This is a genomic window from Serratia sp. PF-27 (assembly GCF_030053255.1).
GTDB classification, from domain to species: domain Bacteria; phylum Pseudomonadota; class Gammaproteobacteria; order Enterobacterales; family Enterobacteriaceae; genus Serratia; species Serratia bockelmannii.
In genome coordinates this window covers 336032-392159 of sequence record NZ_JASGBT010000022.1, presented here as the reverse complement: position 1 = coordinate 392159, position 56128 = coordinate 336032, and the positions used below count along the sequence as shown (strand labels likewise).

The 56128-nt window shown below is 59.8% G+C and carries 55 protein-coding genes (1 of these 55 only partly in view); 27 read left to right on the top strand and 28 right to left on the bottom strand.

Annotation, left to right across the window (positions count from 1 at the left end):
- Both pcnB and folK read left to right on the top strand, forming a co-directional pair.
- On the top strand, positions 1 to 1255 hold the 3' portion of the coding sequence (gene pcnB, locus QMZ29_RS21305) for a polynucleotide adenylyltransferase PcnB (protein ID WP_071826146.1). Its footprint begins 293 nt before the window's first position; the window shows 1255 of its 1548 coding nt (coding positions 294–1548); the start codon falls outside the window, past its left edge; it ends in the stop codon at positions 1253 to 1255.
- A complete protein-coding gene (folK, locus tag QMZ29_RS21300; protein ID WP_019456064.1) occupies positions 1255 to 1755 on the top strand; it encodes a 2-amino-4-hydroxy-6-hydroxymethyldihydropteridine diphosphokinase in 501 nt (166 codons plus the stop codon). Before pcnB ends, folK begins: the two co-directional genes overlap by 1 nt.
- Before the next feature lie 5 nt (positions 1756 to 1760).
- On the opposite strand, the gene qseC is transcribed toward folK, so the two are convergent.
- Entirely contained in the window at positions 1761 to 3119 is a 1359-nt protein-coding gene (gene qseC, locus QMZ29_RS21295) for a quorum sensing histidine kinase QseC (protein ID WP_261127565.1), read from the bottom strand.
- Positions 3116 to 3778, bottom strand: coding sequence for a quorum sensing response regulator transcription factor QseB (gene qseB / locus QMZ29_RS21290; RefSeq protein ID WP_004937550.1), 663 nt, complete (start codon positions 3776 to 3778; stop codon positions 3116 to 3118). The genes qseC and qseB overlap by 4 nt, the downstream gene beginning before the upstream one ends.
- A gap of 166 nt (positions 3779 to 3944) precedes the next feature.
- Here qseB and panB point away from each other — a divergent pair, with 166 nt between their 5' ends.
- The 3 genes from panB (at position 3945) to panD (ending at position 6143) form a co-directional block, all read left to right on the top strand.
- The gene (gene panB, locus QMZ29_RS21285) at positions 3945 to 4739 is read left to right on the top strand and encodes a 3-methyl-2-oxobutanoate hydroxymethyltransferase (protein WP_004937548.1); all 795 of its coding nucleotides are present in this window, start codon (positions 3945 to 3947) and stop codon (positions 4737 to 4739) included.
- A 23-nt stretch (positions 4740 to 4762) separates the two neighbouring features.
- Positions 4763 to 5617, top strand: coding sequence for a pantoate--beta-alanine ligase (gene panC / locus QMZ29_RS21280; RefSeq protein WP_049296228.1), 855 nt, complete (start codon positions 4763 to 4765; stop codon positions 5615 to 5617).
- Between the two features lie 145 nt (positions 5618 to 5762).
- Positions 5763 to 6143 carry an aspartate 1-decarboxylase gene (panD, locus tag QMZ29_RS21275; RefSeq protein WP_004937544.1) on the top strand — a complete coding sequence of 127 codons (381 nt, stop codon included), beginning with the start codon at positions 5763 to 5765 and terminating at the stop codon, positions 6141 to 6143.
- A gap of 34 nt (positions 6144 to 6177) precedes the next feature.
- Here panD and QMZ29_RS21270 read toward each other — a convergent pair whose 3' ends face one another.
- From QMZ29_RS21270 to QMZ29_RS21260, 3 genes are all read right to left on the bottom strand, one after another.
- Positions 6178 to 7458, bottom strand: coding sequence for a polysaccharide deacetylase family protein (locus QMZ29_RS21270; protein WP_049208402.1), 1281 nt, complete (start codon positions 7456 to 7458; stop codon positions 6178 to 6180).
- Positions 7459 to 7635: 177 nt separating this feature from the next.
- The gene (locus QMZ29_RS21265; protein WP_004937535.1) at positions 7636 to 8406 is read right to left on the bottom strand and encodes an ABC transporter permease; all 771 of its coding nucleotides are present in this window, start codon (positions 8404 to 8406) and stop codon (positions 7636 to 7638) included.
- Complete coding sequence (locus QMZ29_RS21260) at positions 8403 to 9326, bottom strand: ABC transporter ATP-binding protein (RefSeq protein WP_015379030.1); 924 nt, start codon at positions 9324 to 9326, stop codon at positions 8403 to 8405. The genes QMZ29_RS21265 and QMZ29_RS21260 overlap by 4 nt, the downstream gene beginning before the upstream one ends.
- Positions 9327 to 9536: 210 nt before the next feature.
- On the opposite strand from QMZ29_RS21260, the gene can reads away from it, so the two are divergent.
- Positions 9537 to 10193 carry a carbonate dehydratase gene (gene can, locus QMZ29_RS21255; protein ID WP_016930066.1) on the top strand — a complete coding sequence of 219 codons (657 nt, stop codon included), beginning with the start codon at positions 9537 to 9539 and terminating at the stop codon, positions 10191 to 10193.
- Between the two features lie 38 nt (positions 10194 to 10231).
- Here the strand turns inward: can and hpt are convergent, their stop codons facing one another.
- From hpt to cueO, 4 genes are all read right to left on the bottom strand, one after another.
- A complete protein-coding gene (gene hpt, locus QMZ29_RS21250; protein ID WP_072269872.1) occupies positions 10232 to 10768 on the bottom strand; it encodes a hypoxanthine phosphoribosyltransferase in 537 nt (178 codons plus the stop codon).
- A gap of 90 nt (positions 10769 to 10858) precedes the next feature.
- Positions 10859 to 11134, bottom strand: a complete 276-nt coding sequence (locus tag QMZ29_RS21245; protein ID WP_049208401.1) for a type II toxin-antitoxin system RelE/ParE family toxin — start codon at positions 11132 to 11134, stop codon at positions 10859 to 10861.
- A 5-nt stretch (positions 11135 to 11139) separates the two neighbouring features.
- Positions 11140 to 11331 (bottom strand): type II toxin-antitoxin system RelB family antitoxin, encoded by a 192-nt coding sequence (gene relB / locus QMZ29_RS21240; RefSeq protein ID WP_049208400.1) that lies wholly within the window; start codon positions 11329 to 11331, stop codon positions 11140 to 11142.
- Between the two features lie 105 nt (positions 11332 to 11436).
- On the bottom strand, positions 11437 to 13080 hold the full coding sequence (gene cueO, locus QMZ29_RS21235; protein WP_025304229.1) for a multicopper oxidase CueO: 1644 nt from the start codon (positions 13078 to 13080) through the stop codon (positions 11437 to 11439).
- Positions 13081 to 13297: 217 nt separating this feature from the next.
- Between cueO and QMZ29_RS21230 the strand changes: the two genes are divergently transcribed.
- The 3 genes from QMZ29_RS21230 (at position 13298) to speD (ending at position 15456) form a co-directional block, all read left to right on the top strand.
- On the top strand, positions 13298 to 13645 hold the full coding sequence (locus QMZ29_RS21230) for a YacC family pilotin-like protein (RefSeq protein WP_004937515.1): 348 nt from the start codon (positions 13298 to 13300) through the stop codon (positions 13643 to 13645).
- 125 nt (positions 13646 to 13770) lie between these two features.
- Positions 13771 to 14634 carry a polyamine aminopropyltransferase gene (gene speE, locus QMZ29_RS21225; protein ID WP_261425159.1) on the top strand — a complete coding sequence of 288 codons (864 nt, stop codon included), beginning with the start codon at positions 13771 to 13773 and terminating at the stop codon, positions 14632 to 14634.
- Positions 14635 to 14661: 27 nt separating this feature from the next.
- Entirely contained in the window at positions 14662 to 15456 is a 795-nt protein-coding gene (gene speD / locus QMZ29_RS21220; protein WP_004937510.1) for an adenosylmethionine decarboxylase, read from the top strand.
- Positions 15457 to 15488: 32 nt separating this feature from the next.
- Here speD and yacL read toward each other — a convergent pair whose 3' ends face one another.
- From yacL to pdhR, 6 genes are all read right to left on the bottom strand, one after another.
- Positions 15489 to 15851 carry a protein YacL gene (gene yacL, locus QMZ29_RS21215; RefSeq protein WP_004937507.1) on the bottom strand — a complete coding sequence of 121 codons (363 nt, stop codon included), beginning with the start codon at positions 15849 to 15851 and terminating at the stop codon, positions 15489 to 15491.
- Positions 15852 to 15990: 139 nt separating this feature from the next.
- Positions 15991 to 18588: a bifunctional aconitate hydratase 2/2-methylisocitrate dehydratase gene (gene acnB / locus QMZ29_RS21210; protein ID WP_038872455.1), complete on the bottom strand. Its 2598-nt coding sequence runs from the start codon at positions 18586 to 18588 to the stop codon at positions 15991 to 15993.
- Between the two features lie 515 nt (positions 18589 to 19103).
- Positions 19104 to 20528 carry a dihydrolipoyl dehydrogenase gene (lpdA, locus tag QMZ29_RS21205; protein ID WP_004937500.1) on the bottom strand — a complete coding sequence of 475 codons (1425 nt, stop codon included), beginning with the start codon at positions 20526 to 20528 and terminating at the stop codon, positions 19104 to 19106.
- Between the two features lie 233 nt (positions 20529 to 20761).
- Positions 20762 to 22645: a pyruvate dehydrogenase complex dihydrolipoyllysine-residue acetyltransferase gene (gene aceF, locus QMZ29_RS21200; protein ID WP_043141312.1), complete on the bottom strand. Its 1884-nt coding sequence runs from the start codon at positions 22643 to 22645 to the stop codon at positions 20762 to 20764.
- Positions 22646 to 22658: 13 nt separating this feature from the next.
- The gene (gene aceE, locus QMZ29_RS21195; RefSeq protein WP_025304233.1) at positions 22659 to 25322 is read right to left on the bottom strand and encodes a pyruvate dehydrogenase (acetyl-transferring), homodimeric type; all 2664 of its coding nucleotides are present in this window, start codon (positions 25320 to 25322) and stop codon (positions 22659 to 22661) included.
- Between the two features lie 165 nt (positions 25323 to 25487).
- The gene (gene pdhR, locus QMZ29_RS21190; protein WP_004937490.1) at positions 25488 to 26252 is read right to left on the bottom strand and encodes a pyruvate dehydrogenase complex transcriptional repressor PdhR; all 765 of its coding nucleotides are present in this window, start codon (positions 26250 to 26252) and stop codon (positions 25488 to 25490) included.
- A gap of 631 nt (positions 26253 to 26883) precedes the next feature.
- Between pdhR and QMZ29_RS21185 the strand changes: the two genes are divergently transcribed.
- Entirely contained in the window at positions 26884 to 28260 is a 1377-nt protein-coding gene (locus QMZ29_RS21185) for an amino acid permease (protein WP_025304234.1), read from the top strand.
- A 63-nt stretch (positions 28261 to 28323) separates the two neighbouring features.
- Here QMZ29_RS21185 and QMZ29_RS21180 read toward each other — a convergent pair whose 3' ends face one another.
- The 3 genes from QMZ29_RS21180 to QMZ29_RS21170 are packed head-to-tail and all read right to left on the bottom strand — an operon-like array spanning position 28324 to position 32896.
- Positions 28324 to 29559: a c-type cytochrome gene (locus QMZ29_RS21180; RefSeq protein ID WP_060448065.1), complete on the bottom strand. Its 1236-nt coding sequence runs from the start codon at positions 29557 to 29559 to the stop codon at positions 28324 to 28326.
- A complete protein-coding gene (locus tag QMZ29_RS21175) occupies positions 29556 to 30110 on the bottom strand; it encodes a (2Fe-2S)-binding protein (RefSeq protein ID WP_025304236.1) in 555 nt (184 codons plus the stop codon). Before QMZ29_RS21175 ends, QMZ29_RS21180 begins: the two co-directional genes overlap by 4 nt.
- Positions 30107 to 32896 carry a xanthine dehydrogenase family protein molybdopterin-binding subunit gene (locus QMZ29_RS21170; RefSeq protein WP_060448064.1) on the bottom strand — a complete coding sequence of 930 codons (2790 nt, stop codon included), beginning with the start codon at positions 32894 to 32896 and terminating at the stop codon, positions 30107 to 30109. Before QMZ29_RS21170 ends, QMZ29_RS21175 begins: the two co-directional genes overlap by 4 nt.
- Positions 32897 to 33104: 208 nt before the next feature.
- On the opposite strand from QMZ29_RS21170, the gene QMZ29_RS21165 reads away from it, so the two are divergent.
- Positions 33105 to 33689 (top strand): nucleotidyltransferase family protein, encoded by a 585-nt coding sequence (locus QMZ29_RS21165; RefSeq protein WP_089196262.1) that lies wholly within the window; start codon positions 33105 to 33107, stop codon positions 33687 to 33689.
- Positions 33690 to 33697: 8 nt separating this feature from the next.
- Positions 33698 to 34750 carry an XdhC family protein gene (locus QMZ29_RS21160; protein ID WP_261425158.1) on the top strand — a complete coding sequence of 351 codons (1053 nt, stop codon included), beginning with the start codon at positions 33698 to 33700 and terminating at the stop codon, positions 34748 to 34750.
- On the opposite strand, the gene QMZ29_RS21155 is transcribed toward QMZ29_RS21160, so the two are convergent.
- Positions 34674 to 35540: a helix-turn-helix domain-containing protein gene (locus QMZ29_RS21155; protein WP_261425156.1), complete on the bottom strand. Its 867-nt coding sequence runs from the start codon at positions 35538 to 35540 to the stop codon at positions 34674 to 34676. The genes QMZ29_RS21160 and QMZ29_RS21155 overlap by 77 nt on opposite strands.
- Positions 35541 to 35690: 150 nt before the next feature.
- Positions 35691 to 37337, bottom strand: a complete 1647-nt coding sequence (gene fumA, locus QMZ29_RS21150) for a class I fumarate hydratase FumA (protein WP_025304241.1) — start codon at positions 37335 to 37337, stop codon at positions 35691 to 35693.
- A gap of 349 nt (positions 37338 to 37686) precedes the next feature.
- Here fumA and QMZ29_RS21145 point away from each other — a divergent pair, with 349 nt between their 5' ends.
- The 6 genes from QMZ29_RS21145 to ruvX all read left to right on the top strand — a co-directional run bounded on the left by QMZ29_RS21145 (position 37687) and on the right by ruvX (position 41891).
- On the top strand, positions 37687 to 38199 hold the full coding sequence (locus tag QMZ29_RS21145; RefSeq protein ID WP_261425154.1) for a SprT family zinc-dependent metalloprotease: 513 nt from the start codon (positions 37687 to 37689) through the stop codon (positions 38197 to 38199).
- 101 nt (positions 38200 to 38300) lie between these two features.
- A complete protein-coding gene (gene endA, locus QMZ29_RS21140) occupies positions 38301 to 38996 on the top strand; it encodes a deoxyribonuclease I (RefSeq protein ID WP_089196263.1) in 696 nt (231 codons plus the stop codon).
- 69 nt (positions 38997 to 39065) lie between these two features.
- On the top strand, positions 39066 to 39797 hold the full coding sequence (rsmE, locus tag QMZ29_RS21135) for a 16S rRNA (uracil(1498)-N(3))-methyltransferase (RefSeq protein ID WP_025304244.1): 732 nt from the start codon (positions 39066 to 39068) through the stop codon (positions 39795 to 39797).
- A 10-nt stretch (positions 39798 to 39807) separates the two neighbouring features.
- Positions 39808 to 40758 (top strand): glutathione synthase, encoded by a 951-nt coding sequence (gene gshB, locus QMZ29_RS21130; RefSeq protein WP_025304245.1) that lies wholly within the window; start codon positions 39808 to 39810, stop codon positions 40756 to 40758.
- A gap of 147 nt (positions 40759 to 40905) precedes the next feature.
- Positions 40906 to 41469 carry a YqgE/AlgH family protein gene (locus QMZ29_RS21125; protein ID WP_004937452.1) on the top strand — a complete coding sequence of 188 codons (564 nt, stop codon included), beginning with the start codon at positions 40906 to 40908 and terminating at the stop codon, positions 41467 to 41469.
- A complete protein-coding gene (gene ruvX / locus QMZ29_RS21120; protein WP_025304246.1) occupies positions 41469 to 41891 on the top strand; it encodes a Holliday junction resolvase RuvX in 423 nt (140 codons plus the stop codon). Before QMZ29_RS21125 ends, ruvX begins: the two co-directional genes overlap by 1 nt.
- On the opposite strand, the gene QMZ29_RS21115 is transcribed toward ruvX, so the two are convergent.
- Positions 41888 to 42910 (bottom strand): type IV pilus twitching motility protein PilT, encoded by a 1023-nt coding sequence (locus QMZ29_RS21115; RefSeq protein ID WP_089196265.1) that lies wholly within the window; start codon positions 42908 to 42910, stop codon positions 41888 to 41890. The genes ruvX and QMZ29_RS21115 overlap by 4 nt on opposite strands.
- Before the next feature lie 20 nt (positions 42911 to 42930).
- On the opposite strand from QMZ29_RS21115, the gene QMZ29_RS21110 reads away from it, so the two are divergent.
- From QMZ29_RS21110 to hemW, 6 genes are read left to right on the top strand one after another with little or no spacing between them, the layout of a single operon-like run.
- Positions 42931 to 43638: a YggS family pyridoxal phosphate-dependent enzyme gene (locus QMZ29_RS21110; RefSeq protein ID WP_025304248.1), complete on the top strand. Its 708-nt coding sequence runs from the start codon at positions 42931 to 42933 to the stop codon at positions 43636 to 43638.
- Positions 43639 to 43657: 19 nt separating this feature from the next.
- The gene (proC, locus tag QMZ29_RS21105) at positions 43658 to 44479 is read left to right on the top strand and encodes a pyrroline-5-carboxylate reductase (RefSeq protein ID WP_197769507.1); all 822 of its coding nucleotides are present in this window, start codon (positions 43658 to 43660) and stop codon (positions 44477 to 44479) included.
- A 31-nt stretch (positions 44480 to 44510) separates the two neighbouring features.
- Positions 44511 to 45065 (top strand): YggT family protein, encoded by a 555-nt coding sequence (locus QMZ29_RS21100; RefSeq protein ID WP_084827144.1) that lies wholly within the window; start codon positions 44511 to 44513, stop codon positions 45063 to 45065.
- Positions 45062 to 45352, top strand: coding sequence for a DUF167 family protein YggU (gene yggU, locus QMZ29_RS21095; RefSeq protein WP_004948014.1), 291 nt, complete (start codon positions 45062 to 45064; stop codon positions 45350 to 45352). The genes QMZ29_RS21100 and yggU overlap by 4 nt, the downstream gene beginning before the upstream one ends.
- A 17-nt stretch (positions 45353 to 45369) precedes the next feature.
- On the top strand, positions 45370 to 45963 hold the full coding sequence (locus tag QMZ29_RS21090; RefSeq protein WP_060434546.1) for an XTP/dITP diphosphatase: 594 nt from the start codon (positions 45370 to 45372) through the stop codon (positions 45961 to 45963).
- The gene (gene hemW, locus QMZ29_RS21085) at positions 45956 to 47098 is read left to right on the top strand and encodes a radical SAM family heme chaperone HemW (protein WP_261425150.1); all 1143 of its coding nucleotides are present in this window, start codon (positions 45956 to 45958) and stop codon (positions 47096 to 47098) included. Before QMZ29_RS21090 ends, hemW begins: the two co-directional genes overlap by 8 nt.
- A 37-nt stretch (positions 47099 to 47135) precedes the next feature.
- On the opposite strand, the gene QMZ29_RS21080 is transcribed toward hemW, so the two are convergent.
- The 6 genes from QMZ29_RS21080 to trmB all read right to left on the bottom strand — a co-directional run bounded on the left by QMZ29_RS21080 (position 47136) and on the right by trmB (position 50523).
- Complete coding sequence (locus tag QMZ29_RS21080) at positions 47136 to 47384, bottom strand: DUF2442 domain-containing protein (RefSeq protein ID WP_025304253.1); 249 nt, start codon at positions 47382 to 47384, stop codon at positions 47136 to 47138.
- On the bottom strand, positions 47368 to 47610 hold the full coding sequence (locus tag QMZ29_RS21075) for a DUF4160 domain-containing protein (protein ID WP_004937418.1): 243 nt from the start codon (positions 47608 to 47610) through the stop codon (positions 47368 to 47370). Before QMZ29_RS21075 ends, QMZ29_RS21080 begins: the two co-directional genes overlap by 17 nt.
- A 95-nt stretch (positions 47611 to 47705) precedes the next feature.
- Entirely contained in the window at positions 47706 to 48428 is a 723-nt protein-coding gene (locus tag QMZ29_RS21070) for a YggN family protein (protein WP_043141352.1), read from the bottom strand.
- A gap of 30 nt (positions 48429 to 48458) precedes the next feature.
- A complete protein-coding gene (glsB, locus tag QMZ29_RS21065; protein ID WP_261425149.1) occupies positions 48459 to 49382 on the bottom strand; it encodes a glutaminase B in 924 nt (307 codons plus the stop codon).
- 95 nt (positions 49383 to 49477) lie between these two features.
- Positions 49478 to 49804: a YggL family protein gene (locus QMZ29_RS21060; RefSeq protein WP_019456098.1), complete on the bottom strand. Its 327-nt coding sequence runs from the start codon at positions 49802 to 49804 to the stop codon at positions 49478 to 49480.
- Positions 49804 to 50523, bottom strand: coding sequence for a tRNA (guanosine(46)-N7)-methyltransferase TrmB (gene trmB / locus QMZ29_RS21055; RefSeq protein WP_060441033.1), 720 nt, complete (start codon positions 50521 to 50523; stop codon positions 49804 to 49806). Before trmB ends, QMZ29_RS21060 begins: the two co-directional genes overlap by 1 nt.
- Positions 50524 to 50700: 177 nt before the next feature.
- Between trmB and mutY the strand changes: the two genes are divergently transcribed.
- The 3 genes from mutY to mltC all read left to right on the top strand — a co-directional run bounded on the left by mutY (position 50701) and on the right by mltC (position 53210).
- Positions 50701 to 51801, top strand: a complete 1101-nt coding sequence (mutY, locus tag QMZ29_RS21050) for an A/G-specific adenine glycosylase (protein ID WP_261425146.1) — start codon at positions 50701 to 50703, stop codon at positions 51799 to 51801.
- Entirely contained in the window at positions 51798 to 52070 is a 273-nt protein-coding gene (locus tag QMZ29_RS21045) for an oxidative damage protection protein (RefSeq protein ID WP_004937404.1), read from the top strand. Before mutY ends, QMZ29_RS21045 begins: the two co-directional genes overlap by 4 nt.
- A 63-nt stretch (positions 52071 to 52133) precedes the next feature.
- Entirely contained in the window at positions 52134 to 53210 is a 1077-nt protein-coding gene (gene mltC, locus QMZ29_RS21040; RefSeq protein WP_004937402.1) for a membrane-bound lytic murein transglycosylase MltC, read from the top strand.
- A 50-nt stretch (positions 53211 to 53260) separates the two neighbouring features.
- On the opposite strand, the gene speF is transcribed toward mltC, so the two are convergent.
- Positions 53261 to 55426: an ornithine decarboxylase SpeF gene (speF, locus tag QMZ29_RS21035; RefSeq protein WP_261425181.1), complete on the bottom strand. Its 2166-nt coding sequence runs from the start codon at positions 55424 to 55426 to the stop codon at positions 53261 to 53263.
- Between the last annotated feature and the right edge of the window lie 702 nt (positions 55427 to 56128).

The following is a 56128-nucleotide window of genomic DNA, read 5'->3' as shown; positions in this document are numbered from 1 at the left end:
GAAAGTGCTTTATCGCCTGAACAAGTCCGGCTACGAGGCCTATCTGGTCGGCGGCGGGGTGCGCGATCTGTTGCTCGGCAAAAAGCCGAAAGACTTCGACATCACCACCAACGCCACGCCGGAGCAAGTGCGCAAGCTGTTCCGCAACTGCCGCCTGGTCGGCCGCCGTTTCCGCTTGGCGCACGTGATGTTCGGGCCGGAGATCATCGAAGTGGCCACCTTCCGCGGTCACCACGAACAGAATCAGGAATCCGACAAGAACTCGTCTCAGCAGGCGCAAAACGGCATGCTGCTGCGCGACAACATCTTCGGTTCGATCGAGGAGGACGCCCAGCGCCGTGATTTCACCATCAACAGCCTGTACTACGGCGTGGCGGATTTCACCCTGCGCGATTACGTCGGCGGCCTGAACGATCTGAAGCAAGGCGTGATCCGCCTGATTGGCGATCCAGAAACCCGCTACCGCGAAGATCCGGTGCGCATGCTGCGCGCGGTGCGCTTCGCCGCCAAGCTGGATATGCGCATCAGCGAAGAGACCGCCGAGCCGATCCCGCGCCTGGCCTCGCTGCTGCACGAGATCCCGCCGGCGCGCCTGTTCGAAGAATCCCTCAAGCTGCTGCAGGCGGGTTACGGTTTCCAGACCTACCTGAAGCTGTGCGAATACCAGCTGTTCCAACCGCTGTTCCCGCTGATCGCCCGCAACTTCACGCCGAACCACGATACGCCGATGGAGCGCATTCTGGCGCAGGTGCTGAAGAACACCGATCACCGTCTGCAGAACGACATGCGCGTCAACCCAGCCTTCCTGTTTGCCGCCATGCTGTGGTACCCGCTGCTGGAGCACGCGCAGAAGCTGGCGCAGGAAAGCGGCCTGGCGTACTACGACGCCTTCGCGCTGGCGATGAACGACGTACTCGACGAGCAGTGCCGCTCGCTGGCGATCCCGAAACGCATCACCACGCTGGTGCGCGATATCTGGCAGCTGCAGCTGCGCCTGTCCCGCCGTCAGGGCAAACGCGCGCACAAACTGATGGAACATCCGAAATTCCGCGCCGCCTATGATTTGCTGGCGCTGCGTGCGGAAGTGGAAGACAATCAGGAGATGCTGCGTCTGGCCGAGTGGTGGGGTGAGTTCCAAGACGCCACGCCGGCGCGGCAGAAAGCCATGCTGAGCACCCTGGGTGACGATCCGGCGCCGCGCCGCGCGCGTCAACGCCGTCCTCGTCGCCGGGCACCGCGTAAAGAAGGGGCATAATGATCCGCGTTTATATCGCGCTGGGCAGCAACCTGGCGCAGCCGCTGCAACAGGTTAAAGCCGCACTGGAGGCGCTGGAGCATCTCCCGCGCACCCGGCTGGTCACCTGTTCTTCGTTTTACCGCACCAAGCCGCTGGGGCCGCAAAACCAGCCGGACTTCCTCAACGCGGTGGTGGCGCTGGATACCCTGTTGCCGCCCGAACAGCTGCTCGACCATACCCAGGCGATAGAACGCAATCAGGGGCGCGTGCGCAAGGATGAACGCTGGGGGCCGCGCACGCTCGATTTAGACATCATGCTGTACGGCGACAAGGTGATCCATACCGAGCGCCTGACGGTACCGCATTACGGCCTGAAAGAGCGCGAATTCATGCTCTACCCGCTGGCGGAAATCGCCCCCGATCTGATTTTCCCCGATGGCGAACCGCTCGCCAGCTGCCTCAAGCGCGTGCCGGAAAACGGCATGGCGCTATGGCATCAGCCAAAACCGAAATCCTGACTCACCTACAGTGCCAACCGCGCAACGAATCCCCCCGCCGAGCGATTGGCGAAACTGATCTGTAAACCATGCAAGCCGGCAATACGCTGCACGATCGATAACCCCAGCCCGCTGCCGGTTTGTTCCTGTCCCGGCGGGCGATAGAAACGTTCTCCCAGCCGCGCCAGATGCTCCGCGGTCACCCCCGGGCCGTCATCCTCTACCGTCAGCGAACGTTCGCTCAGCGTCACGGTGACGACGCCGCCCTGCGGGGTATAGCGCACCGCGTTGTCCAGCAAGTTGCGCAATAGCAGCGACAACAGCAAGGTTTCCCCCTGACGCGGCGGTGGCGTTCCCCGATGTTCATAGCGCAGCGTCACACCCGCCGCATGGGCTTGCCGATCCTGTTCCGCCAGGGTCATCGTCACCAGATCGTTCCAGTCGATAGGCGCCAGCTCGGCCAGATCCGACAGCGAATCCAGCCGCGACAGCGTCAGCAGTTGATCCACCAGCCGGGTCGCGCGATCGATGCCGACCGTCAGATTGTCCAGCGCGTGCTCGCGCATCGGCGCATCATCCCCCGCCAACTGCACCACTTCGGTCTGCACCCGCAATGCCGCCAATGGGCTGCGCAATTCGTGCGCGGCATCGGAGGTGAAGCGTCGCTCTCGCACCAGCAAAGCGTTGATGCGAGAGAACAGCGCATTGAGCGCATCCACCAGCGGGCGCACCTCGGTCGGCACCTGGCGCGCATCCAGCGGCGTGGCGTCATCGGGTGCACGCCGACGCAAACCGGCGGCCACCGCACGCAGCGGCCGCAGCTCGCGCCCAACCATCAGCGCGATCAGCAGCATCAGCACTGGCAGCGTCGCCAGCCAGGGCACCAATTGGCCTGTCACCATGCCCAGCGCCATATCGCGCCGGTAATCCCACTCCTGCCCCACGACAATGCGATAGCGCCCGTCGGGGCTGGTCAACCATACCAGGCGCCAGCTGTCATCATCGCCTTTGCGCTCACCGTCGGTAAAACCTTCACGCTCCCCGTCAAACAGGAAATCAGCGCCGTTCTCACCGTCGTTGAGCAGCATCTTGCCGTCGCGATCGAAGATGGCGAACGCCAGCGCGTCGTCGTCCTGCTCGCCGCGCTTGCCATGATGCACCAGCTTCTTGGTTTTCGGCAGGCTGCGCGCACTTTCATCGGCCAGCAGATCGCCGAGGTTGGCGGTCGCCAGCCGTTTGGCGAACAGCATCTGTTGGGTATCGAACACTTCGTTGATGGTGTTGCGCGACATCACCCAGGCCACCACGCTGGCGGTGCTCCAGGTCAGCAGCGCCAGCAGGCTGAAGATCAGGATCAGGCGCAGCCGCAGGCTGAGACGCTTCACGGCGCATCCCCCAGCGTGTAACCCACGCCGTGGATGGTACGGATGAAGCCGTTGCCCAGCTTGCGCCGCAGGTGGTGAATATGTACCTCCACCGCGTTGCTGCTCACCTCGTCATCCCAGTTGTACAGCTTCTCCTGGATCAACGGCCGCGCCAGCACCCGCCCCTTGTTGTGCAGAAACAGCTCCAGTACCGCCAATTCGCGCGGCGTCAGCGTCACCGGCTCGCCGTTGCAGCTCACGCTGCGGGTGGCGCTGTCGAACACCACGTTGCCGTGCGTCAGCTGTGGCATCAGTTGGCCGTGGCGACGGCGGATCAGCGCCTGCAGGCGCGCCGCCACTTCGGCCAGCGCGAACGGCTTGCACAGGTAATCGTCGGCACCGCTTTGCAGCCCGCTAACCCGCTGCTCCAGCGCATCGCGGGCGGTGAGGATCAGGACCGGCACGTCCTGCCCCGCCTGGCGCCACTGGCGCAGCAGATCCAGGCCGTCGAGGCCCGGCAGGCTGAGATCGAGGATCACCGCGTCGTACGGCGCACTGTCCAGCGCATTTTTGCCGACGGCGCCGTCGGTGAACCAGTCCAGATTGAAGCCGAGTTTGGTCAGCCCGGCCTTGATGCCGTCACCGATCAGTTTGTCATCTTCGATCAACAGAATTCGCATGAGTATCCCTTTTGAGTCTTGGCGCCATTGCACCACAAGGTTCTTAAGAACCGCTTAAGCATGGCGATCCGCGCTACCCACCCCGATCGGGTTACAGTAGAATGGCTGCACTTTTTTGCAGCCTGGGCCTGCGTAAGCCGCACGGCCCGTTTCAGGAGACGTTGTGATGAAACCCACCACCGTGACCCATTTGCGCCAGTGGAAACAGGAGCAGCGCAAGTTTGCTACCCTTACCGCCTACGATGCCAGCTTTGCCAAACTGTTTGAAGAGCAAGGCATCAAAGTCCTGTTGGTGGGCGATTCGCTGGGCATGACGCTGCAGGGCCACGACTCCACGCTGCCGGTCACCGTCGCCGACGTGGCCTACCACACGCGCGCCGTGCGCCGCGGCGCGCCGGCCTGCCTGCTGCTGGCCGATCTGCCGTTCATGAGTTACGCCACCCCGGAACAGACCTTCGCCAACGCCGCCGAGCTGATGCGCGCCGGCGCCAACATGGTGAAACTGGAAGGTGGCAGCTGGCTGTGCGACACGGTGAAAATGCTCGCCGAGCGCGCCGTGCCGGTGTGCGGCCACCTGGGCCTGACGCCGCAGTCGGTCAACGTGTTCGGTGGCTATAAGGTGCAAGGGCGCGACGAACTGGCCGCCAAACAGCTGCTGCAGGACGCGCAGAATCTGGAACTGGCCGGCATTCAGCTGCTGGTGCTGGAATGCGTGCCGACCGAGCTGGCGCGCCAGATCACCGAAGCGTTGTCCATTCCGGTCATCGGCATCGGTGCCGGCAACGGCACCGACGGCCAGATCTTGGTGATGCACGACGCCTTCGGCATCACCGGCGGCCACACGCCGAAGTTCGCCAAGAACTTCCTGGCGCAGAGCGGCGATATCCGCACGGCGGTGCAGCACTACATTCAGGAAGTGGAGCAAGGCCTCTACCCGGCGGCTGAACACTCTTTTAACTAAGCGATGGTTCCAGGAGTCACCCAATGATTATTATCGAAACCCTGCCGATGCTGCGTCAGCAGATCCGCCGCTGGCGCCAGGAAGGCAAACGCATCGCGCTGGTGCCGACCATGGGCAACCTGCACGACGGCCACATGACGCTGGTCGATGAAGCGCGCGCCCGCGCCGACGTGGTGGTGGTGAGCATCTTCGTCAACCCGATGCAGTTCGATCGGCCGGACGATCTGGCGCGCTACCCGCGCACGCTCCAGGAAGACAGCGAGAAGCTGACCCGCCGCGGCGTCGATCTGGTGTTTGCCCCGGCCCCGGCCGCGGTCTATCCGCAGGGGCTGGAGCAGCAGACCTACGTCGACGTGCCCGGCATCTCCAGCATCCTGGAAGGCGCAAGCCGGCCGGGCCACTTCCGTGGCGTTTCCACCATCGTCAGCAAGCTGTTCAACCTGGTACAGCCTGATTTGGCCTGCTTCGGCGAGAAGGATTACCAACAGCTGGCGCTGATCCGCAAAATGGTGGCGGACATGGGTTACGACATCGATATCGTCGGCGTGCCGACCGTGCGCGCCAAAGACGGCCTGGCCCTCAGTTCGCGCAATGGCTACCTGACCGCCGAAGAGCGCAAGATAGCGCCGCAACTGAGCAAGATCATGAACGCGCTGGCGCAGCAGTTGGCCAATGGCGAACGCCATGTTGAAACGCTGCTGGAGCAGACCGCCGAGCAACTGCGCGCCGCCGGCTTTACGCCGGATGAGCTGTTTATTCGCGACGCCGACAGCCTGCAGCCGCTGACGGTAGATAGCCAGCGGGCGGTGGTGCTGATGGCCGCCTGGCTGGGCAAGGCGCGTCTTATCGACAACCAGCAGGTCGACCTGACGCTGTAAGCCGTTTTTTATACTATCGTCACCCTGAAACCCAGGCCATTGGTAGACAATGGCGGGGCAATCGGTGACGATAGAGATTGCAGGGATGCAGGAGAGATGTTCAACCCCAGCGCCTGTGAAGGCCGATATTCAGTTAGGTAAAGCTATGATACGTACTATGCTGCAAGGCAAGCTGCATCGCGTCAAAGTCACTCAGGCTGACTTGCACTATGAAGGGTCCTGCGCCATCGACCAGGATTTCCTGGAGGCCGCCGGCATTCTGGAATATGAAGCGATCGATATTTACAACGTGGATAACGGCCAGCGCTTCTCCACCTACGCCATCGCCGCCGAGCGCGGTTCGCGCATCATTTCGGTCAACGGCGCCGCCGCGCGCTGCGCCTGCGTGGGCGACAAACTGATCATCTGCTCCTATGTGCAAATGACCGACGCCGACGCCCGCCAGCACCACCCGAAAGTCGCCTATTTCGAAGGTGACAACAACCTGCAGCGCAAGGCGAAAGCCGTGCCGGTTCAGGTCGCCTGACAATAAAACGGGCGCCTTACGCGCCCGTTCTTCCCTACTGCACCACCACCGTACCCGGCTTGTTGGCTATCCGATCCGCCATGGTCTGGATCGAGTCGGTGCGCAGAATATACAGCCGCTTCAGCGTATAGGGGTTATCCCCCGGCTTCACCTTGCCCTGCACCGTGGTCACCGCCAGATGGAACCCGGCGTCCTGCGCCGCCTGAATCGCCCGTTGGTTATAGCCGCCGAACGGATAAGACAGATACAGCACGTGCGGATTGAACTGCGACAGCGCGCGGCGCGAGCGCTCAAAATCGAACTCGATATTGTGCAACGAACGGCTCAGCAAAATCGGCTGGCGGTTGCCGTCGGTGCGGTGCAGAAAATGGGTATGCGACTGCACGTCGAACACGTCCTGAATCTGCTTGAGCTCCGAAACGCTCATAAACTGCAGCGAGTCCGGGTTCCATTTCTGCGGGTGGCGTTTGATGCGCGAAGAGATGATGAACGCCGTGGCGCGGAAACCGTAATCCTTCAGCACCGGGTAAGCGTAGCGATAAACCGACTTCAGCCCGTCGTCGAAGGTCAGCACGATCGCCTTGCCCGGCAGGTTGATCTGATTTTTCAGGTAGGCTTCCAGCTGATACAGCGAAATGGTGTCGTAGCCCGCCTGCTTCAGATAGGTCATTTGGTTGCTGAACGCCACGTCTGAGGTGGTGGTCGAGGTGTGGCGGAAGCGTTTGTTCTCTTCGTTTTTCAGCAGGTGGTGGTAAGTCAGTACCGGTATGCCGTTATCGATCTCGCAGTCCAACTCATTAATGAACCCCAGCCGCTCGCCGATGTTGACCTCGTACCAGGTGTTGTTCAGGCGATCTTTCAGCTTGCCGATGATGGGATAGCGCAGGTTGCCTTCCAGCGTGCCCAAGACCTCGCTGTCCTTGTCCGCTGCGGTGTATACGTCTATCGTTTTTTGCGTGATCAGATTCTGGTTGGTCAGCGGTTTGTTCAGCTCGCCCAAATCGTCTTGCACCTTGCGCGACTTCTTCAATTCACGCACGTCGTCTTTATCGATAAAGCCGGTACCGTGCCCGAATTTGAATTCGTAGTATTCCGCATCCGCCGGGAAGACTTGGATCAGCTGCCCGCGCTTCACTTCCCCTACCGGGATCACATGCTCGCCCACCAACGCATAGACTTCGCTATCGCGCTGCGCTTCCATGTATTCAGATTTAACCGCGCCGTCTTCCGACAGCAGATTAGCCAGGCTCACAGGGGAAACCAACGACATCAGAATGCCGAGTAACCCAGCCGTTAACGTGTATTGAGACCGCATGATGATGTTCTGCTTACGAGTGCGTAATGACAAAAGTGAAGGAAATGTGGAGCGCCAGCATAGCACGATTTGAACAGCGGGGAACTAGCGGTTATTTGAGCAATTCTATTGATTTACGCGCCGCCTGCGCCAAATCAAGAAAAGCGCCCCCGCCGGGAAAGCGAGGGCGCGATACGATCAGCTGCGCAGGCCGCGGCCGCGCTCGATCAGGTACCAGGACAGCAGGTAAAACACCGCGATAAACGCCACCAGCACCGCCATGGTGAACGCCAGCGGCACATCGTTGATGCCGAGGAAACCGTAGCGGAAGCCGCTGATCATATAAACGATGGGGTTCAGCTTGGACACCGCCTGCCAGAATGGCGGCAGCAGCGACAGCGAGTAGAACACCCCGCCCAGGTAAGTCAGCGGCGTCAGCACGAAGGTCGGGATCAGGCTGATGTCGTCGAAAGTGGTGGCGAACACCGCATTGATCAGCCCCGCCAGCGAGAACAGGATCGCCGTCAGCAGCAGCGTCAGCGCAATCACCCACCAGGCATGTACCTGCAGCGGCACGAAGAACAGCGAGATGATGGTCACCAGCACGCCGACGCAGATACCGCGGGCCACGCCGCCGCCGACATAGCCGGCGATCACCACGTGGGTCGGCACCGGCGCCACCAGCAGTTCCTCAATGTTGCGCTGAAACTTGGCGCTGAAGAACGACGAGGCGACGTTGGCATAGGAGTTGGTAATGACCGCCATCATGATAAGGCCGGGCACGATGAACTGCATGTAGCTGAAGCCGTGCATATCACCGATACGCGAACCGATCAGGTTACCGAAGATGATGAAGTACAGCGTCATGGTGATCACCGGCGGCACCAGGGTCTGGATCCAGATGCGCGCGAAGCGGTTTACCTCTTTGGCCCAGATGCTTTGTAAGGCCACCCAATACAAACGCGTCATGCTTTTTCTCCATTGCCGTTAACCAGGGTGACAAACAGCTCTTCCAGGCGGTTCGCCTTATTGCGCATGCTCAGCACCTGCACGCCCTGCGCGCTCAGCTGGGCGAACAGGCCGTTCAGCCCCTGCTCGCGCATCACCTCCACTTCCAGCGTCGAGGTATCCGTCAGGCGGCTGTGGTAACCATCCAGCTTCGGCAGCGGGCTCTTCGCCGCCAGATCGAGGATGAAGGTTTCCGACTTCAGCTTGGCCAGCAGCCCCTTCATCGAGGTGTTTTCCACCAGTTCCCCGTTCTGGATGATGCCGATGTTGCGGCACAGCATTTCCGCCTCTTCCAGATAGTGGGTGGTGAGGATAATGGTGGTGCCCTGGGCGTTCAGCTCTTTCAGGAAGCCCCACATCGAGCGACGCAGTTCGATATCCACCCCGGCGGTCGGTTCATCGAGGATCAGCAGCTTCGGTTGGTGCATCAACGCGCGGGCGATCATCAGGCGGCGCTTCATGCCGCCGGACAGCATACGGGCGCGCTCGTTGCGCTTGCCCCACAGATCCAGCTGATTGAGGTATTTCTCGGCGCGCGCCATCGCTTCACGCCGCGTAACGCCGTAGTAACCCGCCTGGTTCACCACGATCTGCAACACGGTCTCGAACGGGTTGAAGTTGAACTCCTGCGGCACCAGGCCGAGCTGGCGCTTGGCGTTGACGATGTCTTTATCGATGTCATAACCGAATACCCGCACGCTGCCGGCGGTTTTGTTCACCAGCGAGCTGATGATGCCGATGGTGGTGGACTTTCCGGCGCCGTTTGGCCCCAGCAGGGCATAAAAGTCCCCCGCTTCGACGCTCAGGTCGATGCCGCGCAGCGCCTTGACGCCACCGGCGTAAGTCTTGGTCAGCTGCGCTAATTCCAGTGCATAATTCATATGTAAAATAGTACCTTATAACGATGAGTATGCCGCCGCGCCCCTGTTTGCGAGGCTTGAAACACTAACGATAATCCTAGCATCGACGGCGTTTTCACTGCGTCGAATCCGTGCGGTAAATGAGGTTGCACCACTGTTCCGATTTCCAAATTGTGACGCTTACCCTATATTACTCCAACGCAATCTGTCCGTTACGGGTCAATCACCTTCATGAAAGAAATCGAAGAGCTTATCGCCAACAACCAGGCCTGGTCGGCCAATATCAGTCAGGAAGACCCGGAATTTTTTGAACGTTTAGCCCAGGCGCAAAAGCCCCGCTTCTTATGGATTGGTTGCTCTGATAGCCGCGTTCCCGCAGAACGCCTGACCGGCCTCGAGCCGGGTGAACTGTTCGTCCATCGCAACGTGGCGAACCTCGTTATCCATACCGATCTTAACTGCCTGTCGGTGGTGCAGTATGCGGTAGATGTGCTGGAAGTCGAACACATCATCATCTGCGGCCACCTGGGCTGCGGCGGCGTGCAGGCGGCGGTGGAAAACCCGGAGCTGGGGTTGATCGACAACTGGCTGCTGCACATTCGCGATCTGTGGTACAAGCACAGCTCGCTGCTGGGCGAGCTGCCGCCGGAACAGCGTTTCGACATGCTGTGCGAGATCAACGTCATTGAGCAAGTGTACAACCTGGGCCACTCCACCATCATGCAGTCCGCCTGGAAGCGCGGCCAGAAGGTGATGATTCACGGTTGGGTGTACGGCATTCAGGACGGCCGTCTGCGCGATATGGAAGTGCTGGCGACCAGCCGCGAGAGCCTGGAGATGGGCTACCGCAAAGCGATAGCCAAACTGAAGCAGGATAAAGGCGTATAACCCCGCCGCGGGCGCGGCTTGCCGCGCCCCACATCCAATTACTCGTCCAGCAGCACCACTTTGCCGACGTACGGCAGGTGACGGTAGCGCTGAGCGTAGTCGATGCCATACCCCACCACGAACTCATCCGGGATCGAGAAGCCGACATATTCGACCGGCACCTGCACTTCACGGCGCTCAGGTTTGTCCAGCAAGGTGCAAATCGCCAGCGATTTCGGCCCGCGCAGCGCCAAAATCTCGCGCACTTTGTTCAGCGTGTTGCCGGAATCGATGATGTCTTCCACGATCAGCACGTCTTTGCCGCGAATGTCTTCGTCTAGATCCTTGAGGATCTTCACGTCGCGGGTGGTGGACATACCGCTGCCGTAGCTGGAGGCGGTCATAAAGTCGACTTCGTGCGGCACGTCGATCGCGCGGCAGAGATCGGCCATGAACATGAAGGAGCCGCGCAGCAGCCCGACCAGTACCATGTCGCTGCCGCTGTCGCGGTAATGTTCGGTGATCTGGTGGCCAAGTTCGGCGATACGGGTCTTAACTTCCTGCTCGGAAATCATTACGTCTACAGTGTGTTTCATAGTATTCAGGTCAGTTGCCGGAAGAAAGGCGCAGAGTTTAGCATAGGCCGTTACGACTTGCCTCTCTCCCGGACAGGGGAGTTTTCTTTATTAAGGGTATTCCTGACGAGCGTGCAGGACACTCACTATTTCAATATGTGCAGCCAGCACGCGGTAAACCACAATGTAATTAGGATGAACAACCATTTCACGAGTCCCGTTCACCCTGCCAGGCCGGAATAGATAAGGATGTTCCGCTAACGGGATAACCGACTCTTCGATACGTTGCAACAAAGCCTCAGCGGCAAGTGGATTTCGCTCAGCGATAAAAGCCAGCAGCGTATATAAACCCGTTTTTGCTTCGTCAGTCCATTTAACGGTTAACATAAGGGTCAGGCCGATTTTCTTTTGGCTTTCGCCTGCTCGATAATGTGACGAGCACCAGCCATGACTTCATCATGGGGGATACGGGGGGTGTCGCTATTGACGGAAGATTCCACGGTGCTTCTGAACCAACGATCGTAGCTATCAGCCTGTTCTTGAGTCTCAAACTCAGAGACGATGGGATCCAATTTTGTCGGCATGACGCGCTCCTCAACAGCTGATATTTTAATCAGTATAACGGCTTCCTTTCATTGAACCAAGCGGTGGCGACGCGAGCGCACCGCCACCTGAGCGATGAACCGCGATCAGTCGTCGACGGTAAAGCCCATCATCATGCCGGTATCTTCATGCTCCAACAGGTGGCAGTGGGCCATATACGCATGTTCGCTGCTTGCCGGATGATCGAAACGCACCAGCACTTCGCTGCGCCAACCTTCGACGCGCACCGTGTCCTTCCAGCCGCTGCGATGCGCCGCCGGCGGTTTGCCGTTTTCCGAAAGGATACGGAACTGGGTGCCGTGAATGTGGAACGGGTGCAGCATCATGTCGCCCTCACCGGAAATGGTCCATTTTTCATACTGGCCCCGTTTGGCGGCAAACATCGGTTTGTTCATGTCGAAGGCCTTGCCGTTGATCATGTTGCCGTGGCTGAAATCGAACGGTTTGGCTTTGCTCTGCGCGCCGCCGTGATCCATCCCGGCCATCTTGCCATGATCCATGCCCTTCATGTTGCCGTGGTCCATGCCCTGCATGCCGCCCTTCTCCATGCCTTTCATGTCTCCAGCACCCGTCGCGCCATGATTCATGCTCATGCCAGCCATCGCCTGGTGACCATAACGATCCATCAGCGCCTGCATGCCGAGCATATCCAGCTGCGGATCCATCATCAGCTGCAGCCAACGCTCCTGGATACCAGTGGTGGCAGGCAATGTCGGCAGCTTCACCAGGCTGTCCGGCATGGTTTTGATACCCTGTGCCAACGACGGCTGAATGCGCAACACCGGCAGCGGCTGATCGAACGGAGCCAGCGTCATGCCCATCTGTTTCACCGGCAGCGTCACGATATCGAACGCTTTCCCGTCGGAGGCATCCACCAGCACTTCAAAGCGTTCGCCCATCAGCATCGGCAGCTCGGTCAGCTTCACAGGCTCAGCCAGGAAACCGCCGTCGCTGGCGATAACATACAGCGGACGGTTGTCACTGGCCGCCAGATTCAACGAGCGGGCGTTGCAACCGTTGAGAAAACGCAGACGCAGCCAGCCGCGCGGCGCCAGATGTTGCGGATACTGCGCGCCGTTGGTGAACATGCGATCGCCAAACCAGCCTACCGCCGCGCTCATCACGTCCAGGCGGTATTCGATCTGCGCGTCTTTGCCCAGCCGCTTATCCTGCAGGATCACCGGAATATCATCCTGCCCCCAGGTTTTCGGCAGCGGCAGTTTGGCGCTTTCATCGTCTTCCAGCAGCACCAACCCCGCCAGCCCCATCATCACCTGGCTGCCGGTTTTACCGTGCGTGTGCGGGTGGAACCAGCAGGTAGCGGCCGGTTGTTCGACGGTGAAATTCACCGTGCGCGTCGCGCCGGGGTGGATCAGCGCCTGCGGGCCGCCATCGACGTCGCCGGGAATTTCCAGCCCGTGCCAGTGGACGGTACTGGCCTCCGCCAGGCTATTTTTGATATCGACCGTCACCGGCTGGCCACGCTGCAGCTTCACCGCCGGCCCGAGCAGCGCGCCGTTGAATCCCCAGGTTTTGGTGGCGGCACCGGGCAACCAGCGGGTTTCACCCGCCTGCAGCGCCAGCGCAATCTTTCCCTGCGCGTCCGGCATCAACAGCGGCGGTACCGGCAAGGCCGGCCGATCGGCCGCCCAAGCGGCCCGGCTCCATAACGGCAATGCGCTCGCCGCGCCCAGCGCAGCGGTTAATTTAATAAAATCACGGCGTAACATCGCTGACTCCCTTTTCTCAGTGACATAACTCAATGCCGTCAGCCTAAACCTTCCCCCAGGCGGAAGGTCAAGCCTTTCCTGGCGGTATTTTAAGCTATGCCTCACAATCAAGAGAGTATGACCGGCACGCGCGACGCCGGCCCGGCAGCAATAAAATTTGGTGCCTTTACAGGCAAGTGTGGTAACGTCAGCAGACGACAAACAGGCCTATTTCATGATGAAAAAAACAACGTTATCGATGCTGTTGCTGGCGATGCTGGGCTTCTCCAACGCCAGTCTGGCGCTGAATGAATCCGAGGCGGAAGATCTGGCCGATCTGACGGCGGTATTTATTTATTTGAAAAATGATTGCGGCTACAACGATTTGCCAAATGCGCAAATCAAACGCGCCATTGTCTATTTCGCGCAACAAAACCGCTGGGATTTGAGCAACTACAACAGCTTTAACATGAAGGCGCTGGGCGAAGACAGCTATCGCGATCTCAGCGGCATCGCCATTCCAACGCCTAAGAAGTGCAAATCGCTGGCGCGCGACTCTTTGAGCCTGCTGGCCTACGCCAACTAATTCCGCCCTTCTCCCCCACCCGCCTTTCGCTCTCTCTGTCTGAAATTCAACCGTGCATCGCCAGACAGAGTTAGCTATGATGTTGCGCCGATTTTTCATGGCTGTTATTACGGAGTTTCCCGCACATGACCCAGAAAGAAATTTGGTACGAAACGCTGCATACGGGCTTCGGCCAGTATTTCTCGGTAGAGAAGGTGCTGTACCGCGAGAAGACCGATCATCAGGATCTGGTGATCTTCGAGAACCCGGTCCTGGGGCGCGTGATGGCGCTCGACGGCGTGGTGCAAACCACCGAGCGTGACGAGTTCATCTATCACGAAATGCTGACCCACGTGCCGCTGCTAGCGCATGGCCAGGCGAAGAAAGTGCTGATCATCGGCGGCGGCGACGGCGGCATGCTGCGCGAAGTCAGCCGGCATCCTGGCGTGGAGCAGATCACCATGGTCGAGATCGACGCCGGTGTCGTCGAGTTCTGCCGCCAATACCTGCCCAACCACAGCGCCGGCGCCTATGACGATCCGCGCTTCAAGTTGGTGATCGACGACGGCGTCAACTTCGTGAATCAAACCGACGAAACGTTCGATGTGATCATCTCCGACTGCACCGATCCGATCGGCCCCGGCGAAAGCCTGTTCACCTCAGCGTTTTATGAAGGCTGCGCCCGCTGCCTGAATGAGGGCGGCATTTTCGTTGCGCAGAACGGCGTCTGCTTCCTGCAACAGGACGAGGCAATCAACAGCCACGCCAAACTGAGCCGCTACTTTAGCGACGTCAGCTTCTATCAGGCGGCGATCCCGACCTATTACGGCGGCATCATGACCTTTGCCTGGGCGAGCCAGAACCCGGCACTGCGCCAGCGCGATCTGCCTACCCTGCAACAGCGCTTTAACCAAAGCGGCCTACACTGCCGTTATTACAACCCGGCAATTCACGTCGGCAGCTTTGCCCTGCCGCAATATTTGCTCAATGCCCTGAACGTAACACGTTAAGCGAGAAGATAAAGGAGGTGGCCTAAATTGCATAAGCTAAAACTGCACGGCTTCAACAACCTGACCAAGAGCCTGAGTTTTTGTATTTACGATATTTGTTATGCCAAAACCGCGGACGATCGCGACGGCTATATCGCCTACATAGACGAACAATATAACGCCAACCGGCTGACCGAGATCCTGAGCGAGACCTGCTCGATCATCGGCGCCAATATTCTGAACATCGCGCGTCAGGACTACGAGCCGCAGGGCGCCAGCGTCACCATCCTGGTCAGCGAAGAGCCCATCGATCCGAAAGACGTCGATACGTCGGAACACCCAGGCCCGTTGCCGAATACGGTCGTCGCGCATCTGGACAAAAGCCATATCTGCGTACATACCTACCCGGAAAGCCATCCGGAAGGCGGGCTATGCACCTTTCGCGCCGATATCGAGGTCTCGACCTGCGGCGTCATTTCGCCCCTCAAGGCGCTGAACTACTTAATTCACCAGCTGGAATCCGACATCGTCACCATGGACTATCGCGTGCGCGGTTTTACCCGCGACGTGAACGGCGTGAAACATTACATCGATCATGAGATTAATTCGATCCAGAACTTTATGTCGGAAGACATCAAGGCGCTGTACCACATGATGGACGTGAACGTTTACCAGGAAAATATCTTCCATACCAAGATGTTGCTGAAAGATTTCGATCTGAAGCACTACCTGTTTAACGCGGAGCCGGAGGCGTTGAGCGCAGCCGAACGCAAGCAGATCACCGATCTGTTATGGAAAGAGATGCAGGAAATCTATTACGGCCGCAATATTCCGCATCTGTGATGGAAAGGGCGCGGCACGCCGCGCCCTGATGCTTAGTACTTCAGCATGAAAGAACGATAGGCCTTCAACACCAGCAGGAAGTCCTCAACGCCGCAGAATGAGAGGCTTTCTTCGTCGTAGTAGTTCATCCCCTCTTCCATTTCATCGCCCTCAAACTCCAGCTGATTGGCGCGGATCATCACTTCTTCACCATCCATCAGCAGCGTATATTCATGGCCTTCCAGCTGCCATTGACGCTCGCTGCCTTTGACCTCGGCCGCACCGGCTTCAATCCGGTCCAGCAGGTTGAAATCGCCTTTAACTTCTTCGTTGATCCAGTGGCCAATCGCTTCATGCCCCATCGAAAATCTGACGATCACCTGACCGGTGACGTCACGCAGAAATTCGTAATCCATAGCATGCCCTCCTGAGCCCTTTTTCTTAGTGTAAACATAAATGGCGGACTAACTCAGTGAGCGCTCGCAAAGTTGGCAACTGAGCAAAATAAAACGGGAGGCCAAGGCCTCCCGTTAAACAGTTGCGCAATATAGCGGCTTACACGGCGGTTTGGAAGATCACGCCGTCGGCTTTTTCGGTGTACTGCCCCAGCTGGTCAAAGTTCAGGTAGCGGTAGGTATCCGCCGCCGTCTTGTCGACCTGCGCCATATAGGTCTGGTACTCGTCCGGCGTCGGCAGGCGGCCCAACAGGGACGCTACCGCGGCCAGTTCGGCAGACGCCAGATAGACGTTGGCACCGGTGCCCAGACGGTTCGGGAAGTTACGGGTCGAGGTAGAGACCACCGTCGCGCCGTCCGCCACGCGCGCCTGGTTGCCCATGCACAGCGAGCAGCCCGGGATCTCGATACGCGCACCGCTCTTGCCGAAGACGCTGTAGTAGCCTTCTTCGGTCAGCTGAGCCGCATCCATCTTGGTTGGCGGCGCCACCCACAGACGGGTCGGCAGCTGGCCCTTGTGCTGATCCAGCAGCTTGCCGGCCGCGCGGAAGTGGCCGATGTTGGTCATGCAAGAACCGATGAACACTTCATCGATTTTGCTGTTGGCCACGTCGGACAGCAGGCGTGCATCGTCAGGATCGTTCGGCGCGCACAGGATCGGCTCTTTGATCTCGTTCAGATCGATGTCGATCACCGCTGCGTATTCCGCATCCGCATCGCCTTCCAGCAGTTGCGGATCCGCCAGCCATTTTTCCATGCCCTGAATACGGCGCTCCAGCGTACGGCGATCGCCGTAGCCTTCGGAGATCATCCACTTCAGCAGCACGATGTTGGAGTTCAGATACTCTTCGATCGGCGCCTTGTCCAGCTTGATGGTACAACCGGCGGCGGAACGTTCGGCGGACGCATCGGTCAGCTCAAACGCCTGCTCGACCTTCAGGTCCGGCAGGCCTTCGATCTCCAGAATGCGGCCGGAGAAGATGTTTTTCTTGCCCTTCTTCTCGACGGTCAGCAGCCCTTGCTGGATCGCGTAGTAAGGGATGGCGTGCACCAGATCGCGCAGGGTGATGCCCGGCTGCATTTTGCCTTTGAAGCGCACCAGCACCGACTCAGGCATATCCAGCGGCATCACGCCGGTCGCGGCGGCAAACGCCACCAGGCCGGAACCGGCCGGGAAGGAGATGCCGATCGGGAAGCGGGTGTGGGAATCGCCGCCGGTGCCGACGGTGTCAGGCAGCAGCATACGGTTCAGCCAAGAGTGGATCACGCCGTCGCCCGGACGCAGCGAGACGCCGCCGCGGTTCATGATGAAGTCAGGCAGCGTGTGGTGCGTGGTCACGTCGACCGGTTTCGGGTACGCGGCGGTGTGGCAGAACGACTGCATGACCAGATCGGCGGAGAAGCCGAGGCAGGCCAGGTCTTTCAGTTCATCGCGGGTCATCGGGCCGGTGGTGTCCTGAGAACCGACGGAGGTCATCTTCGGTTCGCAGTATTCGCCAGGGCGAATGCCGGCGACGCCGCAGGCGCGGCCGACCATTTTCTGCGCCAGCGAGAAGCCTTTGCTGCTCGCGGCAACCGGTTTGGCGATACGGAACACGTCGCTGTGCGGCAGGCCCAGCGCTTCGCGCGCCTTGGTGGTCAGGCCGCGGCCGATGATCAGCGGGATACGGCCGCCGGCGCGCACTTCATCCAGCAGCACGTCGGTTTTCAGCTCGAAGTTGGCGATCAGCGCACCGGTCTCGTGGTTGCGTACTTCACCTTTGTACGGGTAAACGTCGATCACGTCGCCCATGTTCAGCTCGGACACGTCCACTTCGATCGGCAATGCGCCAGCATCTTCCATGGTGTTGAAGAAGATAGGTGCAATCTTGCCGCCCAGCACCACGCCGCCGCCGCGCTTGTTCGGCACGTGCGGGATGTCATCACCCATGAACCACAGCACCGAGTTGGTGGCGGATTTACGGGAGGAACCGGTGCCGACCACGTCGCCGACGTAGGCCAGCGGGAAGCCTTTCTTGTTCAGCAGCTCGATCTGTTTGATCGGGCCAACGCTGCCCGGCTGATCCGGCACGATGCCTTCACGTTCGTTTTTCAACATCGCCAGCGCGTGCAGCGGGATGTCAGGACGCGACCAGGCGTCCGGCGCCGGAGAAAGGTCATCGGTGTTGGTTTCGCCGGTGACTTTGAACACGGTGACGGTGATCTTTTCCGCCAGCTCAGGGCGCGACAGGTACCATTCGGCATCGGCCCAGGACTGCATGATCTGCTTGGCGTGCGGGTTACCGGCCTTGGCCTTATCTTCCACGTCGTAGAAGTTGTCGAACATCAGCAGCGTGTGGGACAGCGCTTTGGCGGCGATAGGCGCCAGCTTTTCGTTGTCCAGGGCATCGATCAGCGGATGAATGTTATAACCGCCCTGCATGGTGCCTAACAGTTCAATGGCTTTCTCGGGGGTAACCAGGGGGGATGTCGCTTCGCCTTTGGCGATGGCCGCCAGGAAACCTGCTTTAACGTAGGCGGCTTCGTCGACGCCCGGTGGAACACGGTTAATCAGCAGGTCTAACAGGAATTCTTCTTCGCCTTTTGGCGGATTCTTCAGTAGTTCGACCAGCGCGGCCATTTGGGTGGCGTCTAGCGGCTTAGGGGCGATGCCCTCAGCAGCACGCTCGGCTACGTGCTTACGGTATTCTTCTAGCACGACGTTCTCCTCGCTCTCATTGTCATTTATTGTGCCTGGCGTATATGCAAACCGGGTTTATACCCTTGGGGTTTCACTCTGTGGCTAGGCGATCGGCCCGTAAAGGCCCCGAAACGGTGATTGGGGCAAACAAGCACGGTCAAACAGCGTTACAGCATGAAAGACTGATGGGTAGAGCGCACGGCGATATTGATGCCATCTATCCTGACGGGGCACTGCTGTCGATGTCCTGGACTGTAAGGTACAGTGCCCGGTTCCGCTCAGCCAGCATATCAGGATTTGAAACGGTTGTTAATTCGTTCACATAAAAGCAACATTAAATCTTTGCTGAATCGTTGAGCGCAGCGTAATCGGCTGCCGGACTAGCAGGGCATTATATCCATACAATTAAAATGGATATAAGCATAAGGATCGGAATTTGGCGCAGCGGCCACAAAAATACCGCTTGGTGCATCTGAGCAAAAAAAAACGGCCCCTTCTCAGGAGCCGCTTGTTAACCGGTCAAACCAGCAGAATTACTTCTTCTTGGCTTTCGGGTTAGGCAGGTCGGTGATGCTGCCTTCGTAGATTTCCGCCGCCAGGCCCACGGATTCGTGCAGGGTCGGGTGAGCGTGGATGGTCAGCGCGATGTCTTCCGCGTCGCAGCCCATCTCGATAGCCAGACCGATTTCACCCAGCAGTTCACCGCCGTTGGTGCCGACAATCGCGCCACCGATGATGCGGTGAGTTTCTTTGTCGAAGATCAGTTTGGTCATGCCGTCTGCACAGTCGGAAGCGATCGCACGGCCGGAAGCCGCCCACGGGAAGGTGGAGGTTTCGTAGCTGATGCCTTTCTCTTTCGCTTCTTTCTCGGTCAGACCCACCCATGCCACTTCCGGCTCGGTGTAAGCGATGGATGGGATCACTTTCGGATCGAAGTAGTGCTTCATGCCGGCGATAACTTCTGCGGCAACGTGGCCTTCGTGCACGCCTTTGTGCGCCAGCATCGGCTGACCGACGATGTCGCCGATAGCGAAGATGTGCGGCACGTTGGTACGCAGCTGTTTGTCGACGTTGATGAAGCCACGCTCGTCAACTTCAACACCGGCTTTGCCGGCATCCAGCAGTTTGCCGTTCGGCACGCGGCCGATCGCCACCAGCACCGCGTCGTAACGCTGTGGTTCTGCTGGCGCTTTTTTACCTTCCATCGTGACGTAGATGCCGTCTTCTTTGGCTTCTACCGCGGTCACTTTGGTTTCCAGCATCAGGTTGAACTGCTTGCTGATACGCTTGGTGAAGACTTTCACCACGTCTTTATCTGCCGCCGGAATAACCTGATCGAACATTTCAACGACGTCGATCTGTGAACCCAGCGCATGGTATACGGTGCCCATTTCCAGGCCGATGATGCCGCCGCCCATAACCAGCAGACGCTCTGGGACGGTTTTCAGCTCCAGCGCATCGGTGGAATCCCACACGCGTGGATCTTCATGAGGAATGAATGGCAGTTGGATCGGACGAGAACCTGCAGCGATGATGGCGTTGTCGAAGTTGATGGTGGTTGGGCCGTTTTCGCCTTCCACAACCAGGGTGTTAGCGCCGGTGAACTTGCCCAAGCCGTTGACCACTTTCACTTTACGGCCTTTCGCCATGCCAGCCAGACCGCCGGTCAGCTGAGTGATGACTTTTTCTTTCCAGACGCGCACTTTGTCGATGTCGGTTTTCGGCTCGCCGAAAACGATGCCGTGTTCGGCCAGCGCTTTGGCTTCTTCGATCACTTTGGCAACGTGCAGCAGTGCTTTGGAAGGGATACATCCCACGTTCAGGCAAACCCCGCCCAGAGTGGAATAACGTTCAACCAGAACGGTTTCAAGACCTAAGTCAGCGCAACGAAAGGCTGCAGAGTAACCTGCCGGGCCCGCCCCAAGTACCACGACCTGAGTTTTAATTTCAGTACTCATCATGACCTCTTAATTGATTGTCCGGCGGGTCAGACGTCATTTTTATTGCTAATCGATCTCATAACGCCCTTCATCCACCGGGACGCTTACACCGCGAGCAGTTTACAGAATTGTTAATAATCTGCAAAGCGTGTTCGAGTGACCCGTGTCTCAACAATTTTGTCGAGTTGTGCAAAATCCGACAAAACTGCTACAGAATCATCAGGGGCGCAGCATGCTGCGCCCCTTTTGCATTACATCACCAGACGGCGAATGTCGGACAACATGTTGTTGATGATGGTGATGAAGCGCGCACCATCGGCACCGTCGATAACGCGGTGGTCGAAGGACAGCGACATCGGCATCATCAGGCGCGGCATGAACTCTTTACCGTTCCAGACCGGCTCCATCGCAGACTTGGAGACGCCCAGGATAGCCACTTCCGGCGCGTTGACGATCGGCGCGAAGTGGGTCGTCCCGATGCCACCCAGGCTGGAGATGGTGAAGCAGCCGCCCTGCATCTCGCCCGCGGTCAGCTTGCCGTCGCGCGCTTTCTTGGAGATGGCCATCAGTTCGCGAGACAGCTCGGTGATGCTCTTCTTGTTCACGTCCTTGAACACTGGAACCACCAGGCCGTTCGGGGTATCTACCGCCACGCCGATGTTGATGTATTTCTTCAGCGTCAGCTTCTGGCCATCTTCGGACAGCGAGCTGTTGAAGCGCGGCATCTGCTCCAGAGCGGCAGCAACGGCTTTCATGATGAACACGACAGGCGTGAACTTCACGTCCAGCTTGCGCTTGGCCGCTTCTTCGTTCTGTTGCTTGCGGAACGCTTCCAGATCGGTGATGTCGGTTTTGTCGAAGTGAGTCACGTGCGGGATCATCACCCAGTTGCGGCTCAGGTTCGCGCCAGAGATCTTCTGGATGCGGCCCATTTCGACTTCTTCGATCTCGCCGAACTTGCTGAAGTCCACTTTCGGCCATGGCAACATGCCTGGCAGACCGCCGCCGGCAGCAGCCGGAGCTGCTTCAGCGCGTTTCACCGCATCTTTCACGTAAGTCTGAACGTCTTCGCGCAGGATGCGGCCTTTACGACCGGTGCCTTTCACTTTCGCCAGGTTAACGCCGAATTCACGCGCCAGACGACGAATGACCGGGGTCGCGTGCACGTATGCCGCGTTCTCGGCGAACTCGCCTTTGTCGTCAGCTTTCGCAGCCGGAGCGGCGGCTTTAGCGGCGGCCGGCGCCGGCGCAGCGTCCGCTTTAGCGGCTGGAGCGGCGGCAGCGGCAGGCGCAGCGCCTTCCACTTCGAACACCATGATCAGGGAGCCGGTTTTCACTTTGTCGCCGGTCGCGATCTTGATCTCTTTCACGGTACCCGCGAACGGAGCAGGCACTTCCATGGAGGCCTTGTCGCCTTCCACGGTGATCAGAGACTGCTCGGCGGCAACCTTGTCGCCCACCTTAACCATCACCTCGGTCACTTCGACTTCGTCACCGCCGATATCCGGCACGGCGACGTCTTTGGCCGCAGAGGCCGCAGGCGCTGCAGCGGCGGCAGGAGCTTCAGCCGCAGCCGGGGCGGCAGCGGAAGCGGCGCCAGCCACTTCGAACACCATGATCAGGGAACCGGTTTTCACTTTGTCGCCGGTCGCGATCTTGATCTCTTTCACGGTGCCCGCGAACGGCGCAGGGACTTCCATGGAAGCCTTGTCGCCTTCCACAGTGATCAGGGACTGCTCGGCTTCCACCTTGTCGCCCACTTTCACCAGGATCTCGGTCACTTCGACTTCGTCGGCGCCGATGTCCGGCACAGCAACGTCTTTGGCCGCAGCGGCAGCCGGGGCAGCTGCTGCTGCCGCCGGTTTTTCTTCCGCTTTCGCCGCCGGTGCAGCTTCCGCTGCGCCTGCCGCTTCGAAGATCATGATCAGTTTGCCGGTTTCGGTTTTATCGCCGACCGCCACTTTAATCTCTTTCACCACGCCCGCCTGAGGGGATGGCACTTCCATGGAAGCCTTGTCGCCTTCCACGGTGATCAGCGATTGTTCCGCTTCAACTTTATCGCCGACCTTCACCAGAATCTCGGTGATTTCGACTTCATCTGCACCGATGTCCGGTACGTTGATTTCGATAGACATTATTCAGTACCTCTTAGGCCAGACGCGGGTTAACTTTTTCCGGGTTGATGTCGAATTTCTTGATTGCATCAGCAACCACAGAAGCTTCGATCTCACCGCGTTTAGCCAGTTCACCCAGAGCAGCAACCACCACGTAAGATGCATCGACTTCGAAGTGGTGACGCAGGTTTTCGCGGCTGTCCGAACGACCGAAGCCGTCGGTGCCCAGTACGCGATAATCGCTGGCCGGCACATAAGTACGAACCTGTTCAGCGAACAGTTTCATGTAGTCGGTAGACGCTACCGCTGGCGCGTCGCTCATCACCTGAGCGATGTAAGGCACGCGTGGCGTTTCGGTTGGGTGCAGCATGTTCCAACGCTCGCAATCCTGGCCGTCGCGCGCCAGTTCGGTGAACGAGGTCACACTGTAGGTGTCGGAACCCACGCCGTAGTCCTTCGCCAGGATCTGCGCAGCTTCGCGCACGTGGCGCAGGATAGCGCCGGAGCCCAGCAGCTGTACCTTGCCTTTGCTGCCTTCCAGCGTTTCCAGCTTGTAGATACCCTTGCGGATACCTTCTTCCGCACCCTGCGGCATCGCAGGCATGTGGTAGTTTTCGTTCAGCGTGGTCAGGTAGTAGTACACGTTTTCTGGGTTGTCGCCATACATGCGCACCAGACCGTCGTGCATGATCACCGCCACTTCGTACGCGTAAGCCGGATCGTAAGAGATGCAGTTAGGGATGGTCAGAGACTGAATGTGGCTGTGGCCATCTTCGTGCTGCAGACCTTCGCCGTTCAGGGTAGTACGGCCCGAGGTCCCGCCGATCAGGAAGCCACGCGCCTGTTGGTCGCCCGCTGCCCAGCACAGGTCGCCGATACGTTGGAAACCGAACATCGAGTAGTAGATGTAGAACGGAATCATCGGCAGATCGTTGGTGCTGTAGGAAGTCGCTGCGGCCAGCCAGGAAGAGGCTGCACCCAGTTCGTTGATGCCTTCCTGCAGGATTTGACCTTTCTCGTCTTCTTTGTAGTAAGCAACCTGCTCACGGTCCTGCGGAGTGTACTGCTGGCCGTTCGGGCTGTAGATACCGATCTGACGGAACAGACCTTCCATACCGAAGGTACGCGCTTCGTCGGCGATGATTGGCACCAGGCGATCTTTGATCGACTTGTTCTTCAGCATCACGTTCAGGGCACGCACGAAGGCGATAGTGGTGGAGATCTCTTTGTTCTGCTCTTCCAGCAGCGAGCTGAAATCTTCCAGCGCCGGCATTTCCAGCTTCTGGGTGAACTCCGGCAGACGGGTTGGCACGTAGCCTTTCAGCGCCTGGCGACGTTCGTGCAGGTATTTGTACTCTTCGGATTCTTTCTCGAAGGTGATGTACGGCAGTTTTTCGATGTCAGCATCGGCAACCGGCACATTGAAACGATCGCGGAAGTGGTGAACCCCTTCCATGTTCATTTTCTTCACCTGGTGAGCGATGTTTTTACCTTCCGCGGTTTCACCCATGCCGTAACCTTTGATGGTGTGGGCCAGGATAACGGTCGGTTTGCCTTTGGTGTCCTGCGCTTTTTTCAGTGCAGCGAAGATTTTCTTCGGATCGTGACCACCACGGTTCAGCGCCCAGATTTCGTCGTCGGTCATGTCTTTGACCAGCGCAGCGGTTTCCGGGTAACGGCCGAAGAAGTGCTCGCGCACGTAAGCGCCGTCTTTGGATTTGAAGGTCTGGTAGTCGCCGTCCAGGGTCTCGTTCATCAGCTGAACCAGTTTACCGCTGGTGTCTTTGCGCAGCAGCTCGTCCCAACGGCCGCCCCAGATCACTTTCAGCACCTGCCAGCCTGCGCCGGAGAAGATACCTTCCAGTTCGTTGATGATCTTGCCGTTACCGGTGACCGGGCCGTCCAGGCGCTGCAGGTTGCAGTTGATGACGAACACCAGGTTGTCCAGCTTCTCGCGAGTCGCGATGGTGATGGCGCCTTTGGATTCCGGCTCATCCATTTCACCGTCGCCCAGGAAGGCGTAAACGGTCTGCTCAGAGGTGTCTTTCAGGCCGCGGTGTTCCAGGTATTTCAGGAACTTCGCCTGATAGATGGCGCTGATTGGGCCCAGGCCCATGGAAACGGTCGGGAACTGCCAGAATTCCGGCATCAGCTTAGGATGCGGGTAAGAGGACAGGCCGTTGCCGTGCACTTCCTGACGGAAGTTGTTCATCTGTTCTTCGGTCAGGCGGCCTTCAAGGAAGGCACGCGCGTAAACGCCCGGAGAGATGTGGCCCTGGAAGTACACCAGGTCGCCGCCGTCTTTCTCGTTGCGTGCGCGGAAGAAGTGGTTAAAGCAGACTTCATAGAAGGTCGCGGAAGACTGGAAGGAAGCCATGTGGCCGCCCAGCTCCAGGTCTTTTTTGGATGCGCGCAGAACGGTCATGATCGCGTTCCAACGGATCGCAGAGCGAATGCGGCGTTCCAGATCCAGGTTGCCTGGGTAGGCCGGTTCGTCTTCTACCGCGATGGTGTTGACGTAGTTGTGCGCTGCAGCACCGGCCGCAACGTTAACGCCGCCTTTGCGGGCTTCTCCCAATACCTGATCAATCAGAAACTGAGCTCGCTCAACACCCTCTTCACGGATGACCGATTCGATCGCCTGCAGCCAGTCGCGGGTTTCGATCGGATCCACGTCATTGTTTAAACGTTCTGACATGGTGGTATTCCTTATCTGTCTAATGGTTTGTTTGGAGCCTGTCTTCCTGTGCTCTGTGCAAAAACACACGAAGACAGGCCCATCAGTTTAGTTGCCGCTTAAGTACTTAACTAAGTACCTCGAACTTAACCCCCGCAGGCTGGTGTACCCTGAAGAGGACAGCTCTTAATCCTTGCGTTGCTGGAGACGCCGTAGCGATCTCTCGCGCCGAGTATGCTCCCGGCTGAGATCCAGCAAGATTTCCTCGATAAACGCCAAGTGGCGATGCGAGGCTTCACGGGCCTTTTCCGGCTCGCGTGCCACAATCGCCTCAAAAATTCCGGCGCGGTGGCTGCTCACTTTTGCCAACATCTCACGGCGCGAGTAGAGCAATTCAAAGTTCTGACGCACGTTCTGTTCCAGCATCGGCCCCATGCAGCGTAGCAGGTGAAGTAACACAACGTTGTGAGCGGCTTCAGTCACGGCGATTTGATACTGCATGACCGCATCGGCCTCGGCGTCGAGATCGCCGCTGTCTTGAGCCTGTTGAATCACGATGTGGCAATCGCGGATGCGCGCCAGATCTTCATCGGTGCCGCGCAGCGCCGCGTAATAGGCGGCAATGCCTTCCAGCGCGTGACGGGTTTCCAGCAGATCGAACTGTGATTCGGGATGGTCGGCCAGCAGCTCGGCCAGCGGATCGCTGAAGCTCTGCCACAGATTAGTTTGCACGAAGGTGCCGCCGCCCTGACGGCGCAGGAGCAGCCCTTTCGCTTCAAGGCGCTGAATGGCCTCTCTCAGAGAAGGACGGGAGACATCAAATTGTTTCGCCAGCTCGCGCTCCGGAGGCAGTTTTTCGCCTGGGCGCAGTGTCCCCTCGAGGATCAGGTATTCGAGCTGTTGCTCGATAACATCTGACAACTTGGGTTGGCGGATTTTGCTGTAGGCCATGAGTGAATTCTTCTCTGCGAATGGCGCGGAGTCAATTGGTAATACCAATTTCAAAAACGTGACGGTAAAGTAACAAAGTATTCACCTCCTGTCCATACGGGCCTTGATCGAAATCAGGTTACCCGCACATTTTAACACCCCGCTGAAAACCCCGCTGCAAACCGGTAACGCCGTGATGGTATTACCATTTACGCGATGGGTTTGGGATTTAACTTTTACCAAACCTTACGCAAGGCAGAGTGCAAACTTTTTGCCCGAGTTTTATTGCATGGTTATGACGCTTTAATGAATGACTATTTGGCGAGCAGCGCAACGGCGGTTCGTTCATTATTTGAACGCACCCCACCGTTCAGATCTACGTTATTTTTGCGCATTATGTGATTTGTTGCTTATTTCATGCACTGAATCCCCCCCGCCGTCACACAACCCGCATTTTGTTTCCTAAACTGCTGCAATCTTAATCACTCACACGACAAAGCAGGTGCAAACCGACGCGCATAACATTATTCTCTGCCAAACGGTAGCGGCGCCGTGGAATTAATAGCTATAACGCCGTAAATAAAACAAAACACACATCGTAACCACTGCTTTACAGGCAGGTGGGCATTCACAACGACAGAGGGTTAGATTGATGGATGGTCAACAGCAGGGTGACCAGCTGAAACGCGGCCTGAAAAACCGCCATATTCAGCTCATCGCCTTAGGTGGCGCAATCGGTACCGGGTTATTTCTCGGTATCGCTCAAACAATAAAAATGGCCGGCCCGTCGGTGCTTCTCGGCTACGCCATCGGCGGCTTCATCGCGTTTCTGATCATGCGCCAGCTGGGGGAAATGGTGGTGGAAGAGCCGGTCGCCGGTTCCTTCAGCCACTTCGCCTACAAATACTGGGGCAACTTCGCCGGCTTCGCCTCCGGCTGGAACTACTGGGTGCTGTATGTCCTGGTGGCGATGGCGGAGCTGACCGCGGTCGGCATCTACGTGCAGTACTGGTGGCCGGAGATCCCGACCTGGGTCTCCGCCGCGGTATTCTTCCTGGCGATCAACGCCATCAACCTCGCCAACGTTAAAGTTTACGGCGAGATGGAGTTCTGGTTCGCCATCATCAAGGTGGTGGCGATTATCGGCATGATCGTGTTCGGCGCCTACCTGCTGTTCAGCGGCATGGGCGGCCCGGAAGCCACCGTCACCAACCTGTGGGCGCAGGGCGGGTTCTTCCCGAACGGCGTCATGGGCCTGGTGATGGCGATGGCGGTGATCATGTTCTCCTTCGGCGGCCTCGAACTGGTTGGCATCACCGCCGCCGAAGCCGACAACCCGCAAAAGAGCATTCCGAAAGCCACCAATCAGGTGATCTACCGCATCCTGATCTTCTATATCGGTTCGCTGGCCATTCTGCTGTCGCTGTACCCGTGGGGCAAAGTGGTCGAAGGCGGCAGCCCGTTCGTGCTGATCTTCCACGCGCTGAACAGCAACCTGGTGGCGACCGTGCTGAACGTCGTGGTGCTCACCGCCGCGCTGTCGGTGTACAACAGCTGCGTCTACTGCAACAGCCGCATGCTGTACGGTCTGGCGCAGCAGGGCAACGGCCCGAAAAGCCTGCTGAAGGTCGACGGCCGCGGCGTGCCGGTGGTGGCCATCGGCATCTCCGCCCTCGCCACCGCGCTGTGCGTGCTGATTAACTACCTGATCCCGGGCCGTGCCTTCGAACTGCTGATGGCGTTGGTGGTGTCGGCGCTGGTGATCAACTGGGCGATGATCAGCCTGGCGCACCTGAAGTTCCGCGCCGCCAAAAACCGCGAAGGCGTGGTGCCGAAGTTCAAAGCGTTCTGGTACCCGTTCAGCAACTACCTGTGCCTGCTGTTCATGGCCGGCATCCTGGTGATCATGTACCTGACGCCGGGCATTCAAATCTCGGTGCTGCTGATCCCGGTATGGGTGGCGATCCTGGCCGTCGGTTACGCCATCAAACAGCGCAGCCAACGCGTCGACGGCGTCACCAGCCGTTGAATCCCGTGACCGCGCAATAAAATGGCCCGCAGATGCGGGCCATTTTTTTCGTCTGAACGCCGCTTACTTGCGCAGCGCTTTCACCTGCTCGGCGGTGACGTCCGCCGGCAAACCGCCCCAGGTCACCCGCAGGTAATTTACCAGTTCCGCCACGTCGGCATCGCTCAGACGCTCGCCGAAGCCCGGCATGCTCTGCATGCTTTCACCGTTCGGGAACTGCTGGGCCGGCAGGCCGTCCAGCACCGACACGATCAGGTTCTTGCCGTCCGCCTGGCGCAGCGTGGCGTTATCGCGCATCGCCGGTGCGACGTGCGGTTTGCCTTCGCCTTCGCGCGCATGACAGCCGGCGCACTGATCCAGATAGGTCATGCGCCCGGCATCGCTGCCCTGCCCCATTTTCACCGGCACCGCCGCTGGCGGCTGCTCGCCCATCAGATACAGCGCCAGCGCCTGATGGTCTTCTGGCGTCAAATGACGGGTGCTGAGATCCACCACCATATGCATCTCACTGAAGGCCGAACCCTGCGGCGCGAGGCCGGTGCCGAGGAAGCGGCTGACGTCCTGCGGCGTCCAGCCGCGCTGCGCCAGGCCGTGCGGCGTAATGTCCGGCGCCATGAAGCGGCCGAGATCGCCGCCCTGCATCGGCTTGCCGAGATCCATCTGCCCCAGCGCGCCGCGCGGCGTGTGGCATTCGCCACAGTGGCCCAGCACGTCGGCCAGATAGCGGCCGCGCTGCCATTGCGACGAGCTGCCCTGTGAGCTGGCCGGCAGCGGATCCTGGCTGCGGAACAGCAGGTTCCAGCCGATCAGCGCCATGCGCTGGTTGAACGGGAACGGCATCTCGTTGGCCGGAATGGCCACGTCCACCGCCGGGCGCGTCATCAGGTAAGCGTAGATGTCGTCGGCGTCCTGACGCGACATGCCCTTGTACGAGGTGTAAGGCATCGCCGGGTACAGGTGTCGCCCGCCCGGCGCCACGCCCTGCGTCAGCGCCAGGAAGAAGTCGTCCTTGCTCCAGCGCCCGATGCCGTGGTCGGCCGACGGCGTCAGGTTGCTGCCGTAAATCGTGCCGAACGGCGTGTCCAGCGGATAGCCGCCGGCCAACGGCGCCCCGCCGCTGGCGGTATGGCAGGCGGCGCAGTCGGCGGCCTGCGCCAGATAGCGGCCGCGCGCGATCTGTTCGGCGCTGGCGGTCACCTGCTGCACCGGGCCGTCGTAACGGCGGTTTTCCCGCCACCACAGCAGCGCAATCACCACGATCGCCACCAGCACAATCAACACTGCGAGACGTTTTTTCATTGCGCCGTCTCCTTCAGCAGGCCCGGCGTTTTCAGCACCACGTCGCGCACCGCTTCGTAGTAGCGCACGTAGCCGGTGCAGCGGCAGATGTGGCTGTCCAGCGCCTGCTCGATGGCGTTTTCCAGCTGTTCGCGGGCGATCGGCTCACGCTTGAGCTTTTCCACGAAAATGGTGGCGGCGTTGACGAAGCCCGGCGTGCAGTAGCCGCACTGGAAGCTGTAGTGCTCCAGAAACGCCTGCTGGATCGGCGACAGTTCAACCACCTCGCCCTGCTCGTCCACCTTGGCATGGCCTTCGACGGTACGCACTTTCTTGCCGTTGAAGAAATGCGCGCCGGTGATGCAGGTGCGCACCTCTTCGCTAGTGCCGCTCGGGTGATCGACGATCGCCACGCAGGCGTGGCAAATGCCCTGCCCGCAGCCGAGGCGCGAACCGGTCAGGTCAAGGTACTCGTGCAGGAAATCGATCATCATCAAGCCTTCCGGCACCTCGATCGGGCCGTACTGCTTTTCGTTGATGGTCAGGGAAATCGGCTGGGTTTTAATGCTCATTGTAATACCTCACGAATATTTTCTGCACGAACGGGCAAATCACGGAAACGGTGGCCGGTGGCGTCGGCGATGGCGTTGACCAGCGCGGCCACGATCGGGATCATCACCACCTCCGCCATGCCTTTCGGCGGATCGGTTTCCGACAGCGCCGGCAGGATGTCGCCGCTCTGCTTCCACACCGCCACGTCGCTGGCGCGCGGCAGGTGGTAACGGTTGAAGTTCCAGGTGCCGTTGCCCGGGCCGTCTTCGTACAGCGGTAAATATTCGTGCAGCGCATGGCCGATCCCCATCGCCAGCCCGCCCTGCAGTTGGCCGGAAACCAGTTCCGGCACGATCAGGTTGCCACATTCCATGATCGAGTGGTGATTCAGCAATTCCACCTGGCCGGTGGCGATATCCACCGCCACTTCCGCCAGCGTGCCAACGGCACTGTAGTAGGTCACCGCCGCATTGTTGCGCTGGGTCGGCGGATAATAGACCTGCCCGCGCGCCAGCGGTTTGAATTCGCCGCTGGCGTTGCGCAGCGCCATGCCGTCGACCGGCAGGCGCTCGCTTTTGCCGTTCAACGTGAAATCGGCCTCCGCCCACTGCCAGCGGTTGAACACGTGCACCGCCGCGCCGGTGACGCCGCCCATCTGATAAGCCGTCTTGGCCAGCAGCTCGAGGCTCAGCACCGACATGCCCGCCGCCGTCAGGCCGCCTTCGACCCAACGCGCATCTTCGCGCCGCACCACCAGCGGCGCCGCCTGGCCGCCGCCGATACCGGCCTGCCACAGCGCCATCGCCGCCGGCCACAGGCCGTGATCGAAGATCAGGCGCGCCGCTTCGCGGGTGCTGTGCGAGAAGTAATAGGCCGAATTGCTGGCGCTCGACGGCGAACAGTAGCTCGGCGTCCAGTTGGGGTTGGTTTGCAGCTTGTCCTGCTCTTCTTGCGACATCAGGTAAGGATCGCCGCTGGTGACCATCGGCAGTACCGACCAGTCGGTGACCGAGAAGTGCGCTTCGTCGGCCGGTTTGCCCAGCCACTGCGCGCACAGTACCGACTGCGAGGTCGACATGCCGGTGCCCATCTCCGCGCCGCTGTGATGCAGGGTGATGCGCCCGTCTTCGCTCAGCTCCACCCGGGCGAACGAGGTTTCCGCCCCGGTGCCGAAGTCTTTCTGCACGCAGCCGAAGCCAACGCCATAGCGCTTGCCGGGATAGCGGCTCTCAAACTCGGCCTTGCGTTCGGCGCGCTTGAGCCACATCTCATGCTTCGCCGCCTTCTCTAGCACTTCATCGGCGCGGATCGCACCGGCCGGGATCGCCCCTTGGGTGTTTTTCATGCCGGATTTCAGCACGTTGCGCAGGCGGAACTCGATCGGGTCGATCTTCAGCTCGGCGGCCAGCTCATCCACCATCATCTCGGTGGCGGCCATGCTCTGCAGCGTGCCGTAACCGCGCGCCGAACCGGCGTCGATGGCGCGTGAGGCCAGCCCGACCGACGACAGATCGCTTTTTGGGAAGTAGTAAATCGACTGGGCGGCGGTCGCGCCGACCATCACCACCGAAGGGGTAAAGTTGCTGCGGCCGCCGCCGTCCGCCGTCATGTCACCGAGGAACGACTGCATAACGCCGGTCTGGCGATTCACCGCGATGCGATAGTTCATGTCGAACGCGTGGCGCTTCAGCGCCGTCTGGAACTGCTCGAAGCGGTCATTGGCCAGGCGCACCGGGTGGCCGTCGCCGTACATCGCCGCCACTGCGCCGTAATAGGGGAAGTTGTAGTGATCTTTCGAGCCGTAGCCCACGGTGTAGCACGGGTGCAGGATCAGCTGTTTCACCGGCGGGTTGCGCTTGGCCAGCATGCGCGGCATCTCGTCGGCCACTTCCTGCGGCGACTGGGTCGGCACCACCAGATGCAGGGTTTGCGTCTGCGCGTCGAACCAGCCGTTGGCGTTGTCCGGCTCCAGCGCCGAGGTATCGATCGACTGCGTGGTGTAGCGGCGTGACATCACCAGCCAGTCGGCCGGCGGGTTGGCCATCTCGTCGGCGATCTGGCCCGCATAGCGCATGCCTTCCTGATCCAGCTTGCCGCCCTCGCGCCCTTCCGGCCACACCGGCAGGTGCTTTTTCATCGATACCGGGAAGATTGGCGTGTCCTTCAGGCTGGAGAAGCGATCGTCGTCGAACGGTTGATCGCCCCCCACCCGCACATAGCGGAAGCTGCCCCAGGGATCGCGCTCCAGCGGGCCGGTGACCGCGCCGAATTTGATGGTCTCTTCACGGAATTTCAGCTTGTCCTTGGCAAAGCGGAATCGGGCGAAGTCGTGATAGATCAGGATCGCCACCGCCTGGCCGAGGTAGGCCGGGGTTTTGCCGCTCGGCAGCAGCATGTCGTCACCGTAGAACGCCGGGAAGGCCAGGCCATCGCGCGCCAGATCTTCCGCCGTCACCAGGCGATCCGGCTGCAGGTCGTCCCCCAACAGCGACAGATCGACCCCTTCGAACAGCCGGTCGGCTTTGGTGACGCGCAGAATGAAGGCGTGCGCCTGTTTCTGCGGCCAGTGCGGCATGTCCACCGCGCGGATATCGCGCGCGAACACCTTCTGCCCCATGACCTTGGCGCGGCCATCGATGCGGAAACGGACGCGTTTGGTCTGCGGATCCCAGTTAGGCGACTGGAGGATTTTTTGCTCGAACAGCGCGGCGTAGGCGCGGCTGTACAGGGGGGCTAGGTACACGGAGACCCCCGCAATCACGGCGCTTTTGATAAAGCGGCGCCGCGACGGGTTGAAATTGCTCATAAATAAGTCCTTCACGTCTTTCTTGTAATTGGTTTTTGTTCGCGGTGTTGTTGCGCAAACGCTGACGACCTTGCCGTAGACGTCATAAGCATATGCTTATAACTAAAATTATGTGATGATTAACAGACTGTTTTCAACAAAAAAACATTTGCAAAACACAGGTAGTTTGTAGGCTAATAAATAATTTGCGCAAACGCGGACTTCAACCATGACCACGGGCATTGTCATTACCGCCGCCGGACGCGGGGAGCGCTTTATCCAGGCCGGCGGCCAGGGCAACAAATTGAACGCCGGATTCGCCGATGCGGCGGGCGAGCAGCGATCGCTGTTCGAACACACTCTGCGCCAGGCGCTGGCTTCCGGCCTGCCGGTACAGGTGGTAACCCGGCCGGATAATCTGCCGGTGCTGGCAGCCTGCGCCGCCAAGCAAGTACCGGTCACCCTGCTCACCAGCGCGGGCCTCGGCGACTCGATCGCCGCGGGCGTTGCGGCCACGCCGCACTGGCAGGGCTGGCTGATCCACCTGGCCGATATGCCGTTCGTCGGCGCCGACGTTTTCCGACAGGTGGCGGATGCCTTACGGCAACACGCGATCGTGCGCCCCTGCTATGCGCAACAGCCCGGTCACCCGGTCGGCTTTTCCGCCCGATTGCGCAAACCGCTTTGCCAACTGCGCGGCGATAATGGCGCGCGTGAACTGCTGCAAGGCGCGGCGGTACACCTGCTGCCGCTTGAGTACCCCGGCGTCGTGCAGGATATTGATCTTCCATCGCAACTCCCGGCCAGCGAGTAAACTCACCTATGCAACATCTTGATGTCACCGTGGTCAGCCAGGCGATAAGCTGGCTGCAGCAACAGCCGGTCTGGTTATGCACCGTGCTCAGTACCTACGGCTCTTCGCCGCGGTCGCCGGGCGCGTTGATGGCCGCGACCCGAGACGGCCGCTACAGCGGTTCATTGTCGGGCGGGTGCGTGGAGGAGGACTTTCTACGGCGCGTAGCCGCCGGGGAGTATCAGGCGCCCAGCCAGGTGATCCGTTATGGCGAAGGCGGCATGACGCCCAACGTGGCGCTGCCCTGCGGCGGCGTGCTGGACGTGCTGATCGAGTATCTGCCGGCGGGAGAAGCCAGCGTCGCTTATCTGCAACGCATCGCCGGCGCGCTGGAAGGGCATCACGCGTTGATCAAACGCCTGACGCTGCCCCACGCCTGCCACAGCCTTGAGCAGAGCCACTTCACCAGCGCCACCCAGGTCGAATGCCGGCTCGAGCAGATCACCCTGCACATCGCGGCCGCGCCACGCCTGCTGATCGCCGGGTTGTCCAGCGTGGCGCTGTACTGCGCCGACTTCGCCGTGGCGCTGGGGTTTGAGGTGCTGGTGTGCGAGAGCCGCCCGGAGGCGCTGGATAACTTCGCCGCCGAGCTGAAACCGGGCGTGACGCTGCTGCGCCAGTTTCCGGCCAAGTTCATTGAGGACGGCGGTTGCCACGCCAATACCGCCGTCGTGGCGCTGACCCACGATCCGCGCATGGACGACCTGACGCTGATGGAAGCGATCCACACCCCGGCGTTTTACATCGGCGCCATGGGCTCGCTCAGAAACAGCGCGCGGCGGCGCCAGCGTTTGCAGCAGATTGCCGAATTCACGCCGCAGGAGCTGGAACGCATTCATGCGCCGATCGGCCTGCCGCTGGGCAGCAAAACCCCGGCGGAGATCGCCCTGGCAGTGATGGCGGCGATCGTGCAGCAGAAAAACCGGCGGCCGGCCGCCGACGGGATCAGTGCAACGGCACCACCGGCACCAGATGCTGCAGCTCCAGATACAGCTCCTCTTTCCCGCTCAGCGAATAGCTGAACACCGTCATGTCCGGCCCGTCACCGCGGGCCAGCCCCATTTCGGGTAGCACCTGCGTGTAAATTTTAATGATGTGGTCGTTGAGCGCCACCGGCTTGCCGGAATAGCGAAAACGGCAAAACTCGCCGTGGATCTCCGGCAGCGGCTCCAGCGCCACGCCTTCGCGCAGCGGGTAGTCCGTCGTCACGCCCAGGGTATAGTCGACCCTGACCCGCTCGCCGTCCGGCACCAGTTGGGTAAACGAATAGGTTTGTGCCGGGCGCTCGCCCAACAAGATGTAGAACTGCGCCCGAAGCGCGCTGCGCTGCGGCAGGTGCGACTTGTCCAGCTTCTCGATATCCAGATGGTACGCGTAATGTTTGCCGTGAAAGGCATATTGCCCTCTGGCGATGCTGACGCGTTCGACCTGAATATCGCCGGGCTGGCTGGCCGCCAGCGAACGCACCAGATTGCTGAAGTCCTGCTTGCGGGCATGGCGATACACGCTGGGCGATTCGGCGAAGTGCTTTTTGAAACAGCGCGAGAATGTCTGCTGATTATCAAATTGATATTCAACCGAAATGTCTAGAATGCTCTTCTGCGTGAAGCGCAAGGCGAAGGCGGCGAGGTAGAGGCGGCGAGCGCGGATATACGAGGCTAACGATAATCCGGTCTGCTTTTTGAACATGCGCTGCAGGTACCATTTCGTGTAGCCTGACTTGGCAGAAACGATATCCAACGACAGCGGATTGGTCAGGTTATCTTCAATCCAGACCAGCAATTCCTTGATGTGACTTTCCTGCGTTCCCATGTGCTTGCCGAACCTTCTGTTGCCGATATTCCATTAGTCGAATTTTAGTGCTACCCGCGTAGGGTATACAGGTTAAAACTCGACGTCCAGCAAGCTACAGGACTTTACACACTCCCCTTCACCGCCCGCGGGCGGCGAAGGGGGCAGCGATTATTTCAGACAGCTGGAGCACTGACCGGCCTGAATCTTCTGGAAGAAGTCATTGCCTTTGTCATCCACCAGGATAAACGCCGGGAAATCTTCCACTTCGATTTTCCAGATCGCTTCCATGCCCAGCTCAGGGTACTCCACGCACTCCAGGCTCTTGATGCTCTGCTGCGCCAGCACCGCCGCCGGGCCGCCGATGCTGCCGAGGTAAAAGCCGCCGTGCTTGTGGCAGGCATCCGTCACCTGCTGGCTGCGGTTGCCTTTCGCCAGCATGATCATGCTGCCGCCGTGAGATTGCAGCAGATCGACGTAGGAGTCCATACGCCCGGCGGTGGTTGGCCCCAAGGAACCGGACGCGTAGCCTTCCGGCGTTTTGGCCGGGCCGGCGTAGTAGATCGGGTGATCCTTGACGTACTGCGGCAAGCCTTCACCGCGATCCAGGCGCTCTTTCAGCTTGGCGTGCGCGATATCGCGGCCCACGATGATGGTGCCGCTCAGCGACAGACGGGTGGAAACCGGGTACTGCGACAGCTGTTTGAGGATCTCGGCCATCGGACGGTTGAGATCGACCTTGATCGCCTCGCCTTCCCCGGCCTGGCGCAGCTCCTGAGGAATGAATTTACCCGGATTGTGCTCCAGTTTTTCCAGCCAGATGCCGTCGCGGTTAATCTTGCCTTTGATGTTGCGGTCCGCCGAACAGGAAACGCCCATGCCGACCGGGCAGGAGGCGCCGTGGCGCGGCAGGCGCACCACGCGGATATCGTGCGCGAAGTATTTGCCGCCGAACTGCGCGCCCAGCCCCAAGTTCTGCGCTTCTTGCAGCAGTTCCGCTTCGAGTTCCAGATCGCGGAACGCCTGACCATGCTCGTTGCCTTCGGTCGGCAGGCCATCGTAATACTTGGTCGAGGCCAGTTTGACGGTTTTCAGCGTCGCTTCCGCCGAGGTGCCGCCGATGACGAACGCCACGTGGTACGGCGGGCAGGCCGCAGTGCCCAGCGTGCGCATCTTGTCGACCAGGTAGTTTTTCAGCTTGCCCGGCGACAGCAGCGCCTTGGTTTCCTGATACAGATAGGTTTTGTTGGCAGAACCACCGCCCTTGGCGATGCACAGGAATTTGTATTCTTCGCCGTCCACGCTGTAGAGATCGATCTGCGCCGGCAGGTTGCTGCCGGTATTGACCTCTTTGTACATATCCAGCGCGGCGTTCTGCGAATAGCGCAGGTTCTCTTCGATGTAGGTGTTGTACACCCCGCGCGACAGCGCTTCTTCATCGCCGCCGCCGGTCCAGACGCGCTGGCCCTTTTTGCCGACGATGATCGCCGTGCCGGTATCCTGGCAGGTCGGTAAAATACCCTTGGCGGCGATTTCTGAGTTACGCAGAAATTGCAGCGCAACGTACTTGTCGTTTTCGCTGGCGTCCGGATCGTCGAGGATATCGGCCACCTGCTGTTGATGCGCCGGGCGCAGCATGAACGAGGCGTCGTGGAACGCATGCTGGGCAAGCAGGGTTAACGCTTCAGGGGCAACTTTCAGTATTTCCTGGCCTTCAAACTCGCTCACGGAAACGTGGTCGCGGCTCAGCAGATAATATTCGGTATCGTCTTTCTTCAGCGGGAACGGATCTTGATAGTGGAACGGTTTATTCGACATTGATCTCTCACTTGCAACATCAGCTGCGTTAAATTCACACTTGTGGCGCGCGAGGCGGCGCCTTGTCAAAAAACTGCCTCCACCTTACGTATTTTTAATCAGTCAGTTATTGCGCCAAATCGCAAAATAACCGCTCTTTGCGTAAGGGATTACCACAGGCGGCGTTTCAACCTTGCTCGGTGAGAACTGCGGGTACAGGCTCATCATGCACGCTTTATTATCCCGCAGTTAACACATTGATTACAATCCATCGACGGCGATCGCTTTATCAATGTGGCGAAAAAACGCGGATGCGGATTTGCGTCGGAGCATATTGTCAGCCGCCGTGCCATTGCTTAAGCTAGCCGCAATGAACAAACCAAGAATCCCCATCGCGCTGCAACAAGCGGTGATGCGCTGCCTGCGAGAAAAGCTGCAGTTGGCACGCCAGCATTTTGCCGTCGAGTTCCCCGAACCCAGCATCGTCTATCAGCAACGCGGCACCAGCGCGGGCACCGCCTGGCTACAAAGCTGGGAAATCCGTCTGAACCCGGTGCTGCTGCTGGAAAACCAACAGCCGTTTATCGATGAGGTGGTGCCGCATGAGTTGGCGCACCTGCTGGTGTTTCGCCAATTCGGCCGTGTGGCGCCGCACGGCCGCGAATGGCGCTGGATGATGGAAAGCGTGCTACTGACCCCCGCCAGCCGCACTCACCGTTTCGAAACCGCCTCGGTGCAAAGCAAAACCTTCCCCTACCGCTGCGGCTGCGGGCAGCACCAGCTCACCATTCGCCGCCATAACCGCGTGCTGCGCGGCGAAAGCGAATACCGCTGCCGCCGGTGCGGCGAAAAACTGAAATTTCTTGCTAGCGAGAGCCTTTAGTTAAACGATTTATACGTTAAAACAAGCAAATATCGCCATTTGCCACTGCCGGCAAGTTCCGTTACCCTGCCTGCTTTTCCAATTTTGAGCTGTTTTGGAATATGCTTCGCAGAATTTTGTTTATGGCGGTTTTCGCCGCAGGCGCCGTACAGGCGCACGGCATCAATAACTTCTCTCAGGCCAAAGCGGCGGCGGCCAAGATTAATCAGGATGCGCCGGGCAGCTTTTACTGCGGCTGCCGCATCGACTGGCAAGGCAAGAAGGGTATCCCGGATCTCGCCGGCTGCGGCTATCAGGTGCGTAAAAACGTCCAGCGCGCACAGCGCATCGAATGGGAACACGTAGTGCCGGCCTGGCAGTTCGGTCACCAGCTGCAGTGCTGGCAGGACGGCGGGCGCAAAAATTGCAACAAGGACGCCACCTATCGCCAGATAGAAACCGATCTGCACAACCTGCAGCCGGCGATCGGCGAAGTGAACGGCGACCGCAACAACTTCATGTACAGCCAATGGAACGGCGGTGCAGGCCAGTACGGGCAATGCCCAATGAAGGTGGACTTCAAGAATAAACAGGCGGAGCCGCCCGCCCGCGCCCGCGGCGCCATTGCCCGCACCTACTTCTACATGCGCGATCGCTACCAGCTGCGGCTGTCACGCCAGCAAACCCAGCTGTTCGAGGTGTGGAACCGGCAATATCCGGTGAGCCAATGGGAATGTCAGCGTGAAGCACGTATCGCCAAGGTGCAGGGCAACCACAACCCCTATATTCAACAGGCTTGTCAGCAGCGGAAAAGCTAACCTACTATAGCCTTTATCTTTCATGGCGCCGCCAACCCGCGGCGCCGTTTCGTCAGGATCAGACTACCCATGCGCATACCCCGCATTTACCATCCGCAGCCGTTGACCGATCGGGCGGAGATCGCCCTCAGCGAGGACGCCGCCAACCACGTCGGGCGCGTGCTGCGCATGAGCGCCGGCCAGGCGCTGCAGCTGTTCGACGGCAGCAACCAGGTGTTCGACGCCGAGATAGTCCGGGTGGACAAAAAGAGCGTGCTGGTGCGCCTCGGCGACGGCCGCGTGGAGGACATCGAATCGCCGCTCAACCTGCATCTGGGCCAGGTGATCTCGCGCGGCGAGAAGATGGAGTTCACCATCCAGAAATCCATCGAGCTGGGCGTCAACGTCATCACCCCGCTGTTTTCCGAGCGCTGCGGCGTCAAGTTGGACGGCGAGCGTCTGGCGAAGAAAATCCAGCAATGGCAAAAGATCGCCATCGCCGCCTGCGAGCAGTGCGGCCGCAACCGCATTCCCGAAATCCGCGAGGCGATGTCGCTGGAGGCCTGGTGCGCCGAGCAGGACGGCAGCCTGAAGCTCAACCTACATCCGCGCGCCAGCCACAGCATCAACACGCTGCCGCAGCCGGTAGACCGCGTCCGCCTGCTGATCGGCCCGGAAGGCGGTTTGTCCGCCGACGAAATCGCCATGACCACCGACCACGGATTTACTGATATTCTGCTGGGACCACGCGTTCTGCGTACCGAAACCACAGCGCTCACCGCCATTACCGCTCTGCAGGTCCGCTTCGGCGACCTGGGTTAAAGGAGAAAAGATGATTAAGCTCGGCATCGTGATGGATCCTATCGATTCCATCAACATCAAGAAAGACACCAGCTTCGCCATGCTGCTCGAAGCGCAGCGCCGCGGTTACGAATTGCACTACATGGAGATGAACGATCTCTATCTGCACGCCGGCGACGGGCGCGCCCGTACCCGCCTGCTGAGCGTGAAGGAAGACAAGGAGAGCTGGTTCAGCTTCGGCGCCGAGCAGGATCTGGCGCTGCACGATCTGGACGTGATCCTGATGCGCAAGGATCCGCCGTTCGATACCGAATACATCTACGCGACCTACATTCTGGAGCGCGCCGAAGTCAAAGGCACGCTGGTGGTCAACAAGCCGCAAAGCCTGCGCGACTGCAACGAGAAGCTGTTCACCGCCTGGTTCCCTGAGCTGACGCCGGATACGCTGGTCAGCCGCAGCGCCGCACACATCCGCAAATTCCACCAACAGCACGGCGACATCATCCTGAAACCGCTGGACGGCATGGGCGGCGCGTCTATCTTCCGCGTGAAGCAGGACGATCCTAACCTGTCGGTGATCATCGAAACCTTGACCGAACACGGCAGCCGTTTCTGCATGGCGCAGAACTTCCTGCCGGCGATCAAGGACGGCGACAAGCGCATCCTGGTGGTGGACGGCGAGCCGGTGCCTTACTGCCTGGCGCGCATTCCGGCGCAGGGCGAGACCCGCGGCAACCTGGCGGCCGGCGGCCGCGGCGAAGCGCGTCCACTGAGCGAGAGCGACTGGAAAATCGCCCGTACCGTCGCCCCGACGCTGAAAGAGAAAGGGCTAATCTTCGTCGGCCTGGACGTGATCGGCGATCGCCTGACCGAAATCAACGTGACCAGCCCAACCTGCGCGCGCGAGATCGAGGCGGCATTCCCGATTTCGATTACCGGCATGCTGATGGACGCGATTGAAAAGCGCCTGGCGGCGAAGTAATGCGTCATGCGGGCGGCATGCCGCCCGCTATCCTGTATCGCGCCCGCCAAAGCCCGCCTTTCCGGCAGCGGCTTGAAAGGCGGCGGGTATAGCCGCATACTGGCGGCTGTTTATTTTCTCACCCATTGATTACCTTATACTAACGCCATGAATTTACAGCACCATTTTCTGATCGCCATGCCAACGCTGCAGGATCCTCGCTTCAAGCGCTCGGTGATTTACATTTGCGAGCACAATGAAGAAGGCGCCATGGGTTTGGTGATCAATAAACCGGTGGAGCAGTTCACGGTAGCCACGGTGCTGAGCAAGCTGAAGATCATGCCGCCTGCGCGCGATCCGGCCATCAGCCTGGACAAGCCGGTGTTCGCCGGCGGCCCCCTGGCGGACGATCGCGGGTTTATCCTGCATACGCCGCGCCACGGCTTCGGCGCCAGCATTCAAATTTCGCCCAACACCATGATCACCACCTCGAAAGACGTGCTGGAAACGCTCGGCACGCCAGAGCAACCGGACGACGTGCTGGTGGCGCTGGGTTATGCGGGCTGGGAAAAGGGCCAGTTGGAGCAGGAAGTATTGGAAAACGCCTGGCTGACCATCGAAGCCAACACCGACATTTTGTTCCGCACGCCGATCGCCAGCCGCTGGCGCGAGGCGGGGAACCTATTGGGTATCGACATTCGCAGCATCGCCAACCACGCAGGACACGCCTGATGAGCAACCGCACCATTATCGCCTTCGACTTCGGCACCAAAAGCATTGGCGCGGCCATCGGCCAGGAGTTGACCGGCAGCGCCCGCGCCCTGCCGGCCTTCAAAGCGCAGGACGGCTCGCCGGACTGGCTGAAAATTGAAAAACTGCTGAAGGAGTGGCAGCCGGATTTGGTGGTGGTCGGCCTGCCGCTGAACATGGACGGAACCGAACAACCCGTTACCGCCCAGGCGCGCAAGTTCGCCAACCGCCTGCACGGCCGCTTCGGCATCCAGATCGATCTGCATGACGAGCGCCTGAGCACCGTGGAAGCGCGCGCCAACCTGTTCGACCGCGGCGGCTTCCGCGCCCTTGATAAAGGCAGCGTGGATTCCGCCTCCGCGGTAGTGATCCTCGAGAGCTGGTTCGAACGGCAGCTGGGCTAAACACCCGTTCCCTCCCCCGCACAGTCCCCCAACACACCGGCGTCAATCCGCTGCTGCAAACCTTGCTCAAAGGTTTGCATGCCGGACTGTGCGCCGGTTTGCAACACGCTCGCCAACTGATGCGTTTTCCCTTCGCGGATCAGGTTGCTGACCGCCGCCGTCGCCGTCAGCACTTCGAAGATCGCCACGCGTCCGCCGCCGGGCCGCCTCATCAGCTTTTGCGCGATCACCGCCTGCAGACTGCCGGCCAGCTGGGCGCGCACATAGGGTTTTTCTTCCGCCGGAAACACGTCCACTAACCGTTCCACTGCCTGCGACGCGCTGCGGGTGTGCAGCGTCGCCAGCACCAGGTGGCCGGTCTCCGCCGCGGTGAGCGCCAGCCGGATGGTGGTGGTATCGCGCAGCTCGCCCAGCAGGATCACATCAGGATCTTCGCGCAGCGCGGCGCGCAACGCCGCATCAAAGCTGTGGCTGTCGCGGCCGATCTCCCGCTGCTGGATCAGCGATCGCCGGCTGCGGTGCAGGAATTCAATCGGATCCTCCAGCGTCAAAATGTGCCGCTGCTGGTGCCGGTTGATCTCGTCGATCATCGCCGCCAGCGTGGTGGACTTGCCGCTGCCGGTGGCGCCGGTGACCAGGAGAAGCCCATCGTCGCGCCGCAGCAGCGCCGGCACGATGGCCGGCGCTGCCAGCTCGGCAAGCGAGGGCGACTGCCCGGCGATGCGCCGCAACGCGAGAGACATCCCCGCGCTTTGCTGAAAAACGTTGGCACGCAGCCGCTCTCCACTCGGCCTGTGCAGCGCCAGATCGACCTGCCCCAGCCGCCGCAGGCTCTCGCGCTGCTGCGCATTCAGCAATCCGTCGCAGAGGGCCTGCACGCCTTGTGCCGTCAGCGTTGGCGCCGCCGCCAGCGGCTGCAGTTCACCGTCGATGCGCAACATCGGCGGATGACCGGCACAAAGGTGCAGATCGGAAGCATTATGCTTTACACTAAGGGCCACGAATTCATCGATATCCATATCACTCTCCCGGGTCAATAATGAGCACTATCCAACAGAACCTGCAGGATGTCAGAAACCGCATCGCGGCCGCCGCGCAAAACTGCGCGCGGGCGCCAGAAGAAGTTGCTCTGCTTGCAGTCAGCAAAACCAAACCTGTGGCGGCGATCGAAGAAGCCATCGCCGCCGGCCAGCGCGCCTTCGGCGAGAACTACGTGCAGGAAGGGGTAGACAAGATCCGGCATTTCGCCGAGTCGCCTCAGGGCGGTGAGTTGGTGTGGCACTTTATCGGCCCGCTGCAATCCAATAAGAGTCGGCTGGTGGCGGAACATTTCGCCTGGTGCCATACCGTGGATCGGCTGCGCATCGCCCAGCGCCTGAGCGATCAGCGCCCGGCCGACCTGCCGCCGCTCAACGTGCTGATTCAAATCAACATCAGCGATGAGCAGAGCAAATCCGGCATTGCATTAAGCGAACTGCCGGCGCTGGCCGAGGCGCTCGCTGCGCTGCCGAACCTGACGCTGCGCGGCCTGATGGCCATCCCGGCGCCGGAAGCGGATTACCAGCGGCAGTTGGCGGTATTCAACCAGATGAACGACGCCTTTCTCGCCCTGCGCCAGCGTTATCCGCAGGCCGATACGCTGTCGATGGGCATGACGGACGATATGGCGGCAGCGATTGCCGCAGGCAGCACCCTGGTGCGCATCGGCACCGCAATTTTTGGCGCCCGCGACTACTCGCAGGCCTGACAAACAGACGAGGGATTTGATGCAACATCGCAAGATTACCTTTATCGGCGCCGGCAACATGGCGCGTGCAATCATCGCCGGCCTGGTGGCGGGCGGCTATCCGGCCAAATCCATCAGCGTCTGCGCCCCTTCGCCGAAAAACCGTGACGCGCTGGCGGCGGACTACGGCATCGTCAGCAGCGGCGACAACGTCGCCTGCGCGCGTGAAGCTGAGGTGGTGGTGCTGTCGGTCAAACCGCAGATGATGGCCGACGTGTGTCAGCCGCTGCGCGAACAGGTCGATTTCGGCGGCAAACTGGTGCTGTCGATCGCCGCCGGTATTCAGGTCAGCCGTTTCTATCAGCTGCTCGGCGACCAGCTGGACATCGTGCGCATCATGCCCAACACCCCGTCGCTGGTCGGCAAGGGCATGAGCGGGCTGTACGCGCCGGAGCAGGTCAGCCAACAGGATCGCGACTACACCGGCGATTTAATGGCGTCGGTCGGTAAAGTTTGCTGGGTAGATGACGAAAATGGCATCAACGGCGTGATCGCCGCAGCGGGCAGCGCCCCGGCTTATTTCTTCCTGTTTATGGAAGCGATGCAAAAAGAGGCCGAACGCATGGGCTTCGACAGCCAGACCGCGCGCGATCTGGTGCAGCAGGCCGCTTCCGGCGCCGCCGCGCTGGTGGAAGCCAACCCGGATACGCCGCTGGGCACGCTGCGCGAGCAGGTGACTTCCAAAGGCGGCACCACCGCCGAAGCGCTGCGGGTGTTCAACGAACGCCAACTGCCGGAAACCGTGGCGCAAGCGATGCAGGCCGCCGTTTCTCGTGCCCAAGAGATGGAAAAATTATTTTAAATAACCATGAGTTAAGGAGAAGGACCACTTCATGCTAACGCTGACTTTCCTGGTCAAGACCGTTATTGATCTGTACGTGATGGTGCTGTTGCTGCGCATTTGGATGCAATGGACGCGCACCGATTTTTACAACCCGTTCTCGCAGTTTGTGGTGAAGATCACTCAGCCGATCGTCGGCCCACTGCGCCGCATCATTCCGTCGCTGGGGCCTATCGACAGCGCTTCGCTGCTGCTGGCGTTCCTGCTGATGACCATCAAGTACCCGCTGCTGCTGCTGATCCAGGGCGGTGCGATGTCGCTCAGCCCCTATAACCTGCTGTTTGGCCTGATCTCGCTGGTGAAATCCGCCGGCTACCTGATCTTCTGGGTGATGATCATTCGTGCGCTGATGAGCTGGATCAGTCAGGGCCGCAGCCCGATCGACTACGTGATGTACCAGCTGACCGAACCCTTGATGGCGCCGATCCGTCGCATCATCCCGGCGATGGGCGGTATCGACTTTTCCGCCATGGTGGTGATCCTGATCCTCTATCTGATCAACTACCTGGGCATGGATCTGTTCGGCGAGATCTGGTTCCTGCTGTGAGTGCAGTCACTCCGGTGCTGGACGGGCTGGCGATCAGGCTATATATTCAGCCGAAAGCCAGCCGCGACCAAATTATCGGCTTGCATGGCGACGAACTAAAAGTCGCCATCACCGCCCCGCCGGTCGACGGCCAAGCCAACGCCCATTTGATCAAGTTTATCGCCAAGCAGTTCAAAGTGGCGAAAAGCAACGTCACCATCGAGAAAGGCGAACTGGGGCGGCATAAACAGTTACGCATCGTGAATCCGCAACAGATCCCCGCCGTGGTCGCGGCGCTCATCGAATAATTTTCAAGGTAGTCATTATGCAAAAAGTCGTTCTTGCCACCGGTAACCCGGGCAAAGTGCGCGAACTTGCCGACCTGTTGGCCGATTTCGGCCTGGACGTGGTCGCGCAAACCGATCTGGGCGTGGAATCCGCCGAAGAAACCGGGCTGACGTTTATTGAAAACGCCATTCTCAAAGCGCGCCATGCGGCACAGGTCACCGGCCTGCCGGCGATCGCCGACGACTCCGGCCTGGCGGTCGACGCGCTGGGCGGCGCGCCGGGCATCTACTCCGCACGCTATGCCGGTGAAGACGCCGACGATCGGCAGAACCTCGACAAGCTGCTGGCGGCGCTGAAAGGCGTAGCGCCGGGCCGGCGCGGCGCACAATTCCACTGCGTGCTGGTCTATCTGCGCCATGCAGAAGATCCGACGCCGCTGGTGTTCCACGGCAGCTGGGCCGGTGAGATCACCGAACAGGCCGCCGGTGAAGGTGGCTTCGGTTACGATCCTGCCTTCTACGTGCCGGAGCTGGGCCGCACCGCCGCCGAGCTGAGCCGCGACGAGAAGCGGGCGATTTCGCACCGCGGCAAAGCGCTGAAGCTGATGTTGGAAGCCATGCGCAATGCTTAAGCTGCCCCCGCTGAGTCTCTACATTCACATCCCGTGGTGCGTGCAGAAATGCCCGTACTGCGACTTCAACTCCCATGCGCTGAAGGGTGACGTGCCGCATCAGGAGTATGTCGATCATCTGTTGGCGGATCTGGATGCCGACCTGCCGCTGGCCGGCGGCCGGGAGATAAGCACCATCTTCATCGGCGGCGGCACCCCCAGCCTGCTGAGCGCCGAGGCGATGCAAGCCTTGCTGGACGGCGTGCGGGCGCGCATTCGCGTCACCGACGACGCCGAAATCACCATGGAGGCCAACCCCGGCACCGTGGAGGCCGATCGCTTCAGCGGCTACCAGCGCGCCGGCGTCAACCGCATCTCCATCGGGGTGCAAAGCTTCAGCGCCGAGAAGCTGACCCGCTTAGGGCGCATCCACGGCCCGGAAGAGGCCAAGCGCGCGGCAACGCTGGCGACCGGCCTCGGCCTGCGCAGCTTCAACCTCGATCTGATGCACGGCCTGCCGGATCAGTCGCTGGAAGAGGCGCTGGACGATTTGCGCCAGGCTATCGCCCTGAACCCGCCGCACCTGTCGTGGTATCAGCTGACCATCGAACCGAACACCCTGTTCAGTTCGCGCCCGCCGGTTTTGCCGGACGACGATGCGCTGTGGGACATCTTCGAGCGCGGCCACCAGTTGCTGAGCGCCGCCGGCTATCAGCAGTATGAAACCTCGGCCTACGCCAAGCCGGGCTACCAATGCCAGCACAACCTCAACTACTGGCGCTTCGGCGACTATCTGGGGATCGGCTGCGGCGCGCACGGCAAGGTGACCTTCAGCGACGGGCGCATCCTGCGCACCGCCAAGACCAAGCACCCGCGCGGCTTTATGCGCGGCGACTACATGGACAAGCAGCATGAGGTGGCGGCGGCGGATCGGCCGTTCGAGTTCTTCATGAACCGCTTCCGCCTGCTGGAAGCCGCGCCGCGCGCCGACTTCGTCAACTACACCGGGCTGGCGGAAAGCGTCATTCGCCCGCAGCTGGACGAAGCGCTGGCCAAAGGTTATCTGGAGGAAACCGCAGAGCACTGGCAGATCACCGAGAAGGGCAAACTGTTACTCAACTCGCTGCTGGAACTGTTCCTGGCGGACGACGAGTAAAAAAAAAGCGCTGAATGATCAGCGCTTTTTTTCATGTTCAGGCGGCATTATGAGGGCGGTGCGTCACGTCGCCACGCCCCTTCAGCAATCCCTCAACGGAAACATCCTCGTCCAACGCGTCCCAATGGATGCCGCGAGCGCTGAGCTCATACCCCGCCCGCTGTTCTTCCGTCGCGTTCAACAAACGGGGAAACCAGGCCAGCGGCACGCCAATAATTCTGGCGTCACTTAGTTCGACCCACATCGTCGTATCGTCAAAGCTGACGCGTTTAGCCGAAATACTCATGCCAAGCCTCCAAAAACAATGCCTGATAGGTATCAACCAGACCAGCCAACTCTTTTAGCGTTCTGGCGTTAAAGCCATCATTACGCGCCAACTGCACGCCAGGAACCAACCAAAATTTCGCTTCAGCCTCAGCGTCTCTGATATGAACATGCGGCGGCTCAAGCGGGTCACCCTCATTTGAATAAAAAAAGAACCTATAGCCTTTATAACGGAATATCACTGGCATCAATGCAAAATCCTTTTGCCGATTGATTATAGTTTAGCCAGTTTCTCAGATAGCCGTCGTGAGGTCAAAGAACGCACGGCGGCTATGCCTATCCGTTACTTCAACGCCTTCAGCAGATCCTTGCGCTGGGTTTCCAGTGCGGTGACGCGGTTGCACACGTCATGACCGAAGTTCTGGAAGTCCTGCTCCTGGTTGTTCCATTCGTTCTGGATCGCCTTCTGCAAGCCGCCCAGGTTGCCCATGATCGCCTGCAGCGGGTTGCCGCCGCTGTTGGCGGCCTGTTTGACGCCCATCTCGTTCAGGCTGTCCTGCAGCACCCCGCCCATGCTCTGCTGCACGATGTTGCGGCCGTCCTGTTCCACCTGGTCAATCGCCTGGTGGTGGAAGGTCAGACCGTCGCTGCGGTGTTCGATGATGCGGTTCATCTGCTGTTTCAGTTGGCCATTCAGGGTGGTCAGCCGGTTGCGCACGTTACTGTTGCTGCCCAGCTCTTTAACGATCACCTTATCCAGCGCCGAGCGGGCTTTCTCCAGGTGTTTCTGCGCGCCGTCGTCGATCCACGGCAGCTGCTTGCGCAAGGCGCTCTGGTAACTGAAGGCTTTCTGCCGCTGGCTGTCGTTCAAGCTTAGCGCCTGGCCGTTGCGGATCACGTCGCCATCCGGCGATATTTGCAGGTCGCCACTGGCGCCTTTCACCTGCACGCTCTGCGGGCTGATGATCACATCATCCTGGGGTTTAACGCTGCATTGGTACTCAGCGTGGGCCTGTGCGGCAGTCGCCGCCAGCAGCAGTAAGGCTAACCCGGTTTTCTTCAACATAGCTTCTCCTGACTCCCATCCAGATTGGGATTAAAAAATCGAACGACCGATACGTTGAGACAACAGTTCCAGCGCCGCAGTTCCCGCCAGTGAGTTGCCGGAGGCATCCAGCTCCGGCGACCAGACGACGATCGACAGCTCGCCCGGCACGATGGCCACGATGCCGCCGCCCACGCCGGACTTGCCCGGCATCCCCACCCGATAGGCGAATTCGCCGGCGCCGTCGTACATGCCGCTGGTCATCATCAGGGCGTTGATCTGCCGGGCCTGCAGCGGGCTGATCACCGCCTCGCCGCTGAGATCGCGGCCGTGATTGGCCAGATAGACGAAGCTGCGCGCCAGCTCCACGCAGCTCATGCGCAGCGCGCAGTAGTGGAAATAGGTTTGCAGCACGGTAATCACATCGTTCTCGAAGTTGCCGAACGACTTCATCAGATAGGCGATGGCCGCATTGCGATCGGAGTGTTCGAACTCGGAGCGCGCCACCCGCAGGTCATAGGCCAGGTCGTCTTCGCCGGCCAGCTGGCGCACCACCTCCAGCATGCGCTGTTTGGGGGCGCTGAGCCGGGTTTGCAGCATGTCGCACACCACCAGCGCGCCGGGGTTGATAAACGGATTGCGCGGTTTGCCCTGCTCCATCTCCAGCTGCAGCAGCGAGTTGAACGGCAGGCCGGAAGGCTCTTTGCCGACGCGCCGCCAGATCTCAGGCTCCTGATAGCGCGTCAGCGCCAGCGTCAGGCTCAGCACTTTGGAGATCGACTGAATGGAGAAGCGCTCCGCGGCGTCGCCGGCCTGGAACAGTTTGCCGTCCACCGTGCAGACGGCGATCGCCAGCCGATCGGCGGGCACTTCCGCCAACGCCGGGATGTAGTCGGCCACTTTCCCCTGGCCAATCAGCGGGCGCACCTGTTGCAGGATTTCCTCCAGCAACGCGTTATCCAATGTTGTTACCACCTCGGTCACACTCCGGGCAAAACAAAGGCGCCGTTAAGGCACCTTAGATCAATAAAACGGCGCGGCGCGAAGCCGCGCTCATCGGGCAAGCGCGATCAATCCCACCAGATATCGAACAGATCGCTGACCTTAACGTCGGTCAGTTTGCGCGCTTCCAGCCAGTTTTTCACCAGCTCGCGCTGCTCGTCGGTGCAGTGGCCGATCTTCTGCAGGCAGATCAGACCTTCCCACTGCAGGTAGCCGCTGCCGTCAAACGCCAGGCCGTTCGGCTCGATCACTTCATCGATGAAGGTATCCAGCGTGCTGTCGATGTCTTCCACCGACGTGCCTTCGGCGAAGCGCCAGGCTACGGAGAAACCCAGCTCCTGAAATTCTTCAATGTGCAACTTTTTACGTAAACGACGACTGCGGTTCTTAGCCATTATTCTTTCCTCTCAAACATCAAGTCCCAAACGCCATGTCCCAGGCGCTGGCCGCGTAATTCAAATTTCGTCAGTGGGCGCGAATCCGGACGCGGCACGTAATCATTATCGCTGGAAAGATTACGGTAGCCTGCGACCCCGTTCATAACCTCTAACATATGTTCCGCATAAGGTTGCCAATCGGTGGCCATGTGGAAGACGCCGCCGGTCTTCAGTTTGCGCAGCACCAGTTCGACAAACGGCGTTTGCACGATGCGGCGCTTGTTATGGCGCGCCTTGTGCCACGGATCGGGGAAGAACAGCTGCACCATATCCAGCGAGCCGTCCGGGATCATGTTTTCCAACACCTCAACCGCGTCGTGGCACATCACGCGCAGGTTGCTCAGCTTCGCCTCGTGGGCGTCGGCCAGGCAGGCGCCCACGCCCGGCGAGTGCACTTCGATCCCTAAAAAGTTCTGCTGCGGGTTGTTGCCCGCCATGGTCACCAGCGAGGCCCCCATGCCAAAACCGATCTCCAGCACCGTCGGCGCGTCGCGGCCGAACAACGCGGTGAGATCGACAGCGTCAGCCTGATACTCCACGCCCATCACCGGCCAATAGTTCTCCAGCGCGTGCTGCTGGCCTTTGGTCAGCCGCCCCTGGCGGCGGACAAAACTGCGGATACGGCGCATCGCGCGGCCGTTCTCATCAAATTCCGGGGAGATGACGTCATTAATCATAGTGCTTTCTGTCTGTTTGGCTGCCAATTAGGGAAACGCGCATTATGCAAAGATACATTGGTTTAGCAAGTGTTCATCTTCTGTACCCGCCGTGCGGCGTCGGAAAGTTCCGGTTTACAGCACCATGACTCTATGCTGCAATCTCGCTTCATTTTCTGCCGGATAACGACGCTGCTCATGATGCAAGCACAACAATTCGCACAGGTGGTGCTTGACTGGTATCAGCGCTACGGTCGCAAGACCCTGCCGTGGCAGCTGGAAAAAACCGCCTATCAAGTATGGCTCTCCGAGGTGATGTTGCAACAGACCCAGGTTGCCACCGTCATTCCTTATTTTCAGCGCTTTATGGCCCGTTTTCCCAACGTGCGCGCGCTGGCGGAAGCCCCGCTCGACGAAGTGCTGCATCTGTGGACCGGCCTCGGCTATTACGCCCGCGCCCGCAACCTGCACAAGGCGGCGCAGACCATTGTCGCACAGCACGGCGGCGAGTTCCCGACAACCTTCGCAGAAATCGCCGATTTACCGGGCGTCGGCCGCTCTACCGCCGGCGCGATACTGTCGTTGGCGCTGGGCCAACACTATCCGATCCTCGACGGCAACGTGAAGCGCGTGCTGGCCCGCTGCTACGCGGTGGAGGGCTGGCCGGGCAAGAAAGAAGTCGAAAACCGGCTGTGGAAAATCAGCGAAGAGGTCACCCCGGCGCAGGGCGTCGGCCAGTTCAACCAGGCAATGATGGATCTGGGCGCTATGGTCTGCACCCGCTCCAAGCCCAAGTGCGAACTCTGCCCGCTCAACGTCGGCTGCCTGTCTTACGCCAACCACAGCTGGGCCAACTACCCCGGCAAGAAACCCAAGCAGACCCTGCCGGAAAAAACCGCCTACTTCTTATTGCTGCAGCACGGCGACCGGGTGTGGCTGGAGCAGCGCCCGGCGGTGGGCCTGTGGGGCGGCCTGTTCTGCTTCCCGCAGTTCAGCGCGCGCGTGGATTTGGAACTCTGGCTGCAGCAGCGCGGTCTGAAAGGCAAGTGCCTGGAGCAGCTGACCGCGTTTCGCCACACGTTCAGCCATTTCCATCTCGATATCGTGCCGATGTGGCTGTCGCTCGACGCGGCGGGCAGCGGCATGGATGAGGGCGCAGGTCTCTGGTATAACTTAGCGCAGCCGCCGTCGGTCGGGCTGGCAGCGCCGGTGGATCGCCTGTTGCAACAGCTGGCGAAGCAGCCCCCGATCCAACAAAACTTATATGGCGATAGCGCCATCGATGAGGAATTAGCATGAGCCGCACCATTTTTTGTACTTTCCTGCAGCGCGACGCCGAAGGCCAGGACTTCCAGCTTTATCCCGGTGACGTCGGCAAGCGCATCTACAACGAGATCTCCAAGGAAGCCTGGGGCGAGTGGATGAAGAAGCAGACCATGCTGATCAACGAGAAGAAGCTGAACATGATGAACGTGGACGACCGCAAGCTGCTGGAAGAGGAAATGATCAAGTTCCTGTTCGAAGGGCACGACGTGCACATCGAAGGCTATACGCCGCCGAGCGAATAACGCTGTTGGGGCCAGGCGCTGGCCCGCTTCAATCCTCTTATACTTCTTCCAAACGGCTTTAAGATGAAGAAAATTTTAGCTTTGCTCGTAATAGCGCCTTTGCTGATCTCCTGTTCCGGCAAAAAAAGTGAAGAAATCAACGAAGCCTGGATTAAAGATACCAACGGCTTCGACATTCTGATGGGCCAATTCGCCCACAACATCGAGAACATCTGGGGTCTGAACGAAGTTCTGATCGCCGGGCCTAAAGACTACGTCAAATATACCGACCAATACCAAACCCGCAGCCACATCAACTTCGACACCGGCGCCATTACCATCGAGACCATCGCCACCACCGATCCGGCCGCACACCTGCGCCAGGCGATCATCAGCACGCTGCTGATGGGTGACGATCCGGGGTCCATCGATCTCTATTCCGACGCCAACGATATCCAGATCAGCAAAGAACCGTTCCTGTACGGCCAGGTGCTGGATAACAAGGGCGCGCCGATCCGCTGGGAATGGCGCGCGGCGCACTTCGCCGATTACCTGCTGCAGACCAAGCTGCAAAAACGCACCTCCGGCCTGCACGTGATCTACTCGGTCACCATCCAGCTGGTGCCGAACCACCTGGACAAACGTGCGCATAAATACCTGCCGATGGTGCGCAAGGCGTCGGAAAAATACGGCGTGGACGAGTCGCTGATCCTGGCGATCATGCAGACCGAATCGAGCTTCAACCCGTATGCGGTGAGCGGTTCGGACGCACTGGGCCTGATGCAGGTGGTGCAGCATACCGCCGGTAAGGATGTGTTCCAGATGCGCGGCAAATGGGGCACCCCGAGCCGCAGCTACCTGTTCGATCCGGAGAACAACATCGACACCGGCACCGCCTACCTGGCTATCTTGCAGAACAACTACCTGGGCGGCATTCAGAACCCGACCTCGCGCCGCTATGCGGTGATCACCGCCTACAACGGCGGCGCAGGCAGCGTGCTGCGGGTGTTCTCCAGCGACAGAACGCGCGCGGTGGGCATCATCAACGGCATGCAGCCGGGCGACGTGTACCAGACGCTGACCACCAAGCACCCGGCCGCCGAGTCGCGCCGCTATCTGGTGAAAGTGAATACCGCGCAGAAGAGCTACCGCAGAAAGTAACGCGTTCCGCGTGGATAAATGAGAAGGGCCGGTGCGAACCGGCCCTTTTTCTATGGCTTGATCATATAGCCGAAGATGCGCTTCCAGCCGTGATCTTTTTTCTCGATGTAGACCCCCTGCAGCTCCGGCGAGAAGCCCGGCAGGCGATTGATGCCCTCTTCCAGCGCCAGGAAGTAGCGCTGCACCGCGCCGCCCCACACTTCGCCCGGCACCACGCACAGCACGCCCGGCGGGTACGGCAAGGCCCCTTCCGCCGCGATGCGCCCTTCCGCCTGGCCGATGGGCACCAGCTCGACGTTATCGCGGATAAATTCCACGTTGGCGTCCTGCGGGTTCATCACCACCGGCGGGAAATGATCCTGGCGGAACATCTCCTTTTGCAGCTGTTTGACGTCGAAGCTGACGTACAGATCGTGCATCTCCTGGCACAGCCGGCGAATGCTGTAGCCGCGGTAACGCTGCTCGTTCTTGCGGTACACCGTCGGCAGCACCACGCTCAGCGGTGCGTCCTCTGCAACATAGCGCTCGAACTGCGCCAGCATCTCCACCAGGTGCTCCATCTTGGCCGGGTTTTCCGCCGGGGTCAGCAGGAACAGGATCGAGTTGAGATCGCACTTCTCCGGCACGATGCCGTTCTCGCGCAGGAAGTTGGCCAGAATGGTGGCCGGCACGCCGAACTCGGTGTATTGCCCGGTCGCGGCGTCGATGCCCGGCGTGGTCAGCAGCAGCTTGCACGGATCCACCAAATACTGATCCTGGGCATAGCCTTCGAAGCCATGCCACGTTTCCCCCGGCACGAAGGTGAAGAAGCGCGCGTCGTTGGCGATAAGGTCAGTATCGTGATCCTGCCAGTCTTTGCCCGCCACCTGCTGCGGAATAAACGGCTTCAGCTGCGAGCAGCGCTTGAGCAGCTGTTTACGGGTCTCGATGCCCAGCTTGACGCAGTCCATCCACATGCGGCGCCCGGCAGGACCGGCGTGCATCTTGGCGTTGACGTCCAGCGCGGCGAACAGCGGATAGAACGGGCTGGTCGACGCATGCAGCATGAACGCGTTGTTCAGGTGCTTGTGGTTGCAGTGGCGCTTTTGCCCTTTGATGTGGTCGTCTTTCTTGTGGATCTGCGAGGTCTGCGAGAACCCCGCCTGCTGTTTATGCACCGACTGGGTGACGAAAATGCCCGGATCGTGCTCGTCCAGCTCCAGCAGCAGCGGCGAACACTCTTTCAGCATCGGAATAAAGCCTTCGTAGCCCACCCAGGCGGAGTCGAACAGGATGTAGTCGCACAGGTGGCCGATGGTGTCGATCACCTGGCGAGCGTTGTAAATCGTGCCGTCGTAGGTACCGAGCTGAATGATCGCCAGCCGGAACGGCCGTGCCGCTGCGGCTTTCTCCGGCGCCACTTCGCGGATCTGCTCGCGCAGGTAGCGTTCGTCGAAGCAGTGCGCATCGATACCGCCGATAAAGCCGAACGGGTTGCGGGCGGTTTCCAGATAGACCGGCGTAGCGCCGGCCTGGATCAGCGCCCCGTGGTGGTTGGATTTATGGTTGTTGCGATCGAACAGCACCAGATCGCCACGGGTCAGCAGCGCGTTGGTCACCACCTTGTTGGCCGCCGAGGTGCCGTTGAGCACGAAGTAGGTTTTATCGGCGTTGAACACCCGCGCCGCGTGCTTTTGCGCATCCTTGGCCGATCCTTCGTGGATCAGCAGATCGCCCAGCTTGACGTCGGCGTTGCACATATCGGAACGGAACAGGGTTTCACCGTAGAAATCGAAGAACTGCCGGCCGGCCGGGTGTTTGCGGAAGAACTCTCCGCCCTGATGCCCCGGGCACGCAAAGGTCGAGTTTTCCATCTCGACGTAGGTCTTCAGCGTTTTGAAGAACGGCGGCAGCAGCGCCTGCTCGTAGGCGTCGGCGGCGGCCTCCAGCTGCGCCATGTAGAATGGCTTGCTGGCGCCGGCCAGCAGCGCGAAGACCCCGCTGACAAACGGCAGATAATCCGGGGAAAGATGCTCGTCCCCTTCCACCGCCACGAAGGTCGGAATATCGAACCCCGTCGCCTGCAAGCGCGCCAGAATGCCGGCGTCCACGTCGGCGACCGACACCACCACCGCCGCCACGTCGGTGTAGTCCGTCTGCTCTACGCGCACGATCTGGCGCAGCGTCTCAATGGTGGCGACCAGGCTGGCGCTGGTCGCGATTTTCAATTCTTTCATCATGCTGACTCTCAAACGGTGAAGGATGAGGGTGTGCCACCGGCACGGTAATGAGATAACGCGGTTATCCCGGTAAAAGCGATACCCGGGCACGGCAGCATAAGCGGCGTGCGTGACCGGCTCATGATCGGGGGATCATCAGGCGGCTATCGGGGGAACTGGTCTTGGCAGCATCCGACAGGCATCAGTAAAATCAGGGCAGAAGCGCTGGCTTTACGCATGCCTAACAGCGAGCATCAGGCGGCCTTACCGCATGGCCGGCAGGCGTATTCGGGCGGAGGACGTGCGGAGGAAACAACGACGGAACGGTGACGGCGTCAGATGTCTGGTGCGCAGCAGCGCTTGAGCAACAAAACCAGTCATGCCAATAACCCTCTGGCTTATAAGAAGCGGGAACACCGTCAGGGAACGGAGAGTGCTAAAATTTGCGCAATGATTGCATGATTCGTTGCGGGGTTCAAGCAAGAATCGTCTTGATTGAACGCCTATTAAACCAAGCATAACTAATTGTTATTTAATTTAAAAACAAGAAATCACGCATTTTAAAGTGGTATAAATACACGTTTTATATGCATATTTATTGAGTAGCGTTGGCTCCCTGCGCCACTCCCCTTTTGGTTATCTGCCTGAAAATAGAGCAACCGATCGGCTTTGTGACAGAAAGCGATTGACGCCATCCGGCCAATACGGTTTAATGCGCCC

Excerpts from the sequence above, each read along its gene's own strand:
- folK (WP_019456064.1), top strand. The coding sequence starts at position 1,255 with ATGATCCGCGTTTATATCGCGCTGGGCAGCAACCTGGCGCAGCCGCTG.
- qseB (WP_004937550.1), bottom strand. The coding sequence starts at position 3,778 with ATGCGAATTCTGTTGATCGAAGATGACAAACTGATCGGTGACGGCATC.
- panB (WP_004937548.1), top strand. The coding sequence starts at position 3,945 with ATGAAACCCACCACCGTGACCCATTTGCGCCAGTGGAAACAGGAGCAG.
- panC (WP_049296228.1), top strand. The coding sequence starts at position 4,763 with ATGATTATTATCGAAACCCTGCCGATGCTGCGTCAGCAGATCCGCCGC.
- panD (WP_004937544.1), top strand. The coding sequence starts at position 5,763 with ATGATACGTACTATGCTGCAAGGCAAGCTGCATCGCGTCAAAGTCACT.
- QMZ29_RS21270 (WP_049208402.1), bottom strand. The coding sequence starts at position 7,458 with ATGCGGTCTCAATACACGTTAACGGCTGGGTTACTCGGCATTCTGATG.
- QMZ29_RS21265 (WP_004937535.1), bottom strand. The coding sequence starts at position 8,406 with ATGACGCGTTTGTATTGGGTGGCCTTACAAAGCATCTGGGCCAAAGAG.
- QMZ29_RS21260 (WP_015379030.1), bottom strand. The coding sequence starts at position 9,326 with ATGAATTATGCACTGGAATTAGCGCAGCTGACCAAGACTTACGCCGGT.
- can (WP_016930066.1), top strand. The coding sequence starts at position 9,537 with ATGAAAGAAATCGAAGAGCTTATCGCCAACAACCAGGCCTGGTCGGCC.
- hpt (WP_072269872.1), bottom strand. The coding sequence starts at position 10,768 with ATGAAACACACTGTAGACGTAATGATTTCCGAGCAGGAAGTTAAGACC.
- QMZ29_RS21245 (WP_049208401.1), bottom strand. The coding sequence starts at position 11,134 with ATGTTAACCGTTAAATGGACTGACGAAGCAAAAACGGGTTTATATACG.
- relB (WP_049208400.1), bottom strand. The coding sequence starts at position 11,331 with ATGCCGACAAAATTGGATCCCATCGTCTCTGAGTTTGAGACTCAAGAA.
- cueO (WP_025304229.1), bottom strand. The coding sequence starts at position 13,080 with ATGTTACGCCGTGATTTTATTAAATTAACCGCTGCGCTGGGCGCGGCG.
- QMZ29_RS21230 (WP_004937515.1), top strand. The coding sequence starts at position 13,298 with ATGAAAAAAACAACGTTATCGATGCTGTTGCTGGCGATGCTGGGCTTC.
- speE (WP_261425159.1), top strand. The coding sequence starts at position 13,771 with ATGACCCAGAAAGAAATTTGGTACGAAACGCTGCATACGGGCTTCGGC.
- yacL (WP_004937507.1), bottom strand. The coding sequence starts at position 15,851 with ATGGATTACGAATTTCTGCGTGACGTCACCGGTCAGGTGATCGTCAGA.
- lpdA (WP_004937500.1), bottom strand. The coding sequence starts at position 20,528 with ATGAGTACTGAAATTAAAACTCAGGTCGTGGTACTTGGGGCGGGCCCG.
- aceF (WP_043141312.1), bottom strand. The coding sequence starts at position 22,645 with ATGTCTATCGAAATCAACGTACCGGACATCGGTGCAGATGAAGTCGAA.
- aceE (WP_025304233.1), bottom strand. The coding sequence starts at position 25,322 with ATGTCAGAACGTTTAAACAATGACGTGGATCCGATCGAAACCCGCGAC.
- pdhR (WP_004937490.1), bottom strand. The coding sequence starts at position 26,252 with ATGGCCTACAGCAAAATCCGCCAACCCAAGTTGTCAGATGTTATCGAG.
- QMZ29_RS21185 (WP_025304234.1), top strand. The coding sequence starts at position 26,884 with ATGGATGGTCAACAGCAGGGTGACCAGCTGAAACGCGGCCTGAAAAAC.
- QMZ29_RS21180 (WP_060448065.1), bottom strand. The coding sequence starts at position 29,559 with ATGAAAAAACGTCTCGCAGTGTTGATTGTGCTGGTGGCGATCGTGGTG.
- QMZ29_RS21175 (WP_025304236.1), bottom strand. The coding sequence starts at position 30,110 with ATGAGCATTAAAACCCAGCCGATTTCCCTGACCATCAACGAAAAGCAG.
- QMZ29_RS21170 (WP_060448064.1), bottom strand. The coding sequence starts at position 32,896 with ATGAGCAATTTCAACCCGTCGCGGCGCCGCTTTATCAAAAGCGCCGTG.
- QMZ29_RS21165 (WP_089196262.1), top strand. The coding sequence starts at position 33,105 with ATGACCACGGGCATTGTCATTACCGCCGCCGGACGCGGGGAGCGCTTT.
- QMZ29_RS21160 (WP_261425158.1), top strand. The coding sequence starts at position 33,698 with ATGCAACATCTTGATGTCACCGTGGTCAGCCAGGCGATAAGCTGGCTG.
- QMZ29_RS21155 (WP_261425156.1), bottom strand. The coding sequence starts at position 35,540 with ATGGGAACGCAGGAAAGTCACATCAAGGAATTGCTGGTCTGGATTGAA.
- fumA (WP_025304241.1), bottom strand. The coding sequence starts at position 37,337 with ATGTCGAATAAACCGTTCCACTATCAAGATCCGTTCCCGCTGAAGAAA.
- QMZ29_RS21145 (WP_261425154.1), top strand. The coding sequence starts at position 37,687 with ATGAACAAACCAAGAATCCCCATCGCGCTGCAACAAGCGGTGATGCGC.
- endA (WP_089196263.1), top strand. The coding sequence starts at position 38,301 with ATGCTTCGCAGAATTTTGTTTATGGCGGTTTTCGCCGCAGGCGCCGTA.
- rsmE (WP_025304244.1), top strand. The coding sequence starts at position 39,066 with ATGCGCATACCCCGCATTTACCATCCGCAGCCGTTGACCGATCGGGCG.
- gshB (WP_025304245.1), top strand. The coding sequence starts at position 39,808 with ATGATTAAGCTCGGCATCGTGATGGATCCTATCGATTCCATCAACATC.
- QMZ29_RS21125 (WP_004937452.1), top strand. The coding sequence starts at position 40,906 with ATGAATTTACAGCACCATTTTCTGATCGCCATGCCAACGCTGCAGGAT.
- ruvX (WP_025304246.1), top strand. The coding sequence starts at position 41,469 with ATGAGCAACCGCACCATTATCGCCTTCGACTTCGGCACCAAAAGCATT.
- QMZ29_RS21115 (WP_089196265.1), bottom strand. The coding sequence starts at position 42,910 with ATGGATATCGATGAATTCGTGGCCCTTAGTGTAAAGCATAATGCTTCC.
- QMZ29_RS21110 (WP_025304248.1), top strand. The coding sequence starts at position 42,931 with ATGAGCACTATCCAACAGAACCTGCAGGATGTCAGAAACCGCATCGCG.
- proC (WP_197769507.1), top strand. The coding sequence starts at position 43,658 with ATGCAACATCGCAAGATTACCTTTATCGGCGCCGGCAACATGGCGCGT.
- QMZ29_RS21100 (WP_084827144.1), top strand. The coding sequence starts at position 44,511 with ATGCTAACGCTGACTTTCCTGGTCAAGACCGTTATTGATCTGTACGTG.
- QMZ29_RS21090 (WP_060434546.1), top strand. The coding sequence starts at position 45,370 with ATGCAAAAAGTCGTTCTTGCCACCGGTAACCCGGGCAAAGTGCGCGAA.
- hemW (WP_261425150.1), top strand. The coding sequence starts at position 45,956 with ATGCTTAAGCTGCCCCCGCTGAGTCTCTACATTCACATCCCGTGGTGC.
- QMZ29_RS21080 (WP_025304253.1), bottom strand. The coding sequence starts at position 47,384 with ATGAGTATTTCGGCTAAACGCGTCAGCTTTGACGATACGACGATGTGG.
- QMZ29_RS21075 (WP_004937418.1), bottom strand. The coding sequence starts at position 47,610 with ATGCCAGTGATATTCCGTTATAAAGGCTATAGGTTCTTTTTTTATTCA.
- QMZ29_RS21070 (WP_043141352.1), bottom strand. The coding sequence starts at position 48,428 with ATGTTGAAGAAAACCGGGTTAGCCTTACTGCTGCTGGCGGCGACTGCC.
- QMZ29_RS21060 (WP_019456098.1), bottom strand. The coding sequence starts at position 49,804 with ATGGCTAAGAACCGCAGTCGTCGTTTACGTAAAAAGTTGCACATTGAA.
- trmB (WP_060441033.1), bottom strand. The coding sequence starts at position 50,523 with ATGATTAATGACGTCATCTCCCCGGAATTTGATGAGAACGGCCGCGCG.
- mutY (WP_261425146.1), top strand. The coding sequence starts at position 50,701 with ATGATGCAAGCACAACAATTCGCACAGGTGGTGCTTGACTGGTATCAG.
- QMZ29_RS21045 (WP_004937404.1), top strand. The coding sequence starts at position 51,798 with ATGAGCCGCACCATTTTTTGTACTTTCCTGCAGCGCGACGCCGAAGGC.
- mltC (WP_004937402.1), top strand. The coding sequence starts at position 52,134 with ATGAAGAAAATTTTAGCTTTGCTCGTAATAGCGCCTTTGCTGATCTCC.
- speF (WP_261425181.1), bottom strand. The coding sequence starts at position 55,426 with ATGAAAGAATTGAAAATCGCGACCAGCGCCAGCCTGGTCGCCACCATT.